53 protein-coding genes and 1 pseudogene (1 of these 54 only partly in view) are annotated in these 57,671 nt (G+C 52.9%); 30 read left to right on the plus strand and 24 right to left on the minus strand.

Annotation, left to right across the window (positions count from 1 at the left end; all coding sequences use genetic code 11):
• Nucleotides 1-69: 69 nt before the first annotated feature.
• The 6 genes from K3T83_RS14210 to K3T83_RS14235 all read right to left on the minus strand — a co-directional run bounded on the left by K3T83_RS14210 (nt 70) and on the right by K3T83_RS14235 (nt 7,592).
• Nucleotides 70-480 (minus strand): hypothetical protein, encoded by a 411-nt coding sequence (locus tag K3T83_RS14210; protein WP_220203625.1) that lies wholly within the window; start codon nt 478-480, stop codon nt 70-72.
• 250 nt (nt 481-730) lie between these two features.
• Nucleotides 731-1,372 carry a cytochrome c oxidase subunit 3 gene (locus K3T83_RS14215; protein ID WP_220203626.1) on the minus strand — a complete coding sequence of 214 codons (642 nt, stop codon included), beginning with the start codon at nt 1,370-1,372 and terminating at the stop codon, nt 731-733.
• A gap of 75 nt (nt 1,373-1,447) precedes the next feature.
• The gene (gene ctaF, locus K3T83_RS14220; protein WP_220203627.1) at nt 1,448-1,870 is read right to left on the minus strand and encodes an aa3-type cytochrome oxidase subunit IV; all 423 of its coding nucleotides are present in this window, start codon (nt 1,868-1,870) and stop codon (nt 1,448-1,450) included.
• Nucleotides 1,871-1,888: 18 nt separating this feature from the next.
• The gene (gene ctaD, locus K3T83_RS14225) at nt 1,889-3,577 is read right to left on the minus strand and encodes a cytochrome c oxidase subunit I (protein ID WP_220203628.1); all 1,689 of its coding nucleotides are present in this window, start codon (nt 3,575-3,577) and stop codon (nt 1,889-1,891) included.
• A gap of 48 nt (nt 3,578-3,625) precedes the next feature.
• Nucleotides 3,626-4,747 carry a cytochrome c oxidase subunit II gene (gene coxB / locus K3T83_RS14230; protein WP_220203629.1) on the minus strand — a complete coding sequence of 374 codons (1,122 nt, stop codon included), beginning with the start codon at nt 4,745-4,747 and terminating at the stop codon, nt 3,626-3,628.
• Nucleotides 4,748-5,123: 376 nt separating this feature from the next.
• Nucleotides 5,124-7,592: a heavy metal translocating P-type ATPase gene (locus K3T83_RS14235; RefSeq protein WP_220203630.1), complete on the minus strand. Its 2,469-nt coding sequence runs from the start codon at nt 7,590-7,592 to the stop codon at nt 5,124-5,126.
• A 257-nt stretch (nt 7,593-7,849) separates the two neighbouring features.
• Between K3T83_RS14235 and K3T83_RS14240 the strand changes: the two genes are divergently transcribed.
• The 5 genes from K3T83_RS14240 (at nt 7,850) to K3T83_RS14260 (ending at nt 11,467) form a co-directional block, all read left to right on the plus strand.
• Entirely contained in the window at nt 7,850-8,695 is an 846-nt protein-coding gene (locus K3T83_RS14240; protein WP_220203631.1) for a cytochrome c oxidase assembly protein, read from the plus strand.
• A complete protein-coding gene (locus K3T83_RS14245) occupies nt 8,667-9,062 on the plus strand; it encodes a hypothetical protein (protein WP_220203632.1) in 396 nt (131 codons plus the stop codon). Before K3T83_RS14240 ends, K3T83_RS14245 begins: the two co-directional genes overlap by 29 nt.
• 106 nt (nt 9,063-9,168) lie before the next feature.
• Nucleotides 9,169-9,627, plus strand: a complete 459-nt coding sequence (locus tag K3T83_RS14250; protein ID WP_220203633.1) for an ArsR/SmtB family transcription factor — start codon at nt 9,169-9,171, stop codon at nt 9,625-9,627.
• 265 nt (nt 9,628-9,892) lie between these two features.
• The gene (locus K3T83_RS14255; protein ID WP_220203634.1) at nt 9,893-10,810 is read left to right on the plus strand and encodes a heme o synthase; all 918 of its coding nucleotides are present in this window, start codon (nt 9,893-9,895) and stop codon (nt 10,808-10,810) included.
• 12 nt (nt 10,811-10,822) lie between these two features.
• Nucleotides 10,823-11,467 (plus strand): SCO family protein, encoded by a 645-nt coding sequence (locus K3T83_RS14260; RefSeq protein ID WP_220203635.1) that lies wholly within the window; start codon nt 10,823-10,825, stop codon nt 11,465-11,467.
• A gap of 98 nt (nt 11,468-11,565) precedes the next feature.
• Here K3T83_RS14260 and K3T83_RS14265 read toward each other — a convergent pair whose 3' ends face one another.
• Nucleotides 11,566-11,937 carry a hypothetical protein gene (locus K3T83_RS14265; protein WP_220203636.1) on the minus strand — a complete coding sequence of 124 codons (372 nt, stop codon included), beginning with the start codon at nt 11,935-11,937 and terminating at the stop codon, nt 11,566-11,568.
• 72 nt (nt 11,938-12,009) lie between these two features.
• Nucleotides 12,010-13,170 carry an FAD-dependent oxidoreductase gene (locus K3T83_RS14270; RefSeq protein ID WP_220203637.1) on the minus strand — a complete coding sequence of 387 codons (1,161 nt, stop codon included), beginning with the start codon at nt 13,168-13,170 and terminating at the stop codon, nt 12,010-12,012.
• A gap of 170 nt (nt 13,171-13,340) precedes the next feature.
• On the opposite strand from K3T83_RS14270, the gene K3T83_RS14275 reads away from it, so the two are divergent.
• Nucleotides 13,341-13,919 carry a TetR/AcrR family transcriptional regulator gene (locus tag K3T83_RS14275; protein WP_220203638.1) on the plus strand — a complete coding sequence of 193 codons (579 nt, stop codon included), beginning with the start codon at nt 13,341-13,343 and terminating at the stop codon, nt 13,917-13,919.
• 132 nt (nt 13,920-14,051) lie between these two features.
• Here K3T83_RS14275 and K3T83_RS14280 read toward each other — a convergent pair whose 3' ends face one another.
• The 4 genes from K3T83_RS14280 to K3T83_RS14295 all read right to left on the minus strand — a co-directional run bounded on the left by K3T83_RS14280 (nt 14,052) and on the right by K3T83_RS14295 (nt 18,456).
• Entirely contained in the window at nt 14,052-15,008 is a 957-nt protein-coding gene (locus K3T83_RS14280; protein WP_236064898.1) for a DUF5996 family protein, read from the minus strand.
• A gap of 251 nt (nt 15,009-15,259) precedes the next feature.
• A complete protein-coding gene (locus K3T83_RS14285) occupies nt 15,260-16,804 on the minus strand; it encodes a WGR domain-containing protein (protein WP_220203639.1) in 1,545 nt (514 codons plus the stop codon).
• A 77-nt stretch (nt 16,805-16,881) separates the two neighbouring features.
• On the minus strand, nt 16,882-17,910 hold the full coding sequence (locus K3T83_RS14290) for a hypothetical protein (protein WP_220203640.1): 1,029 nt from the start codon (nt 17,908-17,910) through the stop codon (nt 16,882-16,884).
• A gap of 189 nt (nt 17,911-18,099) precedes the next feature.
• Nucleotides 18,100-18,456, minus strand: coding sequence for a hypothetical protein (locus K3T83_RS14295; RefSeq protein ID WP_220203641.1), 357 nt, complete (start codon nt 18,454-18,456; stop codon nt 18,100-18,102).
• A gap of 223 nt (nt 18,457-18,679) precedes the next feature.
• Between K3T83_RS14295 and K3T83_RS14300 the strand changes: the two genes are divergently transcribed.
• A complete protein-coding gene (locus tag K3T83_RS14300) occupies nt 18,680-19,141 on the plus strand; it encodes an ester cyclase (protein WP_220203642.1) in 462 nt (153 codons plus the stop codon).
• A 108-nt stretch (nt 19,142-19,249) separates the two neighbouring features.
• Here K3T83_RS14300 and K3T83_RS14305 read toward each other — a convergent pair whose 3' ends face one another.
• The 3 genes from K3T83_RS14305 to K3T83_RS14315 form a co-directional block, all read right to left on the minus strand.
• Nucleotides 19,250-20,488, minus strand: coding sequence for a sigma-70 family RNA polymerase sigma factor (locus tag K3T83_RS14305; protein WP_220203643.1), 1,239 nt, complete (start codon nt 20,486-20,488; stop codon nt 19,250-19,252).
• Nucleotides 20,489-20,758: 270 nt separating this feature from the next.
• On the minus strand, nt 20,759-21,541 hold the full coding sequence (locus K3T83_RS14310; protein WP_220203644.1) for a DedA family protein: 783 nt from the start codon (nt 21,539-21,541) through the stop codon (nt 20,759-20,761).
• A complete protein-coding gene (locus tag K3T83_RS14315; protein WP_220203645.1) occupies nt 21,538-21,936 on the minus strand; it encodes a hypothetical protein in 399 nt (132 codons plus the stop codon). Before K3T83_RS14315 ends, K3T83_RS14310 begins: the two co-directional genes overlap by 4 nt.
• Before the next feature lie 80 nt (nt 21,937-22,016).
• Here K3T83_RS14315 and dut point away from each other — a divergent pair, with 80 nt between their 5' ends.
• Complete coding sequence (gene dut, locus K3T83_RS14320; protein WP_220203646.1) at nt 22,017-22,466, plus strand: dUTP diphosphatase; 450 nt, start codon at nt 22,017-22,019, stop codon at nt 22,464-22,466.
• Nucleotides 22,467-22,468: 2 nt separating this feature from the next.
• A complete protein-coding gene (locus tag K3T83_RS14325; RefSeq protein WP_220203647.1) occupies nt 22,469-22,813 on the plus strand; it encodes a J domain-containing protein in 345 nt (114 codons plus the stop codon).
• Between the two features lie 72 nt (nt 22,814-22,885).
• Here the strand turns inward: K3T83_RS14325 and K3T83_RS14330 are convergent, their stop codons facing one another.
• From K3T83_RS14330 to K3T83_RS14345, 4 genes are all read right to left on the minus strand, one after another.
• Nucleotides 22,886-23,395 (minus strand): hypothetical protein, encoded by a 510-nt coding sequence (locus tag K3T83_RS14330; RefSeq protein WP_220203648.1) that lies wholly within the window; start codon nt 23,393-23,395, stop codon nt 22,886-22,888.
• Between the two features lie 135 nt (nt 23,396-23,530).
• On the minus strand, nt 23,531-24,322 hold the full coding sequence (map, locus tag K3T83_RS14335) for a type I methionyl aminopeptidase (protein WP_220203649.1): 792 nt from the start codon (nt 24,320-24,322) through the stop codon (nt 23,531-23,533).
• 290 nt (nt 24,323-24,612) lie between these two features.
• Complete coding sequence (locus K3T83_RS14340) at nt 24,613-25,152, minus strand: O-acetyl-ADP-ribose deacetylase (RefSeq protein ID WP_220203650.1); 540 nt, start codon at nt 25,150-25,152, stop codon at nt 24,613-24,615.
• Nucleotides 25,153-25,312: 160 nt separating this feature from the next.
• Nucleotides 25,313-25,630 (minus strand): HU family DNA-binding protein, encoded by a 318-nt coding sequence (locus tag K3T83_RS14345; protein ID WP_220203651.1) that lies wholly within the window; start codon nt 25,628-25,630, stop codon nt 25,313-25,315.
• 640 nt (nt 25,631-26,270) lie between these two features.
• Here K3T83_RS14345 and K3T83_RS14350 point away from each other — a divergent pair.
• From K3T83_RS14350 to ftsZ, 20 genes and pseudogenes are all read left to right on the plus strand, one after another.
• On the plus strand, nt 26,271-27,263 hold the full coding sequence (locus K3T83_RS14350) for an MBL fold metallo-hydrolase (RefSeq protein ID WP_220203652.1): 993 nt from the start codon (nt 26,271-26,273) through the stop codon (nt 27,261-27,263).
• Nucleotides 27,264-27,284: 21 nt separating this feature from the next.
• The gene (locus K3T83_RS14355) at nt 27,285-27,539 is read left to right on the plus strand and encodes a hypothetical protein (protein WP_220203653.1); all 255 of its coding nucleotides are present in this window, start codon (nt 27,285-27,287) and stop codon (nt 27,537-27,539) included.
• A 567-nt stretch (nt 27,540-28,106) separates the two neighbouring features.
• On the plus strand, nt 28,107-29,084 hold the full coding sequence (locus tag K3T83_RS14360; protein WP_220203654.1) for an NAD-dependent epimerase/dehydratase family protein: 978 nt from the start codon (nt 28,107-28,109) through the stop codon (nt 29,082-29,084).
• Between the two features lie 56 nt (nt 29,085-29,140).
• Nucleotides 29,141-30,178 carry an NAD-dependent epimerase/dehydratase family protein gene (locus K3T83_RS14365; protein ID WP_220203655.1) on the plus strand — a complete coding sequence of 346 codons (1,038 nt, stop codon included), beginning with the start codon at nt 29,141-29,143 and terminating at the stop codon, nt 30,176-30,178.
• Between the two features lie 9 nt (nt 30,179-30,187).
• Nucleotides 30,188-31,009 (plus strand): SDR family NAD(P)-dependent oxidoreductase, encoded by an 822-nt coding sequence (locus K3T83_RS14370; RefSeq protein ID WP_220203656.1) that lies wholly within the window; start codon nt 30,188-30,190, stop codon nt 31,007-31,009.
• An 18-nt stretch (nt 31,010-31,027) separates the two neighbouring features.
• Complete coding sequence (locus tag K3T83_RS14375) at nt 31,028-32,077, plus strand: NAD-dependent epimerase/dehydratase family protein (RefSeq protein WP_220203657.1); 1,050 nt, start codon at nt 31,028-31,030, stop codon at nt 32,075-32,077.
• Nucleotides 32,078-32,180: 103 nt separating this feature from the next.
• Nucleotides 32,181-32,858 carry a response regulator transcription factor gene (locus K3T83_RS14380; RefSeq protein WP_220203658.1) on the plus strand — a complete coding sequence of 226 codons (678 nt, stop codon included), beginning with the start codon at nt 32,181-32,183 and terminating at the stop codon, nt 32,856-32,858.
• Nucleotides 32,858-34,390 carry a sensor histidine kinase gene (locus tag K3T83_RS14385; RefSeq protein WP_220203659.1) on the plus strand — a complete coding sequence of 511 codons (1,533 nt, stop codon included), beginning with the start codon at nt 32,858-32,860 and terminating at the stop codon, nt 34,388-34,390. Before K3T83_RS14380 ends, K3T83_RS14385 begins: the two co-directional genes overlap by 1 nt.
• A gap of 371 nt (nt 34,391-34,761) precedes the next feature.
• Nucleotides 34,762-35,169 carry a division/cell wall cluster transcriptional repressor MraZ gene (gene mraZ / locus K3T83_RS14390; protein ID WP_220203660.1) on the plus strand — a complete coding sequence of 136 codons (408 nt, stop codon included), beginning with the start codon at nt 34,762-34,764 and terminating at the stop codon, nt 35,167-35,169.
• 26 nt (nt 35,170-35,195) lie between these two features.
• On the plus strand, nt 35,196-36,185 hold the full coding sequence (rsmH, locus tag K3T83_RS14395; RefSeq protein WP_220203661.1) for a 16S rRNA (cytosine(1402)-N(4))-methyltransferase RsmH: 990 nt from the start codon (nt 35,196-35,198) through the stop codon (nt 36,183-36,185).
• Nucleotides 36,186-36,262: 77 nt separating this feature from the next.
• Entirely contained in the window at nt 36,263-36,691 is a 429-nt protein-coding gene (locus tag K3T83_RS14400) for a septum formation initiator family protein (RefSeq protein ID WP_220203662.1), read from the plus strand.
• 57 nt (nt 36,692-36,748) lie between these two features.
• On the plus strand, nt 36,749-38,500 hold the full coding sequence (locus K3T83_RS14405; protein ID WP_220203663.1) for a peptidoglycan D,D-transpeptidase FtsI family protein: 1,752 nt from the start codon (nt 36,749-36,751) through the stop codon (nt 38,498-38,500).
• A 56-nt stretch (nt 38,501-38,556) separates the two neighbouring features.
• Nucleotides 38,557-38,874, plus strand: a complete 318-nt coding sequence (locus K3T83_RS14410) for a hypothetical protein (RefSeq protein WP_220203664.1) — start codon at nt 38,557-38,559, stop codon at nt 38,872-38,874.
• A 136-nt stretch (nt 38,875-39,010) separates the two neighbouring features.
• On the plus strand, nt 39,011-40,675 hold the full coding sequence (ftsW, locus tag K3T83_RS14415) for a putative lipid II flippase FtsW (protein ID WP_220203665.1): 1,665 nt from the start codon (nt 39,011-39,013) through the stop codon (nt 40,673-40,675).
• Between the two features lie 9 nt (nt 40,676-40,684).
• Nucleotides 40,685-41,845 carry a UDP-N-acetylglucosamine--N-acetylmuramyl-(pentapeptide) pyrophosphoryl-undecaprenol N-acetylglucosamine transferase gene (locus K3T83_RS14420; protein WP_220203666.1) on the plus strand — a complete coding sequence of 387 codons (1,161 nt, stop codon included), beginning with the start codon at nt 40,685-40,687 and terminating at the stop codon, nt 41,843-41,845.
• On the plus strand, nt 41,842-43,368 hold the full coding sequence (murC, locus tag K3T83_RS14425; RefSeq protein ID WP_220203667.1) for a UDP-N-acetylmuramate--L-alanine ligase: 1,527 nt from the start codon (nt 41,842-41,844) through the stop codon (nt 43,366-43,368). Before K3T83_RS14420 ends, murC begins: the two co-directional genes overlap by 4 nt.
• Complete coding sequence (gene murB / locus K3T83_RS14430) at nt 43,365-44,390, plus strand: UDP-N-acetylmuramate dehydrogenase (protein WP_220203668.1); 1,026 nt, start codon at nt 43,365-43,367, stop codon at nt 44,388-44,390. The genes murC and murB overlap by 4 nt, the downstream gene beginning before the upstream one ends.
• On the plus strand, nt 44,387-45,637 hold the full coding sequence (locus tag K3T83_RS14435; RefSeq protein ID WP_220203669.1) for a cell division protein FtsQ/DivIB: 1,251 nt from the start codon (nt 44,387-44,389) through the stop codon (nt 45,635-45,637). The genes murB and K3T83_RS14435 overlap by 4 nt, the downstream gene beginning before the upstream one ends.
• Before the next feature lie 93 nt (nt 45,638-45,730).
• Nucleotides 45,731-46,966 carry a cell division protein FtsA gene (gene ftsA, locus K3T83_RS14440; protein ID WP_220203670.1) on the plus strand — a complete coding sequence of 412 codons (1,236 nt, stop codon included), beginning with the start codon at nt 45,731-45,733 and terminating at the stop codon, nt 46,964-46,966.
• Nucleotides 46,967-47,091: 125 nt separating this feature from the next.
• Nucleotides 47,092-48,045 (plus strand): annotated as a pseudogene (ftsZ, locus tag K3T83_RS57890) (cell division protein FtsZ); the annotation flags it as partial.
• Nucleotides 48,046-48,768: 723 nt separating this feature from the next.
• Here ftsZ and K3T83_RS14450 read toward each other — a convergent pair.
• Nucleotides 48,769-49,575: a BON domain-containing protein gene (locus K3T83_RS14450; RefSeq protein ID WP_220203672.1), complete on the minus strand. Its 807-nt coding sequence runs from the start codon at nt 49,573-49,575 to the stop codon at nt 48,769-48,771.
• Between the two features lie 286 nt (nt 49,576-49,861).
• Between K3T83_RS14450 and K3T83_RS14455 the strand changes: the two genes are divergently transcribed.
• Nucleotides 49,862-51,091, plus strand: coding sequence for an ISAs1 family transposase (locus tag K3T83_RS14455; protein ID WP_220203673.1), 1,230 nt, complete (start codon nt 49,862-49,864; stop codon nt 51,089-51,091).
• Nucleotides 51,092-51,323: 232 nt separating this feature from the next.
• On the opposite strand, the gene K3T83_RS14460 is transcribed toward K3T83_RS14455, so the two are convergent.
• The 4 genes from K3T83_RS14460 to K3T83_RS14475 all read right to left on the minus strand — a co-directional run.
• Nucleotides 51,324-52,319 (minus strand): helix-turn-helix domain-containing protein, encoded by a 996-nt coding sequence (locus tag K3T83_RS14460; protein ID WP_220203674.1) that lies wholly within the window; start codon nt 52,317-52,319, stop codon nt 51,324-51,326.
• Nucleotides 52,320-52,989: 670 nt separating this feature from the next.
• A complete protein-coding gene (locus K3T83_RS14465) occupies nt 52,990-55,308 on the minus strand; it encodes a RelA/SpoT family protein (RefSeq protein ID WP_220203675.1) in 2,319 nt (772 codons plus the stop codon).
• A 421-nt stretch (nt 55,309-55,729) separates the two neighbouring features.
• Nucleotides 55,730-57,049 carry a TGS domain-containing protein gene (locus K3T83_RS14470; protein ID WP_220203676.1) on the minus strand — a complete coding sequence of 440 codons (1,320 nt, stop codon included), beginning with the start codon at nt 57,047-57,049 and terminating at the stop codon, nt 55,730-55,732.
• On the minus strand, nt 57,009-57,671 hold the 3' portion of the coding sequence (locus tag K3T83_RS14475; protein ID WP_220203677.1) for an HD domain-containing protein. Its footprint extends 327 nt past the window's final position; only the last 663 of its 990 coding nucleotides appear in the window; its start codon lies off the right edge, out of view; the stop codon is at nt 57,009-57,011. The genes K3T83_RS14470 and K3T83_RS14475 overlap by 41 nt, the downstream gene beginning before the upstream one ends.

The raw sequence follows: 57,671 nt of genomic DNA on the forward strand, positions 1-57,671 counted from the left end.
TATTTTAGCAAAATACGTCAACCTTGAAGAGAAAAATAAGTCAATCGGCCTATTTAGGTGCTGCAAGGTTTAATGCATAAAGCCAACCAGCACAATAATAACCAGGTGGAGCAGCATCGCGATGAAAAAACCAACGGAGAGGAGGACGATCCAGCGGTGATCAGTATCCTCTGTGCGCACGCGGGTCGTATAGGCCATAGGCCAGCGCTCCGAGGCAACCATTCCGATAGCGATGCGCAGGCGCAGAGGAGAACGTACAGGAGAGAGGCTCATCTCAGTCATAAGATGGCGATGGCAGGCATCACAGAGCGTCCACGAGAGGCGCGGCTCTGGCACCCCTTCTGGCTCAATGAGATGAATGGGATCTAACCAGATGCGGCGGGTACAGATTGAGCAGGACTGGACGGCTCGTTTCTTCTTTTGTGACCCTCCGCCTCGAACAGGCACGAGGGAGCCAGTTTTGTGCGATGCATTCTTCATCTTATTGCACAATCCTTTCTGTAACCCCCAGTATAGCAATGAGCATAACCAATGGCTGTGATATGTTTGTGATTTCGTCTATGCAGACAATTGTAGCACATTTTGTGGCATATGACCCGTGAATAAGCCGATCCAATGGAAGAAAATGGCGATGAAAAGCTAAGGAAGGGAGAAAGAAGAATGAACCAGCGTTCACGGAGAACAACTGGTTCATTCATTCATGTAATCTACGCCGAAAGAGGCCAGTAGATTATTTTGCGTGGATCATCAGGAAAGGCAGCAGATAGACGGTGCTGAAAACGACAATCCAGACACCATCAACGAAGTGCCAGTACATCTCGCCAGCCTCAACCGCAAAGTGCTTATGGGCGGTGAAATCGCCGCGAGTCGCGCGAATGAGACAGACGATCAGAATGATGACGCCAATCGTCACGTGCAGGCCGTGAAAGCCGGTCAACGTGAAGAAGGCCGAGCCAAAGGTTTTATAGCCAATGGTGAAACCCTCGCTAAAGAGCGACAGATATTCGTAGACCTGTCCGCACAGGAAGATCACACCAAGAATAATCGCTCCCCAGAGGCCGAGAATAAGGCCACGCTGATTGCCTCTTGTAATACTCCTGCGGGCGTAAATCGCCGGAAAGCTACTTGCCAGCAGGAAGACGGTATTGATGGCTGGAAAAGCGACCGGCAAATGTTCGCCGTTGGGCAGCAGCCACAAACCGTCAGGAATTTGAAAGCCGCGCACCTCCAGATAGAGATATGCAGCAATCAGGTTCGCAAAGATCAGCGCCTCTGACGCGATGAAGAAGACCATGCCCCACCAGTTGAGGCCACGACTTACCTCTCCATGCTCTTCGAGCGCCCGCATCTGCTCGCCGTGAGCAACGCTCATATCAATAACTCCCTACCTATTTCTCAAGAGCGTGCGGTTTCTTTTTGCAGAGAAGCCGCACGCAGATCATACAACCTAGCGACGTTCCAGGCTCCAACCGATGAGCGAGGTGATGACCAACACCACGCCAATGCCCATCATAATCGGGTGCCAGGCAACGCCCAGGAACATCACGCACAGCGAAAACGCAAGAACGATCGGCCAGTAACTAGGGCGAGGTGAGGCCGCCTTTTCATCAAAGGGTTCCTCAACTTTCTTTTTAGCTCGCTTCTTGCGCGGAGTCGCACTTGCCTCTGGAGCGCTGGCATCTTCAGCCTTCGCCGTCTCAGACTCAGAAGCAACATCAGCAGAAGGACTCTCCGCCGTTGCCGACGTTTCCAGCTCTTTCTGCTCCTCTTCCGCTGGAGAAGGAGTGGTCTGCTCCTCTCCGGGATCTGATTGTTGTTCCTCTTGCGCAGTGGCCCCACGCAATTTTTCCGATTGTCCAGTCGTTTTCATGATCTTCGCTTACCTTACTTAGTGGATAACCTGCTTCCAGTCGGCAACCTCTGGATACTTCTTATCGTAGAATGGGCGACGGCTGCGCACGACGGGCAGAGTCAGGAAGTTGTACTGCTTCGGAGGAGAAGCGGTATCCCATTCCAGCGTAAAGGCATCCCAGGGATCGGTTCCGGCCTTCTCGCCATTCTTCAAGCTGCTAATCAGATTGAAGACGAACACCAGGACGCCGATACCGATGATAAAAGCGCCGATGCTAGCGATCAGATTCCATTCGTTCCAGCCCAGGTTGGCAGGATAGGTGTAGACGCGGCGAGGCATGCCCAGCAAGCCCAGAATGTGCATCGGGAAGAAGGCCAGGTTCATGCCAACAAAGAGCAGCCAGAACTGAATATGGCCCAGCTTCTCGTTCAGGAGCTTGCCAGTCATTTTGGGGAACCAGTAGAAGATACCAGCAAAGATACCCAGAGCGGAACCACCAAAGAGGACGTAGTGGATGTGGGAGACCACAAAGTAACTGTCCGTCACCTGATAGTCAAAAGGAACCACAGCCAGAGCCACACCGTTCAAACCACCGATCAGGAACATCGAGACAAAGCCAAGCGCAAAGACCATTGGCGTCTTGAAGCTAATCTTACCCATGAAGATCGTAGCAATCCAGTTGAAGATCTTCACAGCGGTTGGGATCGCGATCAGCGTTGTGCTAACGGCGAAGAAGGACTGCGCGATAGGCGGCAGACCAACGGCGAACATGTGGTGCGCCCAGACGGTGAAGCTCAGGAAACCGATAGCTACACCAGACCACGCCACAAACGTATAACCAAAGATAGGTTTGCGCGAAAAGACGGGCAACACTTCGGAGATGATACCGAAGGCAGGCAGGATCAGAATATATACTTCCGGGTGTCCAAAGGACCAGAACAAGTGCTGCCACAAGAGCGGATCACCACCAAAGGCGTACTGATAGAAGTGCGTCCCAATGTGACGGTCAAGCAGGAGCAGCACAGAAGCCGCTGTCAGGCTAGGCAGAGCAAAGAGCAGCAAGAAGGCCATCACCAGGATCATCCAGGAGAAGAGCGGCATACGGTTGATGCTCATGCCCGGTGCACGCATTCTCAGGATCGTCACCACAAAGTTTAGCGCACCTGTTAGAGAGGAGACGCCAAGCATCATCGTGCCGAGAATCCAGAAGTCGGCATTCATGCCAGGGGTACACTCGAAGCCGTGTCCACAGCCAGCTGCCGTCTGATTCAGAGGAGCATACATAAACCAACCACCGTTAGGAGCGGCTCCGAACAGGAAGCTGGATTGAATGAAAATGCCGCCAAAGAGAATGACCCAGTAGCCAAACGCATTGAGGCGTGGGAAGGCCATATCACGAGCGCCGATCATCAGCGGCACAACGTAGTTACCCAGGCCAGCAAGCATAGGCATCACGAACAAAAAGATCATCGTGGTGCCGTGCATGGTAAAGAGCTGGTTATATTCCTGGGGAGAAAGCACCCTCGCGCCTGGCTCAGCCAGCTGAGCACGAACCAGGAGAGCCTCCATACCGCCCACCAGGAAGAAAAAGAAGGCAGTAACGATATACATAATACCGATCTTTTTATGATCGGTGGTCGTCAGCCACTCGCCAACATAGGTCTCGCTGAATGACTTGCGACGTACCAGTGTGGTTGCGCTATCACCGATAGTGCGCGTTGCCATAAACATTCCTCCAACACTCTAGCCCTGTAGAGATACAGGGTAGATGGGCTATTTCAGACTCTCCAGATACGCCACCAGTTGTTGAATCTGCTCGTCCGTCAATGGCCCGATAGCCATATCATTGCCCGGTTTGATGCCCTGGGGATCGTGCAGCCATTTCGCCAGGTTACAATCCTTCAGGTTGTTTGGATCTTGACACTGGGCAGAGTTATTTTCCAGAACGCCACCAGCAATGAAATTGCGGCTCCCAAAGTGAGTCAGGTTTGGACCAGTAAAACAGCCCTGCGCAGGTCCGGCGTTGGGCGCATCACAGGCAGGATTGGGATTGGTGGCTTTTGTACTGGTGATATCCACGCCAACAATACCATGACAGGCTTGACACCCGGCATCCTTAAAGACTTGCGCTCCCTTCGCCGCCATACTGCCAGCTGCGGGTGCCACTGCCGCTTGCTGCTGTGTATGCGTCCAGGCGAGGAAGTCGTTTGACTCATCCACAACCACATTAAAGCGCATATTGGCGTGTTGCGTACCACAATATTCGGCACAGATACCAAGGTAGGTCTTATTTGGCGTATCGGCCTTAAACCAGCGCTGGTTGTTGTGACCCGGAACAACGTCGGTCTTACCGGTCAGTTCGGGAACCCAGAAGCTATGGATGACGTTGTTAGAATACAGAGAAACATTGACTACTGTATTGGCGGGAACCACCAGTGAGTCCGCAGTAGTGATATTGTATTCGGGATAATAGAACTCCCACCACCACTGATGGGCAAACGCCGTTACTTCCAGCGTCTTTTCCCCGGCTGGCGGCGTAGCAACTTCAAACAAACCTCTAATCGTGTAGCCCAGCACGATAAAGAGGATCAATGCGGGAATAACGGTCCAGGCCACCTCGACTTTAGTATTGCCATGCAATTGCTTCGGGGTGGGCGAGCCTGGACGCTCGCGAAAGCGGATCATGGAAAAGATCAGTATGCCTTCCACCGCCACAAAGACAATCGTGGCAATGATCAGAATAGCAACAAATACTCCATTCTCGCTGTTCGCGACTGGTCCCGCCGGATTGATTATGGAGGGTGATCCCTCTCCACAAGCGACTAACAGGATCGAGGACAAGAGCATGACCGGAACCAGGAGCAGCCAGCGCTTCGTCCTACGAAATAAAGGCATCCTCACGTCTAAATCTCCTACGAAAAGTGTTTGACGATGGACGATGATGTCATTTTCAGCCCGTCTTCATAATTCAGAACATCATGCATAACATCACGCAAAGTAGTCCGGCAAAGAGTGACACATTCTTTCCATATTACTGATGTAGTGTAGCGATAGAGCCTGAAAGAAAACTTGCAGTTCCTCAAAGGAACCTTACAGCGACCTGAATGCAGATCTGGGCACAGGGAGTACTACGACACACACATTCCCGCCACTGTATCCATAGCACAAATACTATAGCGTAAATGCCTATTTTTGACCACTGCTCTATCAGCTTATTCCATGCAAAAAATGCTGCTCTGATCGGGCAGAGCAGCATTTTTTTTAGTAATGGCTATTTATCGCGGAAGCGCAAGAGCAACATCCCGTTAGCAATGACGAGCAGGGCTGCGCCTGTGTCGGCAAGGATGGCGAGCCAGAGGTTGGCAATCCCGATCAGCGTGAGCGTCAGGAAGGCCACTTTCACCAACAGTGAGAAGGTAACGTTGGTCTGGATCGTGCGGAGGGTTGCCCGGCTCAGGCGAATGAGGTAGGGCAGCTTCGATAAATCATCTTTCATTAGCGCGATATCGGCGGTTTCCAGTGCCGTATCACTCCCCGCAACGCCCATCGCAATACCAACGGTCGCGCTGGCAAGGGCGGGTGCGTCATTGATGCCATCGCCGATCATAGCGACAGCAGGATGAGATGCAACCAGTTCTCGCATCGCCTGCGTTTTCTGATCTGGCAACAGATTGGCCCGCACCTCGTCCAGATCGAGTTGTTGCGCGACCACACAGGCCGTCTTCTCATTATCGCCGGTGAGCATAATGAGTGAAGTGATTCCACACGCTTTCAACGCTTTGATGGCCTGTGGCGCATCGGCGCGGATCTCATCGGCAACCGCGATCAGGCCGTGAATCGTGTCGGACTGACGGGCGAGCAGCACCGTTTTACCCTCGTGTTGCAGCCGGTCAATCTGCGCCTGGACTTCGTCGCTTACATTCTCAAAGAAATGAGGCTTGCCAACGGTAACGAACGTTCCGTCTACTGTAGCTTGAGCGCCACGTCCGGGCAGAGCGAGAAAATCGACAGGCTCCACCCAGGACAGGCCACGTCCGCGTGCCGAATCAAGGATGGCCTTCGCCAACGGATGCTCAGATCGACTCTCAATTGCCGCAAACTGCACGAGCAGCTCGTTTTCAGTGCGCCCATCGAGCGGAAGAATGTCAGTGACCATCGGATGCCCACGCGTGATCGTTCCCGTCTTATCGAAGGCAATCGCTTTGACTTTGCTCATGGCCTCAAGGTAGGCACCGCCTTTGATCAGCACACCGCTACGAGAAGCACGACCAATGGCCGCAACAATAGAGACGGGCGTTGAAATGACCAGAGCGCAGGGGCAGGCAATCACCAGCAACACCAGCGCCTTATAGAGCCAGGGCAACAGCGCACCGCCGGTCAACAGCGGGGGCACCAAAGCAACCAGAACAGCGATAATAATAATTGCAGGTGTATAATAACGGGCAAATTGATCGACAAAACGCTGAGAAGGTGCACGTGAACCCTGAGCCTCCTGCACCAGCGCGATGATCTTCGCGATCATCGTCTCCTCAGCACGCTTCGTCACCTCGACCTCGATATATCCATGCTCGTTCAGGGTGCCAGCAAACACATCGTCGCCAATAGCTTTCTCGACGGGCAGGCTCTCGCCAGTGATGGGAGCCTGATTGATTGTGGTGCTGCCCAGCACGATCCGACCATCAGCTGCAATGCGCTCTCCAGGCCGTACAAGCATCAGTGCGCCTGGTTGCAATTGATCCACGACAACGCGCTGCTCTCCGGCCTCGGTTTTGATGGTCGCCTCGCGCGGCGAAAGATCGATCAGGCCGCGAATCGAGTGGCGCATCTTATCCATCGTGACACCTTCAAGCATCTCACCAAGCGAAAACAGCACAACCACCGCCGCGCCCTCAGACCACTGCCCGATAATGGCTGCGCCCACGACCGCAATTGTCATCAGCAGATCGATGCCCAGCGTACGACCGCGCACCAGAGCAAAGTAACCGCTACGAGCGATGCGATAGCCGCCGATTACAATGGCGGCCCCATAGAGTGCATTGACGAACAGATCCGTTGTATGAAAGAGTTCCAGCGCAAAAGCCAGCGTCCAGACAAGAGCGGCAAGCGCGGTCGGCAACCATCTATTGTAGCCCTGCCAGAAGTTGTTGAGCCAGACAAGCAAGCGACCAGGATTGATGGGCAGGACCGTCTCGGAAACTGCGACCTCGTCATGATGGACAGCACCATGTTGATGCTCGTGTTGCTCCTCTCCACAGGCACACGAGGAACCACAACCACCCTTCGCGGGAGACAACACCGTCAGCCTGCCAGTCGAGCCGTTCACCACGTCATAGCCCAGTTCACGGATCAATTGCTCGATCTTTACACGGCTGAGCGTCCCCGCCTGATAGCCAACGGCCATCTTCGAGGTAGCAAAATTGGCGTTGACGTGAATGACGCCAGCCAGCCGCTTGACGCCACGTTCAAGCGTGGTCGCACAATCCGCACAATCTAGCCCGGTGAGCAGAAGGGTGTCATGTTGCGCCTGTTCCGCAACGTTGGAATGAGCGTCGGCAATGACATCCTGAACGCGCGGGAGTGGAAGGTATGTATCATCATAGGTAACGATCAAACATGTTCCTCGCCGATCAAGATCGACCGCCTTGATACCTTCGGTCGTTCTCAAGAACTGCCGCATGCACGGCTCGCAGGCGCTCTTTTGAGGGGCATCGAGCAGTATTTCAACTGTTTTCACAGCCATAATATACTCCAATTTCTGGCCGCCAATATTTAAACGATTTAGCAATTACTAAATTATAGTCTGACATAGCAAATTTTGCAAGGGATTGTCTCTACGAATTGTAAGGGAGAAGATTGGGAGAACACCTGATGACAAAATAGTATCTTTGCTCTATAGTATTGAATAAATATAGCAAGAGAATGTCCTTCTTTGCAAAATTCATATGTAGCGACAATCCCTTGCGGTTGTCGTTCAGCAGAAATAGAAAGTGTAGTGTTATGCACGGACATGACATGAGCCAGCCCTGGTTTACCCAGTGGAATTGGAATCCGATAATTCTTGTTGGCATCGCGGTGCTGATCGGCCTGTATTGCTATGGAATCATATTTCTGCAACGCAACTATCAGGCCGAAGAACATGCTCGTCGAGGGCAGATCGTGGCATTCGCAATCGCGATGGTGGCACTTTTTGCAGCCCTCATATCACCGCTTGATATGCTGGCGGAGATGCTGTTCACAGGACATATGATACAACACCTCATGCTTGCATTTATGGTTGCTCCCTTGATGGTATTAGGGATACCGCCAAAAATTGCCAGTCTGCTCTTACAGCCACGACCAGTTGCGCTAGGCTGGAAATGGCTGGTAATGCCGCTCATCTCAGGTATCCTTTTTAATGCCAATATCTGGATCTGGCATGCACCCCCTATTATGAACGCCATGATGGAGAGCAATAGCCTCCATCTACTCGCAATGGTGTTATATGTGGTAACGGGTATCCTCTTCTGGTGGCCGCTATTTGGGCCGGTACAAAATGGCGTGTTCCCGCTGAATCTGGCCGGCAAGCTGATATACATTTTGCTCGGTGATATGCCAATGGTTCTGCTGGGCGCGGGATTGACCTTTACTTATCCACTTTACGCGACATACGCCATGACCTCGCGCATGCTCGGCCTCACTCCGGCGCTGGATCAGCAACTCGGCGGCCTGATCATGTGGGTTCCCGGTGCTATTTTCATGATTGTGGTTGCCAGCATCCTCTTCCTGCGCTGGATGCTCAAGCAAGAGGCCCGTCAACAGGAGGAAGATCGACGGCTTGCAGAACTGGCAGACGAGCCAGCATAACGAGACGGGGAGAAACACCCGAATATGGCAGGGGCGACGGCTTGTCCTCGCCCGTCTTGCACCAAATATATGTATTGTTTCCCGGGCGAGGACAAGCCGTCGCCCCTGCCATATTCGGCCTTGCCCCGAAGAATTTCGTGAATGCACCAATAATGTCGGCCCAGAGCTTTCCAGTTCTCCGCTCAAAGGGGTGCAGGGTCTCCCTGCCGGGGTCTGGGGTGTCCCCAGTTTCCTTCCCTCCTTCGCGCGCCGCCTGCGGCGGCGCGCAAAAGAGAAGAAAAAAGGTTTTTGCGGGGACACCCCGCACCCCGGCAGAGGGCTGCCGCCCTCTGCACTCCCGCAAGATGGGAGAATTGGAAAGCCCTGAATGTCGGCCTGCTTCGCTTGCGTACGTTGACGACATGGACTATAATTTAGCAAGTGTTAAATTGTTTATTGAGACACGGTATAGATAACAGCGGAAGGAGCAGGAGATGAGCGACAGGCCCAGAAAGGGCGCGAAACGGATAACCGCAGGTTCCTCGCAAGCGACAGATCGTTGTCTTCTGCCTGGAGCCGATCGGGAGCGCGTCGAACGCGGCAGAGCAAACTTACTACCAGAAGAAATCTATGGAGACATCGCCGAAATTTTCCGCGCACTGGGCGATTCCAGCCGCGCAAAAATCGTCTATAGCCTCCTCAAACAAGAACTGTGTACCTGCGACCTGGCAGAAATTACAGGTCATTCTGAGTCATCGGTTTCACAGCATTTACGCATCTTGCGACAGTTGCGGCTAGTCAAAAGCCGGCGCAGTGGCAAGCAGGTCTTCTATAGCCTCGATGATACCCATATTCGCATCCTGCTGGCCGTTTGCCTCAGCCATGTGCGGGACACAGATCAGCAACACGAGGGACTCGGCAAGGTGCTTGAGGTCTTTGAGCAAGCGGAATAGCAAACAACACGCCCTTTTACCGACGAAATCATGCATATCCGACACCTGCGTAGCGACAATGCCTTGCGCTTGTCGCTTCTTTTATTCAGGTAATTGTAAGGTAACTTCCAGGGGCTGCAAGGGAAGTATCAGGAAGAACGACGACAATAGTCAATGGTTTACTATACTTTCGTTACGTTGGCGAATGCGTCGAGATATCGCTTGCATGGGATGTTTGATGCAGCCCACATATATTTTTTAACAAGAGACAAGTGAGGAAGAGCAGTTGATAGTCAAGGAAATAGCATCATCTGAAAAAGAGCCTGAGAGTTTAAGGCAGCTTATCTCTAGCTATATTAATCTGATCAAGCCACACGTTACTGTCTTGCTGCTGGGAATCACCGTTGCAGCGATGGCGATTGCGTATCAGGGGCTACCGCCACTCGGCCTTGTGCTGGCAACCCTGCTCGGTGGCGCAATGGCAGCTGGAAGCGCCAACTGCATTAACTGCTATATTGATCGCGACATTGATCAACTGATGGGGCGCACGCAGAGACGATCTCTCCCCGCAGGCAAGGTGCAGCCCACACAGGCGCTGATCTTCGGCATTCTCCTGGGCGTTGGCTCCTTCGCCGTTCTTACGGTCTTCGTCAACCTGCTCAGCGCTGTACTCTCCTTTGCTGCCATTCTCTTTTATGTCTTCGTCTATACGCTCGGCCTGAAACGCAATACGGCGCAAAACATCGTCATTGGTGGAGCTGCCGGAGCGGTACCGGTGCTGGTCGGTTGGGCCGCCGTCACAAACGAGGTTTCACTGGCAGCCATCTGGCTGTTTGCCATCGTGTTCTACTGGACGCCGCCCCACTTCTGGGCGCTTTCGTTGCTGATCCAGAAAGACTATGAGAAAGCCAGCGTGCCTATGCTGCCGGTCCTGATGGGTGAGCAGGAGACGCGCCGACAAATTTTCCTCTACTCGCTGTTGCTCCTTGCGGTGACGCTCATTCTGTTCGTCCTGCATACGATGGGCTACATCTTCCTCGCCGGAGCGCTGATCCTGGGCGGCATCCTGATCTACATGTCGGTCCGTCTCTTACGCGATCAAGCCGACTCGAAGAAGTGGGCGCGAACCATTTTCTGGTACTCGAACTGCTATCTCGCAGCGATCTTTGCCATAATGGTGATAGACAGAGTTGTACATTTCTAGGAAACACACATCATGAGCATACGTTGGAACTGGCGTCTCGCTTCACGCCTTTCAGTGATTACCCTGGCCGTGCTGGTGATACTGCTGGTTACGCTGTTGCAACAGCGCCAGCAGGCCGCAACGACGATGCAGGCAACCAGCCCATCGACGACGGCTTCAGGCTTGCAGGGAACGGATCTTAACGGGGCCGCCGCAGCGGATTTCAGCTTGACCGATCAATTCGGCAAACATGTGTCGCTTTCACAATACAAAGGGAAACCGGTGGTGCTGACCTTCCTCTACACCAACTGTCCCGATGTATGTCCGTTGACGGCTGAGAAGCTGCATGCGACGATGCAAATGTTGGGTCAGGACGCACAGAACGTTGGCATTATCGCGGTCAGCACCGATCCCGCGCGTGACACGCAAGCGGCAGCGCTCAAATTCTCAAAGGCGCACAACATGCAAGATTCCTGGCACTATCTGGTTGGAACGGAGCAGCAGCTTTCACCGGTCTGGTCCGATTACCACATCTTCGCGCAACAGCAGCAGCAAACGGTCAACCACAGCATGGGGATCTACGTTATCGACAAACAGGGCCGCCAGCAGGTCTATCAAGACAACGACTTCACTCCAGCTCAACTTGCCGACAACTTGAAAATTTTGTTGAAGCAGTAAATAAATATGGAAGAAACAAACTCACGAGATACGCATTATCTGGTTGCATATCTCGTGAGACTCATCGCCAGCAACTTTGGATCGCACGTTTGGCTTCTTTAGTATTGCTGGATTGCAGTTTCGCTATGATTCCCTCCTCTGGAGAGAAGATCGGCTTTCTCTTCTTCCACCAAAGCTGGAAAATCCTCAAAGGTAGGTACTATCTCATCAAAGATCTGCTCGAATGGTTGCCCATATTCACGGGAAAGGGTGTCCAGGAATTGTGTGAGTTGTCTCCCCTCATCAGAGGAAGAAGCAGCCTCAAGAAGGGTGGCAATCATCGACGGATTGACGATTTCACGCGGAGATGCCATTAAGCCATTGATCATCATATATTTCATAAACATGCCCATGCTTTGCGGATTGCGCGGATCTTGAGCTATCTGCCATCTAGCTTGCTTGAGGTACAGATCAAAGTATTTCTGAGCCAATGTCATCCCCTCCAGCGACAAAGGGCCGGAATACTCGACACCAGGCCAGCATCGATCCGCAATAGCGCTGAGCTACCAGGCAGCTTCAATCGCACCCTGTATGCACTGAAAGAACCGATGTTCAAAGTCGAGTTGAGGCAGTTCGCGTTGCTCACGCAAACAAGTTCCCAACATTTCTGCTTCGATGGCCGCCATGCTCATGCCTTGACCATAGATAGGATCAACATTGCAGAATGCATCACCCATCACCAGCAAACCTGAAGGCCAGCGTTCCATTTGCTCATAGTGCTGACGAAGGCATTCCAGGATGCGATAGCCCCTCGGCTGTGTGACTGGCTCCGCCTCCTCCTGCAAGACATCAGCAAGTTCCTGAGAAAGTAACTGACGCAAGCCCTGATCAAAACCCTCTGAGTCAGTCGGAGGATAGAATCCGCCCGCGCTAAAAAGGATCACTCCAAACCTGTCCTTTTCAATCATGCTAGAATATGATGTTCTGATCTTTCTTTCCGGTTGACCCTCAATGATAATGCCAGCCCTTTTTTGCGCAAACTGCGGAGAAACCTTGTAGTAACAGGTACTATACCCCAAAGCGCTCTTGAGGCGTTCAGGTTCAGGTACATCATAACCCAATTCCTGAACCCATTGTGATGTCTTCGAAGAGCGTCCACGCGCGTCAACAACCAGATCAGCCATAAGCACCTCATGTTGTCCTAGCTGGCCGCGTGACCGAACATAGATCCCATCAACGCACGTCTGGTCGGGCAATGTGTGGAAACCAATGACTTCCAATCCGGTGAGAAAGCGTACGTTCGCAAGCGCTTGCACGCGCCGACGAAGGGTCCATTCCAGTAAAGCTCTACTACAACTGGCATCTTTCCCTTGCTTCAGAAGAAAAGGAGTATCCTGTCGCCCATATTCGTTAATAGCTGTAAAGATCTTATTCTCTGACGAGAACGCTCCACGCTCCAATAATTCATCGACATAACCAGGGAAAAGGCGTTCTATAATTACATCTCCTCGAAACAGTAAGCGATGGAGATGAAATGCTTGAGGGGTTCCTGGACGATTCCCAGGCTCCTCGGGAAGTGTGTCTCTCTCTACCACGCAAACCTGATCATAATACTCTGCAAGGACACGCGCAGCGAACAACCCGGCAATACCAGCCCCAAGCACAAGCGCCTGCGTTCCACTTTCATGGGTCTGTGGGATAGTGATCTTTCCATTGAGTGACATTATCGTTGGATTCCTTATCTTCTTAATCAAACTGAGAACAGTTGGTTTTCAAATGGCTACAGGTATATAATTATATAGATACCTGTTTCTCTTTACTATAGACGGAAAGCAAACAAGTATCAATATACAAAATGAAACCAATGGTAACCTAACTAACATATAAGGGGGCAATGTTGCCAAACACATCCCAACCGCCAGAAGACTTGCGGGTCAGACGAACCCATAAACTCTTATGGGAAGCGCTCCTCTCGCTCTTAGAGCAGCGTCCACTCGAATCGATCAGCGTCACAGAGATCTGTGAGAAAGCGATGGTGCATCGAGTTACATTCTATAAACACTTCGAAGATAAATATGACCTGCTAGAGTATGGCCTCCAAGCCACCCGAATGCAGTTGATTGAAGAACTTCATCAGGAAGAAACCTCTCAAACAAAGAGAAAACACATACGAATGCTCGAACAGATCGCAAAGCACCAGCGTCTCTACTCCCTGATGATGGTAGAGAAAGAAACCCATTCTTTGCCAAGCTTGATGCGCCAACAGCTAACAAAAGATATAGAAACCGATCTCAAACAGGCTCAGGAAAAAGGAATCCAACTGCCTATGCCCCCAGAGGTCATGGCACAATTTTACGGGGGAGCAATCGTAACACTTGGTGGCTGGTGGCTTGAGAATGGTATGTCCATCTCTATAGAGGAACTTGCTCGCTATCTGGATCTCTTGCTTCCTGACACACTGGTAAGTCATTGACAGGGGTCAAACAGAATTGTAGAGAGCGATGGTCAGTATAGCTCATCCATTCTAGAACAAAAGCATCTGTTCTCCCAGGTATGTGCGGCACACAGCAACAGGATGCCTATAGCGCTTGAAGCCGCGCCTTCCTTATGGCGAAGTTGCTCTTTGGCCGCCGGGGAAGTCACCCTGCTTACGCTCAAGCGCCACACGATCCCACTGCACTAGATTCGCTGCGACCTCATAGGCGCTCTGGAAAAACTCCAGCAACATCTGTTCTGGCGCAGCGGCCTGCCGCACATCCTCATACCGTAAGAGGAACTCGCCCAGTTCTGCACTATAGAAGGCGGCTGCCGGGCGTAGCGCGGCGTCTGCCAGACCCGAGGGCGTGGGTACAGTATATGAGTAAAACGCCGGGGTCTGGAACTGCTCATTGCCCGGCCAGAAACCACAACTGATCGCTTCGTGCGAATAGGCTTCACGCGTAATCTGATCCGCCCCTGGACGATCCGGCGCACGCCGTCCCGAAAACAAGGTGAGCGCCAGGTCGAAACTTCCCCAGAAGAAATGCGCCGGGCTGCTTTTGCCCAGAAAGAAGGAGCGGTAGCGCTTGAGAACTGTGTCCGCCTGGACCAGGATGTGCCAGAAGCGGTGGGCGTAAACGGGATCGTAGGAGGCATGCACTTCATCTTCATTAAAGCGAATGGGGTGCTGCACTTCGCAGGGCAACGTGTTGATTGTGACATCGATTCCCAGGGCACGCAAGCACGCCATGAACTCCTGATAAAAGGCGGCGACAGAGCGCGGGATCAGCGGCAACGCTCTGCGGCTCCCCTCGCTCGTGACAATGAAGAGGGTGTGATCGATGAAGTCAAACGCCACTTCAAAGGTGCCGCCTCGATAGGGGATGGGAGAAGTGGTCAGCCCACGCGGGGTGACATACAACGCGACATGCCACCAGTGGTTCACAGGCGAACTCAACTCCATTCTGACCTTGCCCACGATCTGGGTCCACATATGCAATGTCTCACATGTATCCTTCCATGTCTCAAACGGCAACAACGGCCATCGCTCCGTAACTTCCCCTTGATCCATCGTGCTTTCCATGTGTTTCTCCTTCTGGTTGTCGCTCTTTATCATTGCGACTTTTATAACCGAACTCGGAGATATTCCACTTTACAATATATGAGTCCCGTCGAGTTTGAAGATCGATAGGAAAACTTCCACACATTCTCCCCCTCCACAAAACTGGGTGAAGGTCATCGAACCTGATGTGATTTGTTCGCATTGTGATAGTGTATAGCATGTCCTCATTGCTTTATACAACGTTACACAGATAGGTGCAAACTCTGGCACAATCACACAAGCTTCCTAATATCGCCATATGCGCGATAGAAGCCGCCACCGGTCGCCAGGCGCACCTCATCAACCAGATAACGAGTGTTCTCCTCGCGAATATTTTGCGGGAACTGGACACGCAGATTGGGATCGAAGCCAGGAGAGACGACGCGCATACGCAGACGGCTCCCATCACGATAACATTCGAGCATGATACCCTGAGTCGCATTGGAGGTCGTTTCGAGCGTTGTTGGCGCTGGCGTTGTGGCTGCTACAGCTGGCGCTTTGACATCAACAGCCTGTGGCACCGTCCCGGAACGCGCAGCCTGGATCGCAGCCTCGCTCACATCAATACAGGCCAGATGGCCGCTCGTCGTCACAATAAAGAGACGATTATCGAAGTATTGCATCGAATAAGCGGAGCCACAGCCTGTCTTCAGCTTCCACAGGCGCTCTCCCGCGTGATTGAAGCAATAAACCGAATCTCTACTATCGCCCGCAAAGATGTACTGGCCCTGAGCAGTCGTGGCGCACGAGAAGATCGGCGCATCACAGTCATAGATCTTCCCCGGCTCCCCCTGCTTCGTAAAGCTATACACTTTGCAATCGCTGGTTCCGGCATAAACCATCGTCTCATCCTGCCAGCCAAAGAGAACCGGGCCTCTTGTCCGCTGCTGCCAGAGTTGTTGCCCGTCGCTGTTGCGATACATCGTCACACCGCCCGAATGCCCGTGATAGATGCCCTCGTTGCCACAGCGCACCATCCAGCCGGAGGAATAGGAAGTGCTTTTGAGCCATTCGGACTCGTCTTCGTGGCTCACCAGAGCGACGCGCCCGCCAGCATCGGAGACGGCCAGCGAGCCATTGAGGATATCGAGCCAGTAGATGTCGATATCGGGAGCGATCTGGTAGGAAACGCGCGGTATTTTGCCGCTAAGATCATAGACATTGCCATCGTCGCAACCAGCATAGAGCCAGATATCGTCGGCCACCAGACATTTCACGCCATCTGGCAACGTCAATTGAGATTGCACCTGTCCACTATGATCGAGGCCAAAGATGCGCCCCGCCTCGTTGCCCAGCCAGCAATGTTGCTCATCAATAAAGATACCAAAGGCTGGGCTACTGGAAGCAAATTTCCAGAGAACAGGCGCTTGCAGCGATGGCGTGGTCGTCCTGGTGTGGTGGGTCGAGGCTCCTAACGTCATAGAGCGCCGCGTCACAGCACGCTTCTGGCGCTGCCCCATCACGGCTGTTTGGTAGCCGCCTTTGAGCTTGGCGCGTATCTTTTTCTGGGCAAACTGCTGCGCATATTCGGCTGTGGCATGCTGGCTCGTCTGGGTCTGCCCCTGATCGCCAATACGCCCATAGCGAATACGCACCTCTGTATCATCAGTCACCACTTCATAAAATTTATGTGCGCCGCCCGGTTCAGACAGTTCGAGATACGTCGTTGTTGCGGTCATATAATTACTGCATCCCTTCAGATTGATGTTTTTATTGACAAAGCTCTCACGTAGCGACAATCCCTTGCGGTTGTCGCGGGCCAGAATACTACCATGCATGGGGGCCGCGACAACCGCAAGGGATTGTCGCTACGTGAGAGGAGAAGCGCTCCTACAATGTGTCAATCATATCATTATCAAGCAACTGCTGCTGGTTGCCAGATGGCTGGTATTACCTCTTCCTCACGTTGTGCATAATCATCGGAATGGGGCGGGAAGATATTGTAACTCTGCACGACAGAAATTGCGCGTTCTTCGTCGGAGAGCAAAGAGAGAAAATTGGTCAACCAGTGATCTGCTTCGGGGACGTCCTGAGCGCGAACAATGCAGTAATCATTGACATAGCGGCCAAATTTGAAGACGCGCAAGCGGCGTTCGCGCTGTTTGGCGGGATCGCGCCGCAGACGATAGACGCGTTGTTCTTGCGGATAGACCTTGCTGGACACATCGAGAAAATGTTGACGCTCTAGTTGCGTGTACAACTGCTCGCCCAGGAAGAGACGCAGGGTATTTTCGGCTCTTTGCGCCGGAGTATAGCCATCTCCCAGATCCACCTGATCGCCAACGCGGAGGATATCGCGCAAACCGATACGTTGCGAACGAGCAGAGCGGCGCGTAATCGAAAAGTGTTCAGGTGGCTGACCGGCCAGAGGATAGCCAGCAGCGCGTGCAACTTCGGCGGCAATGGCGTATCCGGCCCAGCCTGCCACGCCCGCAATCATGCTCTGCTGGGTGGGATGATAGCGCTGCGCAAAAGCTACCAGCCCGCTTGCGGTGGTCCCGTTCCCGGTAGTCAGACGCAATAACACGAAATAATACGGCCTGTTATCAAGCTGGCTGCTGCGCTGCTCGATAGACCAACGGCCTCCAAGTCCGGGCCACTGCTGCTGCGTTGCCTGGACGAACAGATTGTTGACGGCGGCTGTCCCACTGGCACGCTCAAGCGGCACGCCAGTATTTTGAGAAGTGGTCAAAAGTTGCGCCAGTCGAGTATGCTTGCACGAGCGCACTGTGCCTCCGTCTTGCCGAAACGTCCAGGCAGGGCAGTCGCAAGAGAAAGCGCCAGTACGCCAATCTGCCAGGACGCGATACCATGAATTGGCGCGTGAGGCCGATTCGATAGCCATAATCAGGCGATAATCGCCATTCGCCAGACTACGTGGCATAGCATCCTCCCATATTTTAATAGTTTTCTATTTAAAGTTTTCCATTCGCCATCACATCAGGAGTTTCACAATGAATGTGGAACTCCTGATGCAATTGGCTTCGTTGAAATGTAATTTTGCGGCATAAAGAATTGTGCAACTACAAACACAATCGGCTCGTAGTTATTTGTACAAGGCATTTTTTCGTTGCTAGCCACCTTGCGTCATGCTCAAGATCAGGAGATTCTCTGATTTGGGATCGAACTCGTAAACGGGCACCGGGTTCGGTATCACGCCGGGTCGAGGGGGCTGCGTTGCCATAACCGGGCGACGACGTGTACGAGCAGAGTGTATGAGATCCTGGGCATTCTGCAATGCCCAGCGCTCATCGGCTTCAAGCGTATCAAGAGCGGCCAACGACTCAACACGGGGAAAAGCCACGGGTGTATCGCCTGAACGTCCAAAAACACGAATGGTTCCAACGCCGAGTACAGCAGAGCTAAAATTACCCTGACGACAACGTTCTTGCCAGCGGCGTTGCAAGGCTTCTTGATTCATAACAGTCATCTTTTCCTCCTTGTGCGTTTTCGATAAGATAGAACAGGTAATCCTCATTTGTTTATCTATTCTTTTCTTGAACAAGCAAAGCGGAAATCTCGGGATGAAAAAATTGTTATGATCTGGCAAGAGGACCACTATCGTACAGATAGGAGTGAGCAACATACATGCGTAGAATTACCTGATACATACAACTGAATCTGATAAGAAACAAGGAGAACGCGAGACAGCAATGACGATACAGGAAACGAGCGATTTTGTGCGATCTTTATACGATATGTTTAATACCCATACAACCGATGCACAGTGGATGGAGAAAATTGTAGCCAGGGTATCAGATGATTGCGATATACTGGATGCCCCAAGCGGCATGATGCTGGCAGGAAAAGAAGGGATGCAGCTATTTCTCTCGACCTGGACAACAGCCTTTCCCGATTGCACGTTTTCGATCACCAATACCGTCGATACAGAAGAACAAATTGTGGTCGAATTTATTGGTCGAGGAACCCACACGGGAACGCTCTATGGGCCAGCAGGAGAAATTGCGCCAAGCGGAAGGCAAATAGTATTACGTTACTGCATCATCCATAAAGTTCAGGATCAGCAAATCGTCGAAGTGCGCATGTATTACGATGCAATGGGTCTGTTTCAACAAATCGGGCTGCTTGACAACGAAGAAGAAGAACTGGCATAAACAGAGTCCCCACAGGAGGAGAGAAGCGCTTTGAAACGCTGGCTCCCCTCCTGTAGGGACTCTGCATTCTGCATGTGCTAGAAGAATGCTATTTGCATATACATTAAATTAGCCGCGCAAACGCTCCAGAACAGGCGGCTGACGGAGCTTAGCAAGCGCCCCTGCTTCGATTTGGCGAACTCGCTCACGCGTAATGCCCAGTTCACGCCCAACCTGTTCAAGCGGGTGAGCCTGACCATTGCCCAGGCCAAAACGCAGCTGCAAGACCAGTTGTTCGCGGGGGGTCAGAACAGACTCCAGAACGCGCTGGACTTCATCTTTGAGGGTCTGGGTGGTGGCAAGTTCTTCAGGGGAAGCGGATTCGGTGTCTGCGAGTACGTCGCCTAATTCCTGCTCTTCATCTTCTCCAACTGGCAATTCGAGAGAGACCGGAGCGCCTGGGGCGGCCTGTAGCTCGACCATACGGACAGGATCAAGACCAGTAGCCTCAGCCAATTCTATCTCTGACGGCTCACGTCCTAATTCCTGAAGGAGTCTTTGCCGTTCGCGGCGAATGCGATTCAGGGCGGTATTGACGTAGACAGGAAGACGGATGGTGCGCCCCTTATCGGCAACGGCTCGACTGATCGCCTGACGAATCCACCATGTCGCGTGAGTCGAGAAACGATGACCACGACGCCAATCATAGCGTTGCACGGCGCGAATCAAGCCAATGTTGCCCTCTTGAATGAGATCGAGCAGCGTCAAGCCACGACCGACATAGCGTTTGGCAATGCTGACAACCAGGCGCAGATTTGCCAGAATAAATTGCTTCATGGCATCCCGATCACCGGACTCAATGCGCTGGGCCAGCTCGATCTCGCGGTCATGCGTAATCATCGGGACGCGGCCAATTTCGCGCAGATAGGTCATCACAGCATCGGATTCGCCAGCATCAGCAGCGTTCACCATATTGTCTTCATGATCTTCTGATCGACGGCGACGCATAGCAGTACGACGAACAGGAGGCTCAGCCTCGGTCGTCATGGTCGGAAGCTCTAGAATAGACTCATCAAGCTCAGATGAATCGGGCATATGGGTTAGACCGTCATGCATATCAGGCATTTCGTCTAACTCCAATGGGCCTGTATCGAGTTCCAGGGGACCAGTATCTAATCGCTCCAGGTCTTCCTCCGCCTCAGATTCATCCTTGAGATGAGCCTCATCTGTATCATCTGGCGGAGTGTAATCGAGATCTTTTTTGAGAAATTCTTCAACCAGGTCGTAGGATTTCTCTGAACTCGATTGTTCCTGTGAGTTATGTAAGGTAAGCGTTGTTCCCGTCATGGCACGCTTTACGTCTATCATTGTGCGCCCTCCATGAAAAGTTGTATATCCTAAGCAGCAAGATATATAATCACCGGTCTGGTCCTACACTCAGGGAAACGAGCCTTCGTCGGACCGTTGTGTCCGAGCGCCGAGTGGGAGGAGATCAAAGACGTGCATCCTGTCTCTAATATAGAGAAACATAGCCAGGTCGGAAATTATTCCTACTCCAATTATAACTCATGTCCCCCTTTCATTCTAGTCTTTCGGGTTCCTTTTTTGACCGGCATTTATACGGAAAAGCTAAAATTGTCAACTTGTAGGATATTTGTCTCTACCAGTCCTAGGAAATTCGTCCTCTCCATGTATACGTTCGAGGCTGCCTGAAGGTGGCAAAATAGGCGCAGCCTCAAGAAAATCGTTTTCCAGAACTCCCGAAAGCTTCCTCTCCAGATTTATATGTATCGATCTCATTCTAATGCGTTGTATCATCTTGAGCAACCGATACGCCAGATAGCCTGCAATCAGCAAGGCCGCTAGTAGCGTCGTGATCGATGCCAGGATATCGCCCACGATCTCCCAGCTCGCTCCAAAGGCATAGCCGAGTAGAACGGGAATCAAAGCGCCCACCAGCTCACCGCAAAAGTCGAGCAGTAGAAAGCGCGGGTAGGGATACAGCTCTATCCCGGCGATCAGGTTAATGGTTCCTCCCAGGCCGGAAAATAGGAAACGGCTCAAGAAGATCGCCCAGCCGCCACGACGGTTAAAATAGGAGCGCGAACGCGTGATGCTCGTCAGTATATGCGGTGACAGCACATATGTTCGCCTCGGGCGAGCCAGCCAGGAGAGAAACCTAATTCCTCCGAAACGTCCGATGCAATACCCCACGCTATCACCACAGGTGGCTGAAGTCACGGCAATCAACAGCAGTACAACAACATTAAAATCGCCGAGCGCCGCAAAAGCTCCTGCCGCCAGCAATACAAAGCTGATCGGTAAAGGAACTCCCACCGAAGCTATAAAGATGCTCAACGCCAGCGCCGGATACCCATAGAGTTGCAGCCAGCTAATCAAGAGCGGGAGGAACGTACTCACGTGGTCTCCCCTCCGCGAACACCCGACCTGGACAATGTGCGCGGATGGTCTTGATTATGCTCTCTCCTATAGAGAAGAATTGATGCTTGAACGGTATGTATCACGGTTCCAACCGGGCGATGAACGCGAATGGCTAACTCCTGTAATGTTGTGCGGCGTGATGGGCGAGCACTGGACAGGTGCAGGGCATCGTAGAGGTAGTTTTCAGGCACCTGATACACATGCGAAATGTACGGGATAGTCATCCAGGGACGAATCGTTTGCACATCTCCCTGTTGCCTCTCCTGTTGAAAACTCTGAAACGCGCTTACCGTTGCTCTGGCAGCAAACAGAGCAAAGAGAAGAGAAAGCACCAGTAAGATACCAGTTAGCACGACGCGTACTCGCACGCTCACAGCAGCAACTCCTCAGCACCGCTCGCTTCCCTGGCGAGCCTCTCTTGACGTAGCACCTCTTATTCTCTAGAATACCAGGTATGAACGCAACTACACAACTGTTAAACGTATCAATCAAGCGTATCGATACAGAATTGCCTTTGCCTGCTTATGCCACGCGCGGCTCGGTCGGATTTGATCTGATCTGTCGCGAGGATGTGGAGGTATTGCCGCACGAGCTGGGGCGCATTCCTGGCAATATTATTGTGCAAACCCCTCCCGGCTATATGCTGCTCCTCACGATGCGTAGCAGCACGGCGCGGCGTAAAGGATTGCTCATGCCAAATGGCGTGGGCGTGATCGATCAAGACTACAGCGGGGAGGGCGACGAACTGCTCATCTCCGTCTACAATTTCCGCGACGAAGCAGTCACCGTCCAGCGCGGCGAACGTATTGCACAGGGAATATTTGTACCGATTGGCCGTGTTGAATGGAATGAAGTGGATGAGGTTGGCACAGGACGTGGAGGCTTTGGCAGTACAGGGGATTAACCATGTCACTCAAAGATTATTATGCCATCCTTGAGGTGCCGCGCAATGCGACGCTGGAGCAAATTAAGCAGTCCTATCGTCGCCTGGCACGTCTCTATCATCCCGATCTCAACAAACACATACACGACGACCGCATCAAGCAGCTCAACGAAGCGTATGATGTGCTGAGCGATACTGCCCGGCGGCTGCATTATGATATCGCTATGCTGGAACAGATGCGCAATGCCCTCATCCTGGATATGATTCGTCGCCAGCAAGAACAGGCCAGGCGCGAACCGAAAATGACCTGGAGAGAGGGCGTCGTCGGGTTTGTGCGCGAAATGAAAAAAGAAATGCAGGGCAATTGACGCCCTCTGCAAAATAGTGAAAGCAATCTTCGCTCAGGCACCGTTGCTGCTCTATACTATACCAGCAGCACGTCAGCCCAGCGCTCGATGGCGGCTGACCAGATTGTTGTCTTGATCAAAGAGTTCGACCTGCACCGGCAAGGAAACGTATTGATCCGTGAGAAAGAGCGCCAGCCCGCCTTTGACCGTATCCTCCAACTCAACCCCATTTTTGCTGATCAACCGTACCCGCGCGATAGTATATCCCTGCGCGCTCACCGTTCCACAGGCATAGAAGGCATGCCCATAGCCACCTCCACCTCCCAGGTGTACATATGGATAAGCACGTGGCGGCGGCATCTGAGCGTTTTTGCTCCAACTACCGCCCCAGACGCGCCAATCGCCCGCCTTATCCTGCTCAATCACGCAATGTCCACTATAGGGCAGTCCGGCCAGATCGCGAAACATTACCGCATAGAGCTGATGACCGGGGATGCTGCGCTCACCGAGAAACTGAATAGTGGCGGGATCGGCCTTCACTCCACTGGCATTTGAGGCGCTCAAAAATGAGCGAATAAAGTGCTGTGCATCAATTTCTACCATAGAACGAATTTCCTTTGCTTGATGAATTGTTGATATTTCGTTCTATCATAGCATAGTAGCGCCAATCCCTTGCGGTTGGCGCTGTTTCCCCGGTGTTTGGCGCTGTTTCCCCGGTGTTTGGCGCTATGTGCCCTATCAAATAGCCCATCCCTGACCTTCTGGTCCGGCGGTCAAGATCTGTGGTCCCTTTTTTGTGATGGCGATGGTATGCTCGAAATGGGCGCTGGGCAGGCCATCCTGAGTCACGATGGTCCAGTGATCCGAGAGCAGTTTGACGGCTTTATTGCCCAGATTGAGCATTGGCTCAACGGCGACCACCAGGCCCGGCCTCAATTCAAAATCGCCAGATGCTTCATAGCGGCGCGAGTAATAGTTAGGGAGTTGCAGACCTTCCCACATCTCGCGTCCGATGCTGTGTCCAACCAACCCCTCAACAACTGAAAGGCCCGCATCAGTGGCGTAGGCCTCCATTTCTTTTGCCACCTGGCTCCAGTAGCGACGTTTGGGGATCAACTCAATAGCAAGCCGCAGCGTCCCTTCTGTGATATCGAGCAAGCGTTGTTTTCTGGCATCGATCTTGCCGACTGGCCAGGTGACAGCTGCATCGCCGCACCAGCCATTGAGCTTCACGCCAATATCGATGCTTACGATATCGCCCTCTTTCAAGCGACGGGGACCGGGAATACCATGCACCACCTGCTCATTGACGGAGATACAGGTTGAAGCTGGAAAAGGCGTGGTGTTCTGGACGCCCTTAAACAAGGGAATAGCGTTATGTTCAAGTATATAGTGGTCCACAGCAGCGTCAATCTCAGCCGTCGTCACGCCCGGCCTGGCCAGTTCAGCGGCGACCTGATGGACCTGCCAGGTAAGCAGACCGGCCTGACGCATCAACGCAATTTCTTTGTCAGTTTTGAATGGTTGCATAATTTTTATCCCTTTTATAGATGACCAGATGGCATAGAGAAATAACCAGAATGAATGATCCTGGACGAAAACGTTATCATAAAGAGAGGATTTACACAAACACATACGCTTATGAGAATAGTGGAGTTGCGAGAGGGAGAGTGATATCTACTATTGGGCTAGTAGGGGCGATGGCTTGTCCTCGCCCGCCTGTTATGCTGTAAGGAAAGCGCGTGGTAAGCATGAGCAACGGCAAAAATGAACTGCATTCTCGACCAGATCGAGTGGTCGCTCTGCTACCACGCTAGCGGTTAGAAATCGTCGTGTATCTGTTGCATGGCTCGCTTGTAGGTATCAAGCGTTCTCGCATCAAAGAGAACGAAGAGTACCTGCTGCAAGCTCGTAGGCTGCTGAAGGTGACGAACAATGGTGCGTAGCGCGATTGGCGCGGCCAGCGTGACCGGATAGCGATAGGCACCGGTACTGAGTGATGGGAAGGCAATGCTTTTGATCTGGTAGCGTTCGGCCAGATCGAGACAGGACTGATACGCACTGGCGAGCAATTGCTCCTCATCGCCATGTTGCTGATAGATGGGACCGACCGCGTGGAAGACATACTGTGCATTCAGCCTTCCCGCGTGGGTAGCGACCGCACTTCCGGTTGGACACCCGCCGATCTTGCGGCATTCCTCCATAATCGTGGGACCGCCGGCACTGTGAATAGCGCCATCGACGCCACCGCCACCAGCGAGCGCAGCATTGGCCGCATTCACAATCGCATCGACCTCTACCCGCACGATATCCCCTTGCATCAGCGCAAACGTCACCCCATTTACAGTATAGGTTGACATGAAAGGTTCCATTTGTCAGCGTTCTACCAAATTGAGATAGCCGGTGACGTTGTGTATTGCCCCTGGCCGGCGGAAATAGAGGGCAGTCTGCGCACACGCTCTACATCGATACCCACCAGGGGCGATACATTTTTGGCAGTGAGCAAAACGTCACTACGAGCTACTTTTTGATTACAGCCTCTGAGAGTTCTTTGCCAGGGAAAAAGCGCACGCGTTCTTTCGCGGGCACCTCGATTGGTTGTCGGTCGCGTGGATTGACCCCCTTACGAGCGGCGCTCTGGCGCACTTTAAATGAACCAAAGCCAACAAGACGTACCTCGTCTCCATTCTGAAGCGCCTCGCGGATGGCGTCAAGCGTCGCCTCCAGCACCTCAGCCGCCTGTTTCTGGGAAAGTTTCGCCTGTTTTGCAATACGTTTAGACAGCTCTTGCCGTCCAATAGTCTGTGCAGACTTCTCCGCAGTTTTTTCTTGAGCCATAGGTTCTAAAATCCTCCTTACAACTATCACACACGTCGCTTTTTTAGTCCCAATGGAGTAACGTTGTTGGGCCTGTAGAGCGACATTACAACCTCACTGCCGATAGGAGTATAGCATGTGAATTTGAGAAATACAAGCGTGTCACTATGGCTGTATTCCCGGTACATATAGTGAATCGGCCTCTGGAGCCATTTCATGCCTACCATATAGGCTGAAAACTGGCCTGACAAGCGAGGTCTGTTATTGTTGTCTCATAGGAAGATTTCTACTAGTTAATGTTGTGCTACTGACTATAGAATAAACCCATCCTCACTGTAAATATATTCTATAGGATCTGTATTGTAGAGTCAAAGTTAAATCTCAGAGCCATCACAACAATCGATGGCAAGCTCTTCACCATATGAATTTCACAACTAGCGATTCCCGGGGTCTGACCGAATATGGCAGGGGCGACGGCTTGTCAGGTTGCCCTTTTCTTTCTCACGTTTTAACACGCTATTCTTCACCGCTCACTTTCTATGGGGTACAATATCGAAAAGGGTGCATAGACACTTTCTATCTTCCATTGGAGAGCAGTACCATCACACTCAGAGAGGAAATGCGCTTTGTATCGATGCTTTGTATCAATATAAAGCGCTCTATGACGACTATGATTGAGCGGGTTGCCGATAATATTTTCAGGCTAAATATTCCAATCCCTTTTCCCCTGCGCACCGTCAATATCTACGCCCTTGTGGGAAAAGATGGCTGGGCTATGTTCGATACGGCGATTGGCACCGAAGAGGCACGCGCGGCAGTGCTGAATGGTCTGGCAAGCGCAGGGCTGGCAATAGAGCAATTACAGGCCATCGTGCTATCACATGCCCATCCCGACCATGTGGGACTTTCAGGCGAGCTACAGGAACAGAGCGGCGCAGCGGTCTATATGCATCCAATAGACGAGACGATGTTGCAATTGTTCTGGAATGGCAAACGCGTCAGGACGTTTGAGCAGGCCAACCAGTTTTTCAAGCCTCATGGCATGCCCGCCGAGCCAACGCATCCCGCCCAGGTGCCACCAGAGGTCATGCAGAAAGTGATTCGTGTTCCCTCCCATGAAGCTTTTACCCTGGTCGAGGATCAGCAAGAGATCGAGTTGGCCGGCGAACGCTATCGAGTTTTCTGGGTTCCCGGCCATTCTGACGGCCAGATTATGCTCTTTCGCGAGCGCGACGGTGTATTGTTAGCGGCTGACCATATTTTGCCGCGCATCACTCCCAATGTTGGCCTCTATTCTGGACACGGACGCCTCAACCCGCTTGGAGATTATCTCGATTCGCTACGCAAGATTAAACATCTCCCAGCCAGCATTGTCCTGCCCGGGCATGGAGACCCGTTTCCCGGTCTCTCAACACGTGTCCAGGAGTTGATCGAGCACCACGCAGAGCGCGAACAGCAGATCCAGCACTTGCTTGACGGACAACCGCAACACGCCTACTATCTGACCAGACATCTCTTTGGAGAGCGCCTCAAAAGCCAGGACTCCTGGCGCATGGCGATGGCTGAGACGCTGGCTCACCTCGAACATCTCCGCATCAACGGTCAGATCACGCAACAGCATAATGACGGCATCATCTTTTACGCTGCGGTGTAGCGTTATCGCAAAGGATACATAATGGATACGCTGACCATCTTTGGTGCAAGCGCTGTTACCATCATGCTTATCGCATATGCGTTTGAACAGCGCTCGGTCTGGTGGATACTGATTTTTGCCATTGCCTGCGCAGCCTCATCTCTCTATGGCTGGCTGGCCGGAACCTGGCCCTTTGGCATTGTTGAAGGCATCTGGGCACTGGTCGCCCTACGGCGCTGGTGGCAACAACGCGCGCTTGCCATACGTTCCTCTTCAACCAGGGAGGTGAGGCAGTAGTCCAAACGGGCTACTGTTTCCTCCTCAATCAGCATATATCAGGTTTCTTCACCTTATTCTCATCAAAGCCTCCTACACTTTGGAACAAGGAGTTCCTCTGTTGGAAATCATACCTATGCATCAAATCACTCTCTTTTAAAAAAGTAGTACTAAAAAGCTTCTTCTCTGTTATGTTTTGGCGCTCACAACGATATCTGTAGTGAATTGCACACGAGATAACCTGAATACCTGTTCTATATCAAGAACAATGGTACTGAGGTATTACCACGAATTCCGATGATTTGTTGGATTCATTGTCTAGCTTGTAATTACTTCTGTTACCATATCAGTAATATAATGCGCTTATTTTTGCAGACATCTCGCACGTAATCACGACAGCGAGAAGAGAGTTAGTGTCATGACGATTGGCAGAAAGCACAACCATACAAGAGCATGTGCTTATCCACATATGCGAGATAGCGCTGGGATAGTGCTTTAAAGCTTAGATATGGACGATAAAGTCATGTGTTTGCATATTTTTAGTCCTTGCGGCAATTGTAGTGATAGAGCATGCGGAGGTAGTAACTTATGACGGTCCTCGTAACCGGCGGGGGAGGCTTTCTTGGTGGGCATCTGGTAGATGTATTGTTGGAGCGGGGTGAAGCCGTACGCATTCTGGCACGTCCAGACGAAGATGTCACGCGCTTGATCCAGGCTGGCGTAGAAGTCTGTCGGGGCGATCTCGCTAATCGTGCATCGTTGGAGGCGGCGGTTGACGGAATAGATCGTGTCCTGCACTGCGCGGCGCGAACCGGTCCCTGGGGAGACGAAATCGAATACAGAAAGGCGAACGTCTTTGGGCCGAGAACGCTGCTAGAAGTGGCGATGACGGCAGGAGTGCGACGCTTTGTGCATGTCAGTTCGATTACAGTACATGGAGTTGATATAGATGGCAGCGCCGATGAGATCACACCGCTGCGTGGCGGCTCTGATCCCTATAGCAAAACGAAGGTAGCAGGCGAATATGCTCTGCAACAGATGATCGAGGACATGAATGCGCCAGTAACGATTGTTCGCCCGGGCTTGATTTATGGTCCACGCGATACAAACAGCTTCGGGCGTTTCGCCAGACTGATCGAGCAGGGAAAGATGCCCATCATTGGCTCCGGTCATAATCACCTTCCGTTGATCTATGTGAAAGATGTGGTGCAAGGCATCCTGCTGGCAAGCGAAGTTGGGCAGGCAATTGGCAGAGCATATTTGCTGGTCAACGACGAACCAGTCACGCAACTCGACTACTTTACTGCTATTGCGAAAGAACTTGGTGTAGCGCCGCCTCGCCTCCACATTCCCTATCATCTGGCCTTGACGCTGGGAGCATCCGCCGAATTGCTCGGACATCTCGCCCACATGCAGCAGCCACCACCGCTTATGCGCTTCGGTTTGCAGCAGATAGGCGGTGAAAATCGCTTTATCATCAGTCGGGCGCGGACCGAATTGGGCTTCTCGCCCCAGGTCAACTTGACAGAAGGAGTTCGTCAAAGCGTCGCCTGGTATCGCATGTAATATCACTATGACCCGGTCATACGGTATATTTTTTGAGCAGAAGAAGGAGCTTGACATTGAACATATTGATTACAGGGGGAAATGGATTTCTTGGTCGTCACCTCATCGCATCCCTTCAGGAGCGCGGCGACACGGTGAGCGTCCTTGCCCTTCCTACAGAGGATACCACCTGGCTCGAAGAGCGCAATGTCATGGTGTTTCGCGGCAACATCCTTGACCCGGATACCCTCATAGCCCCTATGCGTGGCATGGATACTGTATTTCATCTCGCCGCCATGATTGGCACATGGCGCTCAATGCGTGACTATTACGCCGTGAACGTCACCGGAACCGAACATGTCTGTCGAGCGGCTCTCAAGGCCGGCATCTCCCGTCTCATCCACATCAGCTCTGCAATGGTTTACGATATGGCCGCAAAACGCATACCAACCGAAGAGGATCTGCTGGTCCCCTTAGACGAGCCATATAGCATGACCAAAGCGCAGGGTGATATGCTGGTGCAGCGCATGATCCGTGAGGAGCATCTTCCGGCTGTAATCATTCGACCCGGAACCCTCATCGGTCCCGGCGACCGCCTGAACTTCGGTCGCATGGTTGATCGCATCCAGGCGGGCAAAGGTGTGATCATCGGGCAGGGCAATAATACCATCCCTCTCTTCTATGTCACGGACATGGTGCAGGGACTACTCCTGGCGCTGGACTCCAAACAGGCGATTGGCAGAGTCTACAACATCGGCAACGATCAGCCACTGACACAGTCCCAATATCTCTCCACCATTGCCCGCGAGATCGGCGTTGCGCCGCCATATTTGCATATGCCTTACACGGCTCTCTATACCGCTGCCTATGCCGCCGAACGTATCGCCTCAATCAGCAACGATCGGGTCAAGCCGTTTCTCACGCGGCACGGCGTCAAGCTCTACGGTGCGAATAACCACGTTTCTATCGACAAAGCGCGGCACGAGCTGGGCTACGAACCGAAAGTCTCGCTCGCCGAAGCAGTGCGGATCACCTGCGCCTGGTATCAGCATCAGGATAACAGGATGTTAGATACTATACCAGCTAGTTTGTTAACCATGACACAGGTCCATTAGGGAGGAACCATGCCACAAACGGTGGTAGATAAAGTTGTGATTGTGACGGGAGCCAGTTCAGGCATAGGAGCCGCTACTGCTCGCGAATTCGCTCGTCAGGGTGCTAGAGTGGTGCTGGCAGCACGCCGCGCCGACAAACTGGCAGAACAGGTCGCGCGGATCACGCAAGCTGGAGGACAGGCACTCGCCGTATCAACAGATGTTACCGATGCGGAGCAGGTACAGCAACTTGTCGAGCAAACCAGAACAACATTCGGATCGATAGATATCCTCGTCAACAATGCTGGAGCAAACTGGGGCAAGGCGTTGAGCGAAACCACCACAGACGAGATTATCCGCCTGCTACATGTCAATCTGCTTGGCACCATGCTACTCACGCATGCGGTGTTACCAGAGATGCAGCGCAGACACTATGGTGTGATTATTTCAGTTGGCTCCGTTGCCAGCCATGTTGCTATAGAGCCGCTCTACTCGGCAGCAAAATTTGGCGTGCGCGGCTTCTCACTGGCCCTGCGCCGCCAGCTTGCCGGAAGCGGTATTGCCGTGAGTCTGGTTTCGCCCGGCAATATTCGTACGCAGATGACGCGCGCCATTCAAGAGTCAATGCCTGAACCGGAGGTCGTCGCCAGCCTCATAGCTCGCCTCGCCGTCGCACCGCGCCGCGAAGTGATCCTTCCGCTCAAATATCATGGCGTGGTCTGGCTCGACAGGCTCTTCCCAGGTGTGGCAGATTTTGCCTTTTACTGGCGACACCGCCAGGATCGCAAGCAGGGCAACTATAGCAACCTCCCCGCTTATGCACGCGTGACAGAACAGAACAGAACAGAATAATCCAGAAGGAGAAGGATAGTGGAGACATTAATTACCGGGGGTACAGGTCTGGTGGGACATCATCTCGTCACAGCGCTACAGCAACGAGGCGACAACGTAAGGGCGCTCGTCCTGCCATCGGAGGATGCCAACTGGCTGGAAGAGCGCGGCGTTGCAGTCTATCGCGGCAATATTTGCGAACCTGACACGCTGAAGGCTCCTATGCACGGCGTCGATACCGTATTTCATCTGGCCGCGATGCAGGGTTTATGGGTGCCGATGGAAGAGTATTATAAGGTCAATGTCACCGGCACCGAGAACGTCTGTCGGGCCGCTTTAACGGCCAGTATACGCCGCATTGTACATGTTAGCTCATGGACGATCTACGGCATGGGTCGCGGCTGGACGCTCGGCGAAGAGGTCGCACCCGAACCGCGCAACGATCCCTACTGGATCACGAAAGCCCAGGGCGATCTGCTGGTCCAGCGCATGATCATCAGGGATCGCTTACCCGCCGCGATTATCCGGCCAGGTACAATCTTTGGCGTGGGAGATCGTCTGAACTTCGGGCGCATGGCCGCCAAAGTGCGCGAGGGCAAGGGGCTGATTATCGGCTCCGGCAATAACGCCCTCCCGTTGGTCTATGTCACGGACGTAGTGCAGGGACTGCTTCTCTGTGCAGAGAAAGAACAGGCGTTGGGGCAGGCATTCAACATCACAAACGATCAGCCATTAACGCAGAAACAATTGTTGAATGCGATAGCGCAGGAACTTGAAGCCGCGCCGCCGCGCCTGCATGTGCCATATCCCGCCGCCTATAGCATCGCCTATGCCGCCGAACGCGCCGTCACGTTCACTGGCGCGAAGCATCCCTTCGTCACCAGACACGGCGTCACGTTATATGGCACCGACAATCGCCACTCCATCGACAAAGCGCACACCGAACTAGGCTACGCCCCCCAGGTGAGCATTCGCGAGGGCGTGCGCCTCGCCTGCGACTGGTACAAACAGGAATTTATGTCTGCGGGCAATACATCCGCGTTAGATGCCGATCCAGACCCAGAAGAGCTGCCAACGACGACGCATTAATAAAATCGTCTTACACGTTAAAAGTACTATTCAAGATAAAGAAATCTTAACTGCTGGAGTGCTGCACGACTCGTGGACGGCTCACCCAAAAGAGGAGATAGGAATGCGCATTTTAGTGGCTGAGGATCATCCTACGCTTGGTTCTTCACTCAAAGAAGGTCTGGAAGAATGCTATTATGCCGTTGATCTGGTGACGAACGGAGAAGAAGCCTACGAACTGGGCAGCGTGGTTCACTACGATCTGATTGTTCTGGATATTATGCTTCCTCGCCGTAATGGACTGGAAGTGTGTCAGCAACTCCGCCAGGACAACAGCAGCCACACGCCCATTCTCTTTTTAACTGCTCTGGGCGACGTTGAAGACCGCATCAAGGGCTTCAATGCTGGGGGCGACGACTATTTAACGAAACCATTCGCCTTTCAGGAGTTCGAGGCACGCGTTCGAGCGCTCTTGCGCCGCAACCGAGCCGTAAAGACAACCAGACTCCAATTCATGGATGTGACCTTAGATACCGTCTCGCGTGTCGTCCAGCGGGGAGGGCGCGATATTCTGCTGACCGGAAAAGAGTTTGCGCTTTTAGAATTTCTTATGTATCATCCGCATCAGGTGATGAGCCGCACAACGATTGCAGAGCATGTGTGGGATCTGGAAGCGGACCACTATTCCAACGTCATCAATGTATATGTCAGTGTATTACGTGGCAAGCTTTGTGCCGACGGCGAACCAGATATTATCGCAACGGTGAGAGGAGCAGGCTACGTCTTAAAGGAGCCACTCTGATGAAGTTTACACTATCGCAGCTTCATCGTCCCAGCCTGCGCATGCAATTGACGATCTGGTATACGCTGGTCTTCGCAGTGCTGATATCTTGCTCCGGCTTTCTCCTCTATGTGCATCTGCAAAATACACTCATCAGTACTCTGGACACCGCTCTGCGCATACGCTCGCATCAGGTAGCCGATGATATTAGCTACGAACATGGCATCATTATCTTTCATAATAACACCGACGAACTACCGGGTTTCGATAAAGATGACCATGATGATCCTATGCAACCGGGCAACGACGCGGATGTCAACACCGACACGCTGGCGCGCGTCCTCGATGCTCAAGGGCATACGGTTGGGGTCACGCCCATGTTCGAGGATCTGATAGTGCCACAGGAGAGCATCGATCTTCCACTACATGGCACGCCCTGGGAAGGAAACGTCAGGGGAGCCAATGGCGAAAACGTGCGTATCTATAGCCGGGTACTGATGGAAGACGGACGAGTTATTGCTATCATCCAGGTGGGAGCCTCGCTAACGCAGTTCAAAGTTGCTCTTGCCAGTCTTCTCACCGATTTTCTGATCCTGGCACCAATTACCCTCTGCTTGAGTGCCATCGGCAGCTATATTCTGGCATCGCGCACCTTTCGGCCGATTGATCGCCTCATCCGTACTGCGAAACGCATCAAAGAGGGCGACCTGCATCACCGCGTTCCACTGCCAGAGACACACGACGAGGTTCACCGTCTCGCCCTGACACTGAACGAAATGCTTGAGGAGCTGGATCAGGCTTTTATGCGACAACAACGCTTTGTTGCTGATGCCTCTCACGAACTGCGCACGCCCGTTGCCGCGATTCGCAGCCTTACGGATGTCGCACTCCTGAAGTCTCTCACCAACGAGAAGCAAATCGCCGAAAAATATATTTCCACGCTCAGCAATATCAATACTGAGGCCCAACGCCTGGGTTCCCTGATTAGCGATCTCTTGCTGCTGGCGCGGGTCGATGAAGGGGAAACGGCTCTTCAGCAAGAAGCTGTTCATCTAGATATGCTAATAAATGCGGTGCTTATCAACGCGCAACCGTTGGCAATGGAGCGCAATATCACCATCAAGAAGCAGATAACGACATCTGTTATCGTGCCAGGAAACGAAGGGCGGCTGATCCAGATGATGATGAATCTGGTGGATAATGCTATCAAATACACCCATCCCGGTGGGTATGTCACACTACAACTCACAGAAGAGGCACATGAGGCGTGTTTACGCGTCATCGACACGGGCATCGGTATTCCAGCAGAGCATCTCCCCCACATCTTCGAGCGCTTCTACCGCGTTGATCCCGCCCACTCCTCTCAAGGCGGCAGTAGCGGCCTGGGTTTAGCTATCGTCAAATGGATCGTCTACGCGCATGACGGATCGATCAGCGCAGAAAGCGAGCCTGGCTCAGGCTCAACCTTTACGGTACGTTTGCCAATGACAGAGAGCAGACCTGACAGCCCTTTACCCAGTATGGAGAAGCCGAGAGAGAAAATCCCCTCGTAATTATCGATTGGCACGAAAACGAGAAAATGTGAGGGGGATGATGTCTCGTTTTCGTGCCAATCAACCTCGCCACAACGTTTCTACAGCAAAAGTCTTATGCGTATAAAACTTATACTACATTAGTATTCCCTTAGAGAAGAGAAGTTATCCACAAGTTATCCACTATGATAATGAAAATTGGTGGATAACACTCTTTTCCGACATGCCCCGAAAGTGTTACAATGGGGTGGGGCAAAGTGGGGCAAAGTGGAGCATTTTTTCGATACGTGGGGTAAAGCGGTGAGTCTTTCCTATCAGCGGCGAGTTTCTGGGATGGAAACCGTTGCAAGAACGGTACAGGCTCATCATTGGATAAGGTATAACGGTTTTTTATGTTTCTTGGCGAATATGAGCATAACATCGACGCAAAAGGAAGAATGGCGGTCCCGGCAAAATTTCGCGCCCAACTGGACAAGGGAGCGGTGATTAGCAAGGGAATGGGAGCCTGCCTGTCGGTGTATACTATGAGTCGCTGGGAAGAGAAATCAAATGAACTGATAGCTGGCATGTCGAGCGACGACCTGCGGGACTTCGAGCGACGCATCTATCCAAGCGCCAGCGAAATCGAACTGGATGCGCAGGGTCGGATGGTCATACCACCCCGCCTGCGAGCTTATGCAAAATTGGCAACTGAGGTCACAGTGGCCGGGGTGCGCGACCATTTTGAGATCTGGAACCGCGCCACCTGGCAGGAGTATCAAGAAAAACTGGATGCTGAGGGAAGCAGTATTCCCTTTTAATCTTATAGATAAGAAATTATTCTCTAATGGATAGTGTTCATTCACAGCATATATCTGTGATGCCAGACGAGGTACTGAACTATCTACAACCCTCGCCCGGCGGTCACTATATTGACGGAACAGCAGGCGGAGGAGGCCACACAGCAGCAATTCTTGAGCGTTCAGCACCCGAGGGGAGAGTTCTGGGGATCGATACTGATGAACAGGCGCTGGATCGAGTGAGAGAGCGCCTATCTGAGTATGTACGCAATGGAAGGCTGGTGCTGGTACACGGCAACTTCGCCGACCTGACAACGATTGCACGCCAGACAGGTTTTACTTCTGTGCAGGGAGTGTTGCTGGACCTGGGCTTCTCCTCTGACCAGATGGATAATCCTCAGCGCGGCTTCTCGTTCAGTGCAGACGGTCCTCTGGATATGCGACTCGACCGGACGCGCCCCGTCTCAGCTGCCGATCTGGTCAATAGTGCCAGCGAACAGGAACTGGCTGATATTTTCTGGCGCTATGGAGAAGAGAGGCGTTCTCGCCAGATCGCACGCCGTATCGTGAATGCGCGGGAAAAGGGAGCTATTACACGCACAACGCAACTCGCGGCCCTCGTTGCAGCCGGTGTCCCTTTTAAACCAGGCACCATTCATCCAGCAACACGAGTGTTTCAGGCACTACGAATAGCAGTCAATCAGGAATTGGAGCAATTGACGGTCGCGCTTCCATCCATACTAGATATATTGAACACACAGACAATCAATGGCATGCGAGGAGAGGGAATCGGGAGGATGGCAGTGATCGCATTTCACTCGCTGGAAGATCGGATCGTCAAAGAGTTCATGCGGCAAGAGGCAAAAGATTGCATCTGCCCACCGCGAACGCCTGTCTGTATCTGTGGTCACAAGGCGCGGTTACGCATCTTAACGCCTCGCCCGCTGACACCAACCGAGCAGGAGGTTGAACAGAACCCCCGCGCTCGTAGTGCCAAATTGCGCGTCGCCGAGGCTGTTGCAACAGACAATCGTTGAGCTACTCATCGCTTCGTAGTGCGTCACATATAAAGGTGCCTTTGCACCTCACCATCTTGCTTGAAGGAACGCAGCGTATGTACAACCCGGCAGAGCACCTGGAAGATGAAGACGCGGCACCACCAGAGCCAGCGTTACAGCCTATCCGGGCCGCACAACACCGCCGACAACTCCATCCATTCTTCTTCCGAATGGGATCGGTCACGCTGTGTATTACGAGCGTACTCCTGGTGGGATTGATGGCTGTACTCTATCTGAGCCAGGTTGGGCAGGCCGTTGCCGCCAATCAGAAGTTGCAGGAGATACATAGCAAACAGGCCGAGTTACAGCGGCAAAATCAGGATCTGGTAGATACGATTGCGCAGGAACAATCCCCCGCCTACATCGCAGAACAGGCGAAGAAGCAGGGATTAATCGCTGCCGATCCGCAGGCGCTCCAGATCATTATCGTACAACATGTGGAGCCGATTCCTAACCAGAATCAGACGCAACCAAACAAACCATAAAAAACCCGGCCGTTAGGCGGGTGGCAAACCGAAACCACCATGAAAGGAGGCAGAACGATGAGTATCGAACTGAGGCGTGCGCGTCAGCGGCAAATGTTCATCTTTCTGCTGGTTTGCGCCGCTCTCTTCGGCCTGATTGGTCGCCTCTATTATTGGCAAGTGTTGCAATCTGATCGCCTCTCACGCGCCGCCAATGACGAGCACACGCAGAGCGAAGTACTCAACGCGCCGCGTGGATTGATCTATGATGCACAGGGGCGTATTCTCGCAACCAATATCATTCGAGACGATGTATACATAGAACCGATCCAATTTCTTGGCGATTATCCCGACGCGGATCAGTATCAGGCGAAGTTACAAAAAGTTGTGCAACAACTCCATCAGGTGTTGCCAGCACTCTCAGAAGAGAAGCTACGCTCCGCGTTTGCCTCGCAGCAACGAACGGTGCGCATAGCGAGCGCAATTGAGCCAGAGCAGAGCCAGCAACTCCGCACACTGCAATTGCCCTACACGTTTCTGGAGCCGCGCGCATGGCGAACGTATCCATCAAAAGAGCTGACCGCGCAGGTGTTGGGATACGTTCAGGACGGTGTAGGAGGCGTGTATGGCGTTGAGAAAACATACAACAAGCAACTGGTTGGCACGCCCGGCAATTTTTCGGCGGAAACCGATCTCAATGGAAACGCACTCACTGTAGGTGCCAGTGCGGACCAACCGGCAATCCCGGGAGCCAATCTTACCTTAACAATTGATAGCATGATTCAATATCTGGCCCAGACAGCCCTGGAAGAGCGTGTACAGGCGTTACATTCTCAAGGTGGCTCCATAGTTGTGGTCAATGCACGCACGGGAGCAATCGTCGCGATGGCCGGCGCACCGACGTTTAATCCCAATGACTATAGCAAATACTACAACAAAGTAGGCTGCCTGGGCACGCAGAGCGTCTACTTTAATCCGGCGCTCAACTGCGGCTATGAACCAGGCTCGGTCATGAAGGCCGTGACGATGGCGGCAGCGCTCGATCAGGGGCTGATCACCCCCGATCTCACGATCAATGATCCGGGGTATGTGGACTTCCCGGATGCGCCGCGCGTCACCAACTGGGACAATCGAGCCTATGGCAAAGAGACAATGACCGGTGTTCTGGAGCATTCTGCCAACGTCGGCGCAGCCATTGTCGCTCATAATATTCTGAAGCCTGATCGCTTCTATCCTTATCTTGAGCGCTTTGGCTTTGATCAGCCGACACATTTGAGCTATCCAGAATCAAACTATACCTACCGTGTACCTGGCACACCGGGCTGGACCCCGAGCGACCTGACGCGTCAATCGTTCGGACAGTCCATCCAAACCACGCCATTGCATGTTGCGATGGCGTATCAGGCAATTGCAAATGGTGGCACTCTGATGCGTCCCTATCTGATCCAGTCGATTGACAACAATGGACAGAAGACGCAGACGCAGCCCCAGGTACAGCGCCAGGTAATCAGCGCCAAAACAGCGAAAACCCTGACGGGCATGCTGGTGAGTGCCGCTGATTACAATCAGCAAGCCACGATCCCTGGCTACAGCGTCGCAGTCAAAACGGGAACGGCAACGACGCAAGGCATTGCTGACGATCAGACCGAGGCTTCGATAGCAGGCTTTCTCCCTGCCTCGAATCCGCAGTTTGTGATCCTGGTCAAACTGGATCGACCACAGGGGCAGGACAATATCTTTGGTGGTACGGCGGCGGCCCCCCTATGGAAATATGTCGGGCAACAATTGATGTTACATTATCAAATTGCGCCTGATCGACCGGGGAACTGATAATTGAGAGACCAATAGGACGTGTCCCTGGGGAAACACGTGAAGAGGGTACAACAGTGCAAAAAGATCGTAACGACAAAAAACAGGAGTACAGCGATTTAAGTCCGGTATGGCAAGAATTATTGGGGGGACAACTAAACCAGCCCGGACAACCAGAAGCAACCGATCAGACAACATCGGAGAAAGAAGAGGAAACCACCACTATTCCAACGCTGGAAAGCGATCCCTGGAGCCGACTACTCCATGCTAAAGGGATCGAGATGGTCGATCTGGAACAGCTACATCTGCACATGAGCGAGCAGGATGTTGAAGAAATGCTGGCAATTATGCGCGAACAATCGAACCAGGCCAACGATGAGCAAAGTAGCGAATAACATGATGCAAGCAGTTGCAGCCTTCGTTCTTTCTTCAAAGGACTACTGGCAGTATACTGGAAATTATGTTCTACGTCAAGAAGAACATACCTGAACAGGCTATTCTTCTGACACCAGGCATAGGAACTAGGAACGCATGGGACAGGACAGGTTCAAGCAAGGAAGTGGCGCGGGTAAAGGGGCAAAAACAACCAGAAGAGGCGAGAAGCTCAAGGGCTACTCTCCTCCTATTGTGCGCTCGCCTGCTCTCAAATCGGCCGAAGATCAGGAGCGGCTGGAACGGCATGGCCTCAAGCGTTCCGCGTCGTCCCGTTTGCGCCGCACAGGTGAAACGACGACCAGGCGCAGAGCCAACATGGGACGGATAAGCTTTCAGGCCGAGGGGATAGACGAGAGACGCCGCTTACCCCGCAAGAGCTTGCCGAACAGCAAGAATCGACATGGCGCGGTCAACGTCTACGCCCGGGTTGAGCAGCGATCACGGGTGGTAGAAAACTGGCCGTCACATCCGCCGCGCACGCGTACAATGGATCTGCCCGGAGAGCCGGTAGAGGTTATTAGTAAGGAGGAGCAGCAGAAACTTTCGTCCTTAGAAATGGATCTGCCGCGCGTCGCCGGTCCTATCGACTCGTGGCTGCTGATGATTGTCATGGCCCTGCTCTGCGTTGGACTGATTATGGTCTACAGTTCAAGCTCGTTTCTGGCGGCAGCCAACTATGGCGATCCGTCGTACTTTTTCCAGCGCCAGCTCTTATCGGGACTGCTCGGCATCATCGCCATGCTGATTACGATGCGCATCGATTATCGCTACTGGCGGCGGCTCTCGCTGATTGGACTGGCCATTTCGCTTCCCTTAATGGTTGCGGTGCTGTTCATTGGCTCCAACGTCTATGGGGCGTCGCGCTGGATCACGCTCGGCCCGTTCTCGTTTCAGCCCAGCGAACTCACAAAACTGGCGCTGGCGCTGTATATTGCGGACTGGCTGGCGCGGAAAGGTCGGCAGGTTAGCTCGTTTCTCTATGGCATGGCCCCATTCGTCATCCTGGTCGGAATGATCCTGGGGCTGGTACTCCTGCAAAAAGACATGGGTACGGCTATCATTATCGCGGCCCTGGCGACGGCAATGTTCTTTACGGCCGGAGCCAACATTGTTCAGTTCTTGCTGGCGGTAGCATGCGGTGGATTGATTTTTCTGACACAGGCATTTCAGGGCTATCGTTTCTATCGTTTGCTGGGCTTTCTCGATCCATTCGATCACATTACCAGCATTAATTTGCAATTATATCAATCATTATTAGCATTGGGATCGGGCGGCTGGCTGGGCGTGGGATTGGGCGCGAGTCGCCAAAAAACAGGCTATCTGCCCTTCCCACATATCGATTCGATCTTTGCCATTATCGGCGAAGAACTGGGATTTCTAGGCTGTACAACTATCGTTGTTCTGTTTCTGCTCCTGGCCTTTCGTGGCTTCCGGCTAGCGAGGCGCACACAGGATGTCTATGGCGCATTGCTGGCAACAGGCATCACCACCTGGCTTGTCTTGCAGGCAATTATCAATATAGCGGCGGCAACCGGCTCTATTCCCTATACCGGCGTGCCTCTGCCCTTTATCAGTTATGGCGGCACAGCCCTGGTTATCTCACTGGCAGCAGTGGGTGTGTTGCTCAATATCTCGCGTTATATGCAAGTGCCGGAGACGCCAGCACTCTCCCGGCGCGCTATTACACAAACACTGAATATTGCAAATACAAAAGAACAGACGAAGCAGACGCATCAGGAAATGACACATGCGTCCAGATAAAGGGGGTCTATGCGAGTTCTCATATCGGGCGGAGGCACCGGAGGTCATATTTATCCCGCCCTTTCGGTCGCCACACTGTTACGCGACACCTATCATGCCGACATTCTCTATCTAGGCAGCGATGACGGAATGGAGACGAAGCTGGTTCCCGAAGCGGGTTTTCGCCTGCTGACGGTGAAGGCTGGCAAGTTGCAGCGCTTCATCGCGTGGAAAACAGTGGTTGGTGTGGCGCGTGTTCCGGTAGGAATGGCGCAGGCGGTAGGCATTGTGCGCCGCTTCCGTCCCGATGTGGCCTTTACCAGCGGTGGCTATGTCGCGGTCCCGGCTGGCATCGCGGCCCGAATCAATGGCGTGCCGCTCCTGATCCATCAGCAGGACGTGTCGCCCAACCTGTCGAATCGCCTGATCGCACCGCAGGCAACGCGTATCTCCGTTGCCTTCGTGGACTCGCTTCAGTACTTCCCTGCACAGAAAACGGTGCACCTGGGCAATCCGGTACGGCAAGCAATTCTTGACGTGCGGCAAAGAATGCCAGAGCAGGCGCGAGCAGCCCTGGGCTTCGATCCAAACCTGCCCCTGCTCCTGGTCACGGGGGCCAGCAGTGGCGCACGCCACCTCAATCAGGCGACCTGTCAGATACTGGCAACGCTGCTCCCTCGCTGTCAGGTATTGCATATCAGTGGACCGACGCTCTTTGAGGAGACGCGCCCGCTGGCCGAGAGCGCGATGGCCGGGCTGGACGCGGAGACGAGGCAGCGCTACCGTCTGGTGCCGTATATGTCGGATGAGATGCCGCTGGCAATGCAGGCGGCCTCGCTGGTACTCTGTCGCTCAGGTGCATCAACGCTCAGCGAACTGGCGGTGCTGCAAAAACCAGCCATTCTTGTGCCGCTGCCGCCGGGCTTCGGTGGCTCGCCACAGGAGATCAACGCACGCATGTTTGAGCAGCATCAGGCGGCAACATTGCTACTCGATAGTGATCTGAAGTCTGAAACACTTGTAGAACGTATAAACTCTATTATCGACTCTCCTGATCGTTTACAAACAATGGCAAAAGCAGCCGGACAACTGGCAAAGCTCCATGCGACGCACGAGATTGTCGAAACTATTGTGAAGATGGCAAAAAATCCGGTCGAAAAAACATCACAGCATGAGGTGTTGAACATTTGAAAAAGTCACATTTGCATTTCATGGGTATAGGTGGTCAAGGAATTTCGGCGGTGGCACAGATGGCGGCAATAGCCGGGGATACAATGGTCACAGGTTGTGATCGGCAGGCATCCGCGACAACTCGCGCACTGGAAAAGGCTGGCATCCCGGTGCAGATCGGGCATAGCGCAGACCATCTGGCCGATGTCGATATGCTGGTTATCAGTCCGGCAGTGCCTGCGCTTGATCCGCACAACCCGGAGCTGGTCGCGGCGCAGCAACGGGGCATACGCATCATCACCTGGCAGGAAGTGCTGGGAGAACTGATGCGCGGCAAATGTGTGCTTTCCATCAGCGGTGTGCATGGCAAGGGAACGGCAACGGCTATGCTCTCGTTGATGCTGGTGGATGCGGGACTGGACCCGATGTGTGAGATCGGAGCCGTCGTTCCTCGCTTCGGTGCGAACTATCGTCTTGGTAAGGGGAACTACTTTGTCAACGAGGCCGACGAATTCAATCATAATTTCTGGCACTATCATCCACGCGTGGCGGTGGTGAAATCGATTGAATTTGAACACCCGGAGTTCTTCCCCGATTATGAGGCATTTCTGGCCGCATTTGAGCATTTTATTCGTGGTATGGATATGCAGAGTGATTGGCCTGTACCGCCGACTCTCGTACTAAACGCCGATAGTCCGGGCTGCTTGGAGCTGCATAATCGCCTCAACGATTGGGGCGGGAGAGTCGTGTTCTATCATATAGAGAGCAAAGAGAGTAAGCAGGCGGTGGAGCAGATAGGGTTGCAAGGGAATGTCGATAGCACCTTCACGGCGTACGATGTGCGGCTGGAAGGAGAGACCAGCTTCCGCGTCAGGACAGCCTTGCCAGGAGACTTTCCACTGGGAGAGCAGCAGATTCATCTGTCACTTCCAGGTTTGTATAACATCGAGAACGCGCTGGCAGCCCTGACCGTTGCACATCTAGTCGGGGTCGATGCCCATACTATTGTGCGAACATTGGAAAGCTTCGGAGGTACGCGCAGGCGCTTTGAAATCCGCCATCAGGGTTCTCTCCTGCTCAACGGGCAGGAGTTGACGGATCTCTTGTTGGTAGATGACTATGCCCACCATCCAACAGCCATTGCTGCCACTCTGGAAGCTGTGCGCAAGCGCTATCCAGAACGGCGACTGATTGCGGTATATCAACCACATATGTATAGTCGAACAAAGACGTTTTTTGAGCAATTCTTACACGCATTTGATGAGGCAGATAAAGCTATTGTGACCGATATCTTTCCTGCTCGTGAACAGAATACAGGTCTCGTGCATACCCGTGAACTGGTAGAAGCAATGGCACAACGCCCTCACTTCTCTCAGGGCAGGACGCAGGCGTTGTATGGAGGAACGTTGCAGGAGACCATCAACCTGCTCCAACAAAAATTACGTTCGGGCGATATTGTCGTCATCATGGGCGCGGGAGATATCTATACAGTGACAGAAAAGTTATTGCAACATGTTACATTGACCGGGAAGGAAACACTATGACGTTCGATGCCGAGACTGCATATACCGAACTGCACGCTCACTTTGGGGAACGCGCACGGCGTAACGAGCCACTGGCCCGGCACTGCACCTTTGGCGTCGGCGGTCCCGCCGATATCTGGGTCACGCTAGATAGTCGCGATGACCTGATTGGGCTGACGACGCTGTGTGCAGAACGACGCTGGCCCCTGCTTCTGGCAGGTAACGGAACCAACGTCCTCTACGCTGATGCAGGAGTTCGCGGCATCGTAGCACGAATAGCAATGAATGGCTATAGCATTGAAGATGGTAGCAACGATACGGCACTCTTGATAACCCACGCGGGCGTCAGTTGGCCGCGACTGCTCAACGAGTTAGCAGCGGCAGGCTGGGGAGGCTTAGAGTTCGGCCCCGGCATCCCCGGAACGCTCGGCGGTGGCGTCATCAGCAACGCGGGCGCACACGGCAGCGATCTCGCCCAGGTGTTGGAATGGGTTGAGACGCTGGATGCCTCGCGCTGTGAGGAGCAACCGGTAGCACCAACCACGCGGCGCTATACGCTGGCAGAACTTGATCTTGGCTATCGTCACAGTCGTTTTCGGGCGCAACGGCGAGTGCAATTTGACGCAGAGGGCTACCCTGTAGCAGCCCCCAGGCTGTTGATAGAACCGGCAGAGATTATCATGCAACTGGGGATTCGCCTGCATCGGGAAGATCCGAACGTACTGCGTCGCCTGATTGAAGAGCGAAAACAACATCGCAAGCGAACACAACCGCCGCAGCAGAGCGCGGGATCGGTGTTCAAGAATCCCTCGGGAGATTATTCGGGGCGGTTGATAGAGGCGGCAGGTATGAAGGGAAAGATGTATGGGAAGGCGCAATTTTCAGAGCGCCACGCAAATTTTATCGTTAACGTAGGAGGAGCAAAAGCCGCAGATGTCGCGGCACTTATTCGAGAGGCACATGACCGCGTACGCGAACAGTTTGGAGTGGACCTGGAACTGGAAGTCGAACTGCGCGGCGAGTGGAAGGTATCGCAACCATGACACAGAAGAAAAAACTACCGGAGCAGATCGCATCACACACCTACAAGAGGCAGCTGCCAAAGGAGGGTTCCAGGGCGTCTGCGAAAGTAGAACACATAGAGAGAAAAGGGCTACCAGAGCAGAGGGCATTTGTTGGCAAAGAAGAGACGCCCGAAGTGAAGAGAGAGATCCTGGCCAACCAGGGTCCACGTCAGCGCATCGTGACCGTGCCCAAAACCGATCCCTCAACGGCATGGAACGCCTTTTCGCAACGGCAGGAGCGCCGGAGAAGAGCGACCGCTCGTAAAGGGACGGCAGCGACAAGCCATGTCAGGCTGGAGGCGCGCACCTATGCCCGCACAGGCTCATGGGCAACCATCGGACGCACGCGCGGCACGCGGCGACCGCTGCCATCATCTCATCGCAGTTCCTCAGTGCCGACACGCAGCGGACGACGAGGGCCTCGCCGGGGCTGGCTCTGGCGCATACTCGGCTCGGTAGTCGGCCTGATCGGTCTCGGCCTGGCAATAAATTTTGTGTTTTCCAGCAATGCCTTTCGTATCGAACAGGTCAACGTCACAGGCACAAAGAACGACGCGCTGATCCACACGATTCAGAAGATGGGCATCCAGGGAGACAACATCTTCCTGGCCAACATCCCATCCATGAAAGAGCGCGTCGAAACGTTGCCCCTGGTCGCCTCAGCCAGCGTGAGCAAGCAATGGCCAAACCAACTGACGGTCGTGGTGACGGAGCGCAAACCGGTGCTGCTCTGGCAAACGCCGGCGGGAACGTACAGCGTGGATAGCCAGGGCGTCGTGATCGCCCCGGCCAGTCAGACACAAGGAGCAGACCATTTGAGGGTGGTGGAGGCGGGGGTGAATACAACGGACAAAAATAAAGGACAAAAGGGTAGTACTATCCAGCCATTGCATGCAGGCACGCACTTGAACGCGGCGGATGTCTCATTCGCACTCCACGTATTCGAGCGGCTACCGCAAGTGACAGGCATTAATACGTTTAAATTACGATATGATGGTACAATATATCCTGGTACAACAAGCGGATCTGAAACGCGGGGCACATTTGTTGTAGAGAGTCCTGATGGCTGGATTGCTTATCTGGGAAGCGCCGCCGATGCCAATCCTCTCGAAAACAGGCTGATTGCAATGCAACAGATACTACTAGTAGGGAAGAAGCAGGAGCAGCATTTAGCCACGATAGATGTGCGTTACGGGCTGCATCCAGTCTACACAATAAAGTCATGAAGGATGATGTAGGAGTGGACACGAAAACGGATCGTGTTCAAACGGTATTCGTAGTGCGTCTCACAAGTGTACCGCCCAATAGGAGCGTATATCGTGCAAGAGCGGGTGATCGTCGGCATCGACGTAGGAACAACAAAGATCTGTGTCCTGGTTGGCGAGCTTGATCGCGACGGGAAGCTGAATATTGTTGGCGTTGGCACCTGCCCTTCACAGGGGTTGCGCCGTGGGGTGGTGGTGAACATTGAAGAGACCGTCACTTCAATAGCAGCGGCGCTAGATCGTGCAGAACGCCTATCAGGAAAGAAAATCGTCTCAGCTTATGTAGGCATAACGGGCAGCCATATCGACTCAGAGAATAGCAAGGGATTCGTCGCCATCTCTCCCAGCCATCGGGATATTGAGCAAAACGATATCAGTCGAGCGTTTGAGGTCGCTCAGGCGATTGCGATCCCCGCCAACCGCGAAATTATCCATGTTATTCCGCGCGGTTATGTTGTTGATGGGCAGGAAGATATTAAGAACCCTATCGGTATGTCTGGTTTCCGCCTTGAAGTGGAGACGCATATTATCACGGGTGCAGTCTCCGCGATCCATAATTTAATCAAGTGCGTACATAAGGCGCATGTAGAGATTGAGGATCTGGTGCTGGAACCGCTGGCATCGGGAGAAGCTGTACTGGCCGACGGTGAAACCGATCTCGGCGTAGTGCTGGTTGATATTGGTGGTGGCACAACCGATATCGCCGTCTACACCGATGGAGCCATCTGGCAAACCGTCGCGTTACCACTTGGAGGGAATCAGATTACCAACGACATAGCAATTGGCTTGCGGCTGCCCTTTGGTGTTGCGGAGGAACTGAAAGTCACCTACGGACACTGCGACCCATCGTTGATCGATGAAGACGATATGATCGACCTGTCACAGTTTATGCCAGATTGCAACGATCTCGTGCCGCGCAAGCTGCTGGCAGAAATCATTCAGGCCCGCGTCGAAGAACTCTTTGCAATGGTCCATGAAGAGGTCAAGAAATCGGGCTATGATGGGTTATTGCCGGCAGGCATCGTCTTAACCGGGGGTACGGCAGAATTGCCCGGCATCGACGAACTGGCGGGGCAGATCCTCGATCTTCCGGCACGCATCGGTTCTCCGCTCGGTCTGCATGGGCTGGCCGACTCGATCAGTAGACCAGCGTATGCAACCGCCGTTGGTCTGCTCCTGTGGGGTTTACGCCACACCTCGTTGATGATCGAGGAAGACGAGCCTGAAGACGAAGGATCGCCAGATGTATTATCTCGTTTCGGCCGCTGGCTACGTGCTTTTATTCCTTAGACCCGGTTTCTACTTTATAGACAGCGTAGATAGCTCGCGTTACTTTGATCAGTGGAGAGTTAAGTGCAGAATGGCTCATTCGTTCGTTCTATAAAAGTAGAGACTTGAAAGGGGGCCACGAATTTATGTTACCAATGGGAAATAATCAACTTGAAGGCTTCGCCCAGATCCGTGTGATCGGTGTTGGTGGCGGTGGCAGCAACGCTGTGAACCGCATGATTCAGGCCAGCATGATGGGCATTGAGTTCATTGCCATCAATACTGATGCCCAGGCACTCTTGCAGACTGAAGCGCCACATCGCATTCGCATTGGCGAGAAGCTGACTCGTGGCCTCGGTGCGGGTGGCAATCCTGGCGTTGGCGCTAAAGCTGCCGAAGAGAGCGCGGAAGAAATTTACGAAGCGCTCAAAGGCTCTGATATGGTCTTCATCACTGCTGGCATGGGCGGTGGCACCGGCACTGGAGCCAGCCCGGTTGTCGCCCAGATCGCCCGTGAGGTTGGCGCGCTCACCGTCGGCGTCGTGACCAAGCCCTTCCAGTTTGAAGGGAAGAAGCGCCAACTGTCCGCCGAAGAGGGGATCGCCAACCTGAAGCAACATGTGGACACGTTGATTACCGTGCCCAATGATCGCCTTTTGCAGATCGCCGATAAGCGCACGCCGCTCTCCGAAGCCTTCCGCCTCGCCGACGATGTGCTGCGACAGGGCATCCAGGGCATCAGTGATCTGATTACGGTGCCCGGACTCATCAATCTGGACTTCGCCGACGTGAAGACCATTATGTCCACTGCCGGGTCTGCGCTGATGGCTATCGGCGAGGCCAGCGGCGACACACGTGCCATCGACTCGGCCAATATCGCGATTGCCAGCCCACTGCTCGATATCGATATCAGCGGTGCTCGCGGCGTCCTCTTCAACATCACTGGTGGTATGGATATGACACTGCTGGAGGTGAGCGAGGCAGCCGATATTATCAGTCGCGCCGCCCATCCAGAGGCCAACATCATCTTTGGTGCGGTACAAGACCCCACCTTCGACGGCAAAGTCAAAATCACGGTCATCGCCACTGGCTTCGATGGAGGAACCGCGCGGCCACAGGCCACGTCTGCGCATATGATGCATCCATACACTGCAACACGCTCGGACTACGACCGCAGCCGCCTCTCAGTAAGCAACAGCAACAATGGCAGCACGCCCTCGTCAAGCGTCCCGCGTGCGGCGTCGCAGCCACAGAGCTACACGCCACCACCGGTCACGCCGCAATCGGTCGGTATGGCAAATTCGCCAACCAATCCTATGCAGCAGGGCGAACAGTCACGCAGCCAGCAATATGGAACACCGCCGCAGCAGATCATGAGCGATACCGGCCGCCAGCCAGTTGTCACACCGCCACCGCTTTCTCCACGTGAGCCAGCGGCCCTCAACGACTTTGACGAAGAGGTGTTCTCGCTAGAGAAAGAAGCGGCACTGGAGACCGGGCATAAAACACCTACCGTACCGGTTCCCGAATCGGAGGCCCAGCCATTGCCACGACCCTCACAGCCACGACAAAAGGTTCGTGGCCTGGATCGTAGCGCGACGGAGCTTTCGCGCGGTAGCCGCAACGCTCCTCCCGGAGACGTTATCGATATTCCCGCCTTTTTGCGCAAAGGCCGTTAAATAACAGAAAAGAGGGGAAACCTGATTTGCAGGTTTCCCCCTCTTTTCTGTACCAACTGTTTCGTAGTGGAGCGATGTATCGCGTGGAGGTGGTCTGTGATGCGGTTCCACCAACGCGATACATCGCTCCACTACGAAACACATCTAGATCTTATTACGCGTTTTACCGAGATTACCGGGGATCTCTTTGTTGAGGCCGATGTGATTGACCACAACGCGAACGCCCGGAATACCAATCATCTCCCTCTCCAACATTGATTTCATGCCGCCGCTAGGAACTTCCCCATAGAGGTTCAAGATGTAGTTCTCAACCAGAATTGAGAGATCTTTTGCGCCGTCCAGTTTCCCCTGTGTGCGCAGATTTTCCAGACGCGCATTCGCAATATTCAAGATAACGTCTTCGGCAGTGATATAGTTGTGTACATCGATGACAAATGGCACTTCTCGTACGGCGTCTTCCAATTCCTGACGTTGTGCCTCAAGCTCAACTTTGCCATAAAGTGCCAGCACAACACCCTCGTTCTCGACCTCTTTTTCAAGCTCGACTTTCACAGGATGTGCGCTCCAGGCAGTGCTAGCCACCGTGACGGTATGCTCGGCAACTTCTCTAGCCTGCTCCAGTATTTTCTCGGCTGGTGGTAATTCCCCTCTTTCATAGCGGATCTCTTCCACCTCATGAGGCGAGGCCATTGGATCTTCTAACGCCCACCCCAGAATACCGACGATAACAAATGGAGCAGCGATAATAGACAGCCAGGGAATATCGGGAAGAGCCAGCAATCCGGCAAGCGTAAACAGGATGGCCGCGCCCAAAATAAACGGCCACAGGCTCGGATTGGGCATGTGAATATGATGCTCTTCTTCTTCCAGGCTTCCCTCTACCTCTTTAACTGCCAGGGACGCCGATAATTCGTCCGTTGTAAGGTTCATATTGTGAAGAGACGTGTCCATAAAGCTCTCGCTCTCCTCTGAAAATGGTATACAATTGCAAGGGTCTGAATATGCAGGACTCACAGGTACTTACTAGCTCTGCTCTTGAAAATAATAGACAATTGCAGGGATCTCCATTCGATCCAGTCCCACATCCTAATCTTACTACGTAGCATACCAAATATATGAGGTTCGTGCAAGCAGCAGCAATTAACTACAGGGCTTTCCAATTCTCAAAGAGGAGGTGAAAAAGAAGAGTTTTTCTTGTAGAATACAAAAAACATCACATCGACAAGGAAAACTCTCTATGGACTATACAACATGGAACGTGCCACCTCAAGCGGAGATGGAAGCAGCGGAAAGCGCAGTTCTCTCGCTCTATGAAGCATTGCAAGGACTGACTGATCCCAGGCGTGCGCAAGGCAAACGCTACTCTTTGGCAGTGATCTTGTGCCTGCTTGTGCTTGCCAAACTTGCGGGACAAAAAACATTGAGTGCAGCCACCGAATGGATTCGCCATCGAGCAGGATACTTGGCCCAACACTTTGAGTTACGACGAGAGAAGATGCCATGTCAGACGACCTATTGGAACGTCTTGGCGAAAGTGGATGGGAAACACCTTGACGAGATCTTATCAGCTTTTTTTGTGCGATGGGAGGCTCAGATCCGGTGTGGAGACGAGCCAAGTCGGTTACACACTCCACAGAGTCAAGCCGATCATGCTCATCTGGCGATTGACGGGAAAACATTGCGTGCCACGACCTCACAAGAACATCCAATCCATCAACTCAGTTGTTATGAGGTCGCCACTGGCATTGTCTTGTGGCACTGTAATGTCGGGGCCAAAGAGAACGAGATCAGTGCGCTCAAACCCTTATTGACTCCCTCATGTGTGAAAGGACGTATCTTGACTCTTGATGCCATGCATACCCAACGTGATCTCTGTAGCCGCGTGCATCAACTAGCCGGAGATTATATTTTGATCGCCAAAGAGAACCAACCGACCCTCCAGGAAGATATTGCGGACTTGCTCGAAGATCGCGGCCCTGATCGTCGTCGGTGGAAACAAGCAGAGACGTGGGACAAAGCTCATGGACGGAAAGAACATCGAGCTATCACGTGCAGTCCTGATCTCAATGAGTGGTTTGGCAAGCAATGGGAAGGCATCGAGCAAGTCTTTCGGCTCGAACGGACGACCTTCTTGCTCAAAGCTGGCACGCTTCGTCATGAAGTCGTCTATGGACTGAGTAGTCTCTCCATGCGCCAAGCGCCACCTAGCCGCCTGCTCGCTTTGATTCGGGAGCATTGGGCCATCGAAAATCGGCTGCATTATCGCCGCGACGGAAGTTTAGGGGAAGATGCCTGTCAAACGCGCACTGGACGAGTACCGAGCCTTCTGGCTCAACTCAACAGCACCATCTTGAGCTTGATGGATCGCGTTGGCGTTCGCAACGTTGCTCGACAGATGCGCTATTTTGACGCTCACCCTCAACAAGCTCTTGCTCTCCTTTTCACTGGTTCTTGTACTGTTTATTAGAATTGGAAAGCCCTGAATTAACTACCAGGGCTTTCCAGTTCTCCGCTCAAAGGGGTGCAGGGTCTCCCTGCCGGGGTCTGGGGTGTCCCCAGTTTCCTTCCCTCCTTCGCGCGCCGCCTGCGACGGCGCGCAAAAGAGAAGAAAAAAGTTTTTTGCGGGGACACCCCGCACCCCGGCAAAGGGCTGCCGCCCTCTGCACTCCCGCTAGATGGGAGAATTGGAAAGCCCTGAATTAACTACTGCCATTCAGAAAGGGGATACGCAATAGCTCTTCCTCTATCTCTTGCCAGACCTCCTGCTCCGCTTGAAGCCGCGTCAAAGGCATGCGCTTGCGCGAGGCATCTATAATACACTCAGTCACACGCCGTTGAAAACTGGCTAATACTGGTTGCTGCCTCCAGGCAGGTGGCATAATGCCAAGCTCAATGTCTTGCAGCGGATAAAATTCATGATGCTCAAAGGCCAGCACCAGCAGATCAACATAATGCTGAATGAGGTCCATATGAGTCTGCGTAAAATAATTGCGCCGCGTGCAGGCAATGCCAAGACAACCAGCCGCCCGATCAGCGAGCAAAATAGGGTAGGCAATTGCACTCTGCCCTTCGGTAGTATAGTTATGCATAGGAAAGAGCCGCGACCTATCCTCCTGTGTGTGAACGGCGGTGAAGCGGCCTGAGCCGATGGCTCTTCCCACCTGCGATTCTGCACCTAGAAAGAGGGTGTGTTGTTCGACATTGCCCCAGGGAGGGTTTCCCCGACCATACGTTTTGCGCAGGCTGTGCACCTTCCCCCTGTTCAGTGCTGGCGTACACTGAGCAACAATGGCAACCATGCCCACCTGTTGCGGGTCAAGGTGTTCTAACAGCTGTTGGAGAATTAATATACTGACCGATGACCCACGCAACAATGGCGGGCTGCTGGTGTGGGCATTTAAAACGCGAGCATAAAATGCAGAGGGAATTTCGGGCGCGATATCCATAAATGTAGGAACATCGTCCATGATGTCTGCATATTCAGCCGTAATCAGTTGCATTGCCAAAGGCTGACGATATCTTGATAAGGCTGTAAGTAATGAGCGTATGTTGTCTGGACGTGGTTTCGATTTGTAATTCACCCAGCGTATCAGCGTAACCGGATTTACCCCCACAACCTCGGCAACCCGGAGTCTCTCACGTGGATCACTGATCACCAGCCCCAACAACTCACGCCACGTTTTCGGCTCTTCCATACTCATATGTGCTATCGCGTCAATCTCCTGTGCAAAGCTTACGCCCTCTTCCTCCTGATACAACAGAGCGAACCAATACGATGTTTAATAAACAGACATGCCCCCGTGAGCATAACTCATACATTGCTGTTCAGTCAATAAATAACACATAAAATGTTGTCTGGTTGGCAATAATCGAAAAAATCACTTTGGCTCTACAAACAAATTGTCAGCATTCATCTACACAATGCTATCAGTTGTCCCGTTCTTCTCACATCCTGCACAGTCGACGTGCTTCTTTCCAATAGGACACGTTTTCAATCTTCTCGCGTGACACTTTTGCTCTTGTATTTACGTACATTTTGATCCAGCATGAAGTGTCATAAATCACTGGTGCTATCATAATTATAGCATTTCTTTTCTCGAAGTGCAAAAGAACAGTATGAGTGTGATGAAACCGGTGGGGTTTCAAAGGAATGGTCTTGCCGAAGATGTATGAAGCAAATTGTGCAGGTTCGATTATTGGCATATCATACATGGTGGGATCAAATCGTGTATGGCAGAGGCGATGGCTGGTCCTCGCTCTGGTGCTACCATCGCGGCATGTGAAGTCGGGCGAGGACCAGCCATCGCCTCTGTCATACACTGGGGATGCTTTTAGATCTAACTATCCAATAGATGGGGTAATGTTTTATTTGCGTTTCCCTAGATCGCGTTTAACCTGAAATACATCTTTTATACGCTCGATACGTGCTAAAGCGCGCTGCAACTGCCCCAGATCGCTGATTTCTAGTGTTGCTGCAATGACCGCCTGTTCGCCGCTGCGGAAGGGAGTATTGACCGAAACAACGTTGATGCCCAGTTCAGAGGTAACGGCGGCGATGTCGCGCAGCAACCCTTGACGATCTCGCGCAGTAATCACAATGGGAGCCAGATAAGAAGACTGGCTCATCCCCGTCCAACTCACGTTGATCAGACGTTCGCGGTCCTGTTTGCGATACAGCGCGATATTCTGGCAATCAGTGCGATGAACAATCACACCTTTCCCGCGACTGACATAGCCCACGATCTCGTCACCGGGCAGCGGACAGCAACAATTTGCCAGGCGCGTTAAGAGGCCATTCACGCCGGCCACCTGCAATTGAGCTACAGTCGGGATCTTCGCCGTTGTACTCAACGGTATCCGTGCCGCTTCCTCCTCGCGGGTATCTTTCCCCTCGCGCTGCTGCCAGTATTCGTTGAGCTTCACCACGACAGCGCGCGGTCGAACATCGTCCGAGCCAATCGCTGCCAGCAGATCCTCAAAGGTATTGACGTGAAACTCATTGCCATCGCCGCAGAGCCAGCGCTCTACATCTTCGTTAATGGCTTCAAAGCCACGCCCGGATGACTTGAGTTCGCGATCCAGGCGTTCGCGGCCAATTTGAATATTGATATCGCGCTCGTGGAATTTGAGGTAACGGCGGATCTTGTTGCGTGCCGCCGCCGTACGCGCGAAATTGAGCCAGTCGCGTGTCGGATGAGCTGAGCGGCTGGTAAGGATATCAACGATCTCGCCACTCTTAAGTTCATAATCCAGCGGCACCATACGCGTCACCAGACGGTCCCCATCGCCACTGCCAAGTTGCGTGATAATACGCGCGCCAGCACAGCTATCGCCGACCTTGCTATGGATGCGATAGGCAAAATCAAGCGGAGTGGAACCAACCGGCAAATCTTTGACATCGCCTTTGGGTGTAAAGACAAAGATCTGCTCCTCGAAAAGATCATCCTTAATGGCTTCGACGAAATCCGTATCGCTGGTATTCGAGGTGCGAATTTCGTGTTGCCACTCGGTCAGTTGTCGCAACCAGGTTTGCAGTTCTCTAGCAGAGGCAGAGGCGTTGTCGCCAACATCCTTATAATACCAGTGCATCGCCACGCCATACTCGGCCATTTCATGCATCGCGTGCGTACGAATTTGAATCTCAACCAGTTGATCATCCAGGCAGAAAACCGTCGTATGCAGCGCTTGATAGCCGTTAGGCTTGGGATTGGCGATAAAGTCCTTGATACGGCCCTCTTTGGGTCGCCACAGGCTATGTACATGCCCCAGCGCGATATAACAATCGGGCGTCGAATCTACCAGAATGCGGAAGGCAATCAGATCGTGGATCTGGCCGATATCGGCAGCTTGCTTGAGCGCCTCCAGGTCTCCTCCTCCTCCCACATCGCCAGCATTGCGGGCCAGTTTCTTGTAGAAGCTATAGAGATGCTTGACGCGGCCAGAGACCTCCGCTTTCACGCCAAGCGCGTTCATTTCTTTGCGCAGGATGCTACAGACGCGCTCAACATAGGAGCGCCACTGCTTGCTTTCCATCTCGATCAGGTTGCGCACCCACTCGCAGCACTCTGGCTCAAGGATTTGAAAGGCTAAATCTTCCAATTCACTTTCAACACGGGAGATACCCAGACGTCCAGCCAGCGGCGCATAGATCTCGCGCGTCTCCTGAGCCATTGTCAGCATCTCCTGGCGATCTCCAATATAGCGCGGATGACACATACGTCGCATCGCATGCAGACGATAGGCCAGTTTGAGTAACACCACGCGCGGATCTTCGGCCATCGCCACAAACATTTTGCGCACCGTCTCTGATTGCTGGCGGCGCAAAGCTTCACGGATGCGTGGCTTCTTATCAATCGAGATGGCGGGGATACTGCCCCCCGTATCAGCAATATTCTGCTTTTTACGCTCCAGAATATTCAAGCGTTCCATGCTGCCCACAACACGTGCTGTTGTATAGCCCAGCACCTCTTCGATCTGCTCCAACGAGAGCAAATTAGCGTCCAGTGCTTCAAACACCAGACCAGAAGAGACGCCAATCGCATCGATATGCATTTGAGCTAAGATAGTTGCTACAGCAAGTGCATGCTCCAGAGGTGGTATTGGTCGCAAGCCGGATACATCGCGACACGTTTCCAGGCAGAGGTGCAGCGCCCTGCGAACCAGTTCGACATCTGGCGTCGTCATATATCGGTTCACAAGCCGTAAAAGTTTGATCGCTGCATCTGGAAACTCTGGCGACCCTGTATGTCTTTCTATAAACCTCTTGATCATGGCAATTATCTACACAGTAACCGGCCCATCCCGTTCAGAGAACAAGCCACAGATATTATTCTTTATCAGTATACGTTATAATTGGCCCAACGTTCGTCATCTTGCCCCAAACTGGGACTTGACAAATCACAAGCTGCTTGCTTCCTTATGAATATAAACAAACGCGCTCCCGCACGTTTCGTAGTCGCGCAATTTACCGCACAAATGCGGTATTTTATGATAAATTGCGCGACTACGAAAGGGAGATCGCCGCAAGCAACAGTAATGATAACGCCAATTCACTACAAAATGTTCCACCAATAAAAGGAGATTTCGCCCCCCACGACAGCACGATTTAGCGCGTATACAGGGCGCGTTCTACGCTGACGACATTTTTGACTTGACGCAAACGACGGAGGACACGCTCGATTTGATCAATAACGCCCTGCGCGGCGGCAATCTCTAGCGTTGCGGTAATCACGGCTTTCTGGAGAGATGTGTTCGTCGAGGAGGTTACAGAGATCATATTAATACCAGCATCGGCAACGACCGCCGCCACATCGCGTAAAAGACCTGAACGATCATGGGCAATGAGCGTCACAGGAACTAGATAGTTCTCCGGCTCGATTTGCAGCCAGTTGACCTCTACAAGCGCATTGGGATTGCTGCGATAGCGGCGCAGGGTGCGGCAATCGCTGCGATGGACAAACATTCCTTTGTTCGGATTCAAAACGCCGACAATGGCATCGCCGGGAATCGGACAACAACACTGTGCCAGTTTGACCAGACTGGCAGCCTCGTTCTCGATGGTGGCATGAGCACCGCTCTTGCGCTGAGCAATCTCTCCATGTTTGCGCAGGAACGGCAACAGGTATTTCTTGATCTCCTCAATCTGAAGATCCTCGCGTCCCAGCGCGACATAGATATCATCGAGCGTGGCATACTTTTTGAGGGCAGCACCCGCCGCCGGATCTTCACTCCGCAGGCGCTGAAGCAGCTCTTCGATACGCTCATTCACACCGGCCGCACCCATCGTTTTAAGGGTCAGATCCAGGCGTTCGCGGCCCATTTGTAGATTGATCTCGCGCTCATATGTCTTGAGATAGCGCCGAATCTTGTTGCGTGCTGCCGCTGTGCGCGCGAAGCTGAGCCAGTCGCGGGTGGGATGAACGGTCCTGCTCGTGACGATATCAACGATCTCGCCACCTTTCAGCTCATAATCCAGCGGCACCAGACGCGTCACCAGCCGACCGCTATCATCCATGTTAGTAATAATGCGCGCACCAGCACAGTGATCGCCAATATCGGTATGAATGCGATAGGCCATATCCAGCGGAGTTGAGCCGCGCGGCAAATCCTTGACCTCGCCTTTGGGCGTAAAGACAAAAATTTGCTCCTGAAAGATATCGCCCTTCACCGCCTCTACAAACTCGTCGGCGCTTTGCGGCAACTCGCGCTGCCACTGGCGCAACTGCTCGATCCAGGCCACCATCTCGCGATACGAGAGACGCCAACTGTTGGGCGAGGCCTCATCCTTGCCCACGCGCTCTTTCAGATACCAATAGCTGGCAATGCCATAATCGGCGGTTCGTTGCATATCGTGGGTGCGAATCTGGATTTCAGCGAGGCGATTGTCAAGGCAAAAAAACGGTGGTGTGCAGCGATTGATAACCATTCAGCTTGGGCGTCGCAATAAAATCCTTGATACGCCCATCCTTTGGTCGCCACAGCGCGTGAATATGACCCAGCGCCAGATAACACTCGTTATCGGTATCAACCAGAATGCGAAAAGAGACCAGATCATGAATCTGGCTCAGCTCGTTTCCAATATGCAAATGAGTCACATCATCCACTTTGCGGTTAATGCTCGCCAGATGTTTATGCCAGGCATGAACTTCCGCGTGAATCCCGGCGCGCTGCATCTCTTCACTTAAGATACGGCAGACCTCCGCAGCATATGGAGCACGCCTTTTTACCTCTTCCGCCACCTCCTGCTCTAACCACTCGTAACGCTCAGGCTCCAGATATAAAAGCGCCAGATCTTCGAGTTCGGCCTGCACCTGCATCATGCCCAGACGCCGGGCCAGGGGTGCGTAGATCTCGCTGGTCTCACGAGCCTTGTTCTGCTGCTGAGCAGGAGACATGGCGGCAAGCGTACGCATATTATGCAAGCGATCTGCCAACTTGAGAACCACCACGCGCGGATCTTCGGCCATCGCCAGGAGCATTTTGCGCACAGTCTCGCTGCGCTGGCGGCGCTTGTCAACGATTGAGGAGGGAGGACGTTCGGAAGGGGT

The organism is Reticulibacter mediterranei (assembly GCF_016587455.1).

Bases quoted from the DNA above. Each gene is read 5' to 3' on its own strand.
- K3T83_RS14305 (WP_220203643.1), bottom strand. From the start codon at position 20,488: ATGATAGACGTAAAGCGTGCCATGACGGGAACAACGCTTACCTTACAT.
- ctaF (WP_220203627.1), bottom strand. From the start codon at position 1,870: ATGAAAACGACTGGACAATCGGAAAAATTGCGTGGGGCCACTGCGCAA.
- K3T83_RS14290 (WP_220203640.1), bottom strand. From the start codon at position 17,910: ATGCCACGTAGTCTGGCGAATGGCGATTATCGCCTGATTATGGCTATC.
- K3T83_RS14275 (WP_220203638.1), top strand. From the start codon at position 13,341: ATGTTGCCAAACACATCCCAACCGCCAGAAGACTTGCGGGTCAGACGA.
- K3T83_RS14385 (WP_220203659.1), top strand. From the start codon at position 32,858: ATGAAGTTTACACTATCGCAGCTTCATCGTCCCAGCCTGCGCATGCAA.
- K3T83_RS14465 (WP_220203675.1), bottom strand. From the start codon at position 55,308: ATGACGACGCCAGATGTCGAACTGGTTCGCAGGGCGCTGCACCTCTGC.
- K3T83_RS14450 (WP_220203672.1), bottom strand. From the start codon at position 49,575: ATGGACACGTCTCTTCACAATATGAACCTTACAACGGACGAATTATCG.
- K3T83_RS14250 (WP_220203633.1), top strand. From the start codon at position 9,169: ATGAGCGACAGGCCCAGAAAGGGCGCGAAACGGATAACCGCAGGTTCC.
- K3T83_RS14210 (WP_220203625.1), bottom strand. From the start codon at position 480: ATGAAGAATGCATCGCACAAAACTGGCTCCCTCGTGCCTGTTCGAGGC.
- K3T83_RS14280 (WP_236064898.1), bottom strand. From the start codon at position 15,008: ATGGAAAGCACGATGGATCAAGGGGAAGTTACGGAGCGATGGCCGTTG.
- mraZ (WP_220203660.1), top strand. From the start codon at position 34,762: ATGTTTCTTGGCGAATATGAGCATAACATCGACGCAAAAGGAAGAATG.
- K3T83_RS14300 (WP_220203642.1), top strand. From the start codon at position 18,680: ATGACGATACAGGAAACGAGCGATTTTGTGCGATCTTTATACGATATG.
- coxB (WP_220203629.1), bottom strand. From the start codon at position 4,747: ATGCCTTTATTTCGTAGGACGAAGCGCTGGCTGCTCCTGGTTCCGGTC.
- K3T83_RS14470 (WP_220203676.1), bottom strand. From the start codon at position 57,049: ATGGTTATCAATCGCTGCACACCACCGTTTTTTTGCCTTGACAATCGC.
- K3T83_RS14405 (WP_220203663.1), top strand. From the start codon at position 36,749: ATGAGTATCGAACTGAGGCGTGCGCGTCAGCGGCAAATGTTCATCTTT.
- rsmH (WP_220203661.1), top strand. From the start codon at position 35,196: ATGGATAGTGTTCATTCACAGCATATATCTGTGATGCCAGACGAGGTA.
- ctaD (WP_220203628.1), bottom strand. From the start codon at position 3,577: ATGGCAACGCGCACTATCGGTGATAGCGCAACCACACTGGTACGTCGC.
- K3T83_RS14240 (WP_220203631.1), top strand. From the start codon at position 7,850: ATGCACGGACATGACATGAGCCAGCCCTGGTTTACCCAGTGGAATTGG.
- K3T83_RS14360 (WP_220203654.1), top strand. From the start codon at position 28,107: ATGACGGTCCTCGTAACCGGCGGGGGAGGCTTTCTTGGTGGGCATCTG.
- K3T83_RS14285 (WP_220203639.1), bottom strand. From the start codon at position 16,804: ATGCATGGTAGTATTCTGGCCCGCGACAACCGCAAGGGATTGTCGCTA.
- K3T83_RS14295 (WP_220203641.1), bottom strand. From the start codon at position 18,456: ATGACTGTTATGAATCAAGAAGCCTTGCAACGCCGCTGGCAAGAACGT.
- K3T83_RS14270 (WP_220203637.1), bottom strand. From the start codon at position 13,170: ATGTCACTCAATGGAAAGATCACTATCCCACAGACCCATGAAAGTGGA.
- K3T83_RS14330 (WP_220203648.1), bottom strand. From the start codon at position 23,395: ATGGTAGAAATTGATGCACAGCACTTTATTCGCTCATTTTTGAGCGCC.
- K3T83_RS14435 (WP_220203669.1), top strand. From the start codon at position 44,387: ATGACACAGAAGAAAAAACTACCGGAGCAGATCGCATCACACACCTAC.
- K3T83_RS14380 (WP_220203658.1), top strand. From the start codon at position 32,181: ATGCGCATTTTAGTGGCTGAGGATCATCCTACGCTTGGTTCTTCACTC.
- K3T83_RS14460 (WP_220203674.1), bottom strand. From the start codon at position 52,319: ATGGAAGAGCCGAAAACGTGGCGTGAGTTGTTGGGGCTGGTGATCAGT.
- K3T83_RS14400 (WP_220203662.1), top strand. From the start codon at position 36,263: ATGTACAACCCGGCAGAGCACCTGGAAGATGAAGACGCGGCACCACCA.
- K3T83_RS14235 (WP_220203630.1), bottom strand. From the start codon at position 7,592: ATGGCTGTGAAAACAGTTGAAATACTGCTCGATGCCCCTCAAAAGAGC.
- K3T83_RS14350 (WP_220203652.1), top strand. From the start codon at position 26,271: ATGACGACTATGATTGAGCGGGTTGCCGATAATATTTTCAGGCTAAAT.
- murB (WP_220203668.1), top strand. From the start codon at position 43,365: ATGACGTTCGATGCCGAGACTGCATATACCGAACTGCACGCTCACTTT.
- K3T83_RS14420 (WP_220203666.1), top strand. From the start codon at position 40,685: ATGCGAGTTCTCATATCGGGCGGAGGCACCGGAGGTCATATTTATCCC.
- map (WP_220203649.1), bottom strand. From the start codon at position 24,322: ATGCAACCATTCAAAACTGACAAAGAAATTGCGTTGATGCGTCAGGCC.
- K3T83_RS14345 (WP_220203651.1), bottom strand. From the start codon at position 25,630: ATGGCTCAAGAAAAAACTGCGGAGAAGTCTGCACAGACTATTGGACGG.
- K3T83_RS14340 (WP_220203650.1), bottom strand. From the start codon at position 25,152: ATGTCAACCTATACTGTAAATGGGGTGACGTTTGCGCTGATGCAAGGG.
- K3T83_RS14455 (WP_220203673.1), top strand. From the start codon at position 49,862: ATGGACTATACAACATGGAACGTGCCACCTCAAGCGGAGATGGAAGCA.
- K3T83_RS14215 (WP_220203626.1), bottom strand. From the start codon at position 1,372: ATGAGCGTTGCTCACGGCGAGCAGATGCGGGCGCTCGAAGAGCATGGA.
- K3T83_RS14370 (WP_220203656.1), top strand. From the start codon at position 30,188: ATGCCACAAACGGTGGTAGATAAAGTTGTGATTGTGACGGGAGCCAGT.
- K3T83_RS14325 (WP_220203647.1), top strand. From the start codon at position 22,469: ATGTCACTCAAAGATTATTATGCCATCCTTGAGGTGCCGCGCAATGCG.
- K3T83_RS14260 (WP_220203635.1), top strand. From the start codon at position 10,823: ATGAGCATACGTTGGAACTGGCGTCTCGCTTCACGCCTTTCAGTGATT.
- ftsW (WP_220203665.1), top strand. From the start codon at position 39,011: ATGGGACAGGACAGGTTCAAGCAAGGAAGTGGCGCGGGTAAAGGGGCA.
- K3T83_RS14355 (WP_220203653.1), top strand. From the start codon at position 27,285: ATGGATACGCTGACCATCTTTGGTGCAAGCGCTGTTACCATCATGCTT.
- dut (WP_220203646.1), top strand. From the start codon at position 22,017: ATGAACGCAACTACACAACTGTTAAACGTATCAATCAAGCGTATCGAT.